This is a genomic window from Shewanella halifaxensis HAW-EB4, from assembly GCF_000019185.1.
Classification (GTDB): domain Bacteria; phylum Pseudomonadota; class Gammaproteobacteria; order Enterobacterales; family Shewanellaceae; genus Shewanella; species Shewanella halifaxensis.
Genome location: NC_010334.1, coordinates 519,043 through 576,713, shown reverse-complemented (window position 1 = coordinate 576,713; position 57,671 = coordinate 519,043). Strand labels below are relative to the sequence as shown.

Sequence of the window (57,671 nt, the reverse complement as noted above, 5' to 3'; positions counted from 1 at the left end):
GCCCACCAGCAACTCAATAGCTTAGAAGCTTTACCCGACTTTTTGGCAAAGCGCTGTTAATTTGAGCACGGCTAACCTGATCACAGTTAACCAAGGCACTCTCAAGCATACAAAAGTTAGCAACTCTAATACTTATCGGTATTGAGTTTTGAAGAGGGTGACTTAGGGCTGAAAACAAAAAGCCCATCTTTCGACGGGCTTTAAATAGAACAAGGTAAGCTTACCAATTCTTACCGATAAACAAGAATACGGTTTTTTCACCATCATCTGACGCGCCAAAACCAAAGGCGGCGGGGCCGACGCTGGTATCGATACCTAAGTACAAGCTTCCGGCATAGATCAAATCCTCTAACGACACGCTATCTTTTTGGTTCCACACATTACCCGCCTCGATACTGGTACCCAAGTAGAGTGGATATTCGGTCATGCCCAGTACATCTCGGCCTAAGTCATACTGATAGACAAAGGCACCAAAAATTTTATGCGAACCATACAGTGCATTCTTGTGGTAACCGGAAAGATTTAAAAATCCGCCAAGCTCAGACACGTTAACGGTAAATGCACCGTCTTTATCAACCGTTGCCAGTGATGCTATACCCACAAAGGCGTGGTTACCCACCCCAACGGCTCCACGCCAGTCAGCCTCATACTGCATAGAGAAATCAGAGGAGTCACCGACACCATCAAGCTCATAGCCCTCCTTCCTCATGTACACATTGAAGGTAAAGCGGTTACCCGATGTGGGAAAGTTGATGCTGTTTAAGTCATCATAGGCAAACTTAAAATAGCCACCATAACCATCGTAATCCACCTTACCAAAACCCCAGAGATCGTTTTCAAGATCGCCCATTTCACCTAGTATGCCGATTTCAACCATACCATTTTGAGTGTAATTGATGCCTATGCCCAACTCAGTGCGATAGGCCGTTTGCTTCAGCTCTAACACCCGATTATTGTTCTCAAAAAAGCTCCAGTCTTTGAGCTCATACTCCACCCGTGCCCGGCTAAAGTAAGTTTGATCTTTTACAAGCGGCTGATAAAACTCCGAGGCAATTAACTTATCGAATCCGAGTGAAACTTCATTGCGCCACTCACCGCCATTTTCTGTTAGCTCTGTCATGGTATAAGCCATGTCGAGTGATATTACCGAGTCTAGACTAAAGTCATCTTCCCAACTAAAGCCAAGCTGAAAAAAGTTTGGCCCCCAAGATTTTGCCTTGGTCGTCACGGTTAACACACGCCCATCTTCAGTATCTGTAAATTCGGCATCCACCCGTTCAAATTTATTCAGAGCATAAATTCTATCTAAGCCAGCTTCTAAGGCTTCAACTGTCACGTTGTCCCCTACGTCCAACTCTAAATTATCAGCCAGTAATTTCTCGCTGATCTTAGAATCATTGTCATAAATGACTTTAATCAATGGTCGATCAATATCCGCAAGCCATTGCAGACTCTTCTCTTTTTTATCAGCTAAATACTGTTTGTATTCAGTATTCTCTACACTGTATTGTTCGAGCTTGCCAACCTGCTCTCGCGCGGCAATCTCTCCTAAGGGGAGTGCGATTGGCATAATGCTAAAGTCTGTTGTACTCAGTTCGCCAATATTCGGACGGATCAAGATATCATGATCGGTTAATAGCGCTTTTTGTCTATCTGAACTGGCATTGGTAAGGATTGTTGATAATTGATTGAGCACTGCAATCGTACTGTTAAGTTCAGATTTGTCCATCAAGGGTGAGCCTATATCGACGGCGATAACTATATCGGCCCCCATGGCCTTGACCACATCGATAGGCATATTGTTGGCAATACCACCATCGACTAGCAGCTTGCCGTCAATAACTGCAGGTTGCAACGCTCCAGGTACCGTCGCCGACGCCTGCATTGCTGCAACGACGCTCCCAGAACTTAACACCACCGGCTCGCTAGTCGCTAAATTAGTCGCAACCGCTCTATAAGGGATAGATAGATCATCAAAATCACCAAACTGATGCACCAGATCTGTAGAGCTGCGCAGCAACTGGGACATGGTTTGACCACGCAGCAAACCGGCTGGGGTTTTTACCTGCTCATCGCTATAACCAACATTAAGTGGAATATTAAACTGATCACGCGTTTCTTTATCGCGATAACTTAATGATTCTCTGGGAATAGTATCTGAATAGCCTTGACTCCAATCTGTGTTCATCATGATAGCTTCAATTTCGGCGGCACTATAACCTAACGCATACATACCGCCCACATAAGCACCGATACTGGTACCCGTTATATAATCGATGGGGATCTGCTTTTCTTCGAGGACTTTAAGCACCCCGATATGTGCGGCCCCCTTAGCACCACCGCCACTCAAAACTAAACCAATTTTTGGGCGTTCTTCTGCGAATGCAACGTGGGGGCTAGCAATGGCTAAACAAAGAATAATAATTCTATGTATCATAATGACTTATTCGACTCTTCTGATGATGTATTAACGTATTTTATTTAGTGTCTATACGCAAGTGATAGCAAGGAATGACAAACAAATTTCGATTTAAACCTCTAAGCTTAACGCTTGATTTAATCCCATATAAGATTCAATTTCAGCAGCTGGCATAGGCTTGGCAAAGTAATACCCTTGAATGACATAACAGCCACGACTAAAGACCTGCTCAAGTTGCTCATGAGTCTCCACACCTTCAGCAACAACATCTAGCTTAAGATTTCTCGCGAGCTCGATAATACTACTGGCAATCGCCTGATCAGCCTTATTAGTTGCGATATCAATCAGAAAGGAGCGATCAATTTTAAGAGTGTTAACTTCGAAATGTCGCAAATAAGCCAGTGACGAATATCCCGTACCAAAGTCATCGATGGCCACATTAACTCCTAGGCTCTTAAGTTCTTGAATATGTTGCTTAGCTACTTTTAGCTCTTTCATCAACACACCTTCTGTGATCTCAAACGATAACGCAGTGTTAGGCATGCTGGTTTCAGCAAAAACTTGTTGTACACCTTTAATAAAGTCAGGCTGACGAAAGTGTAGCGCAGAGATATTAACCGACACCTTTAGCGGTTCGGGTAAGAGTGCAGCCCAGCGAGCCCCGTAAATGCAAGCCTCACGCATAACCCAACGGTCTATCTCAACAATGAGCCCGCACGCCTCAGCCACCTTAATGAAGATGTCGGTACGAACCAAGCCCTCTTTAGGATGATTCCAGCGCAGCAATGCTTCAACGCCAACCAATTTGTCATTTTGAAGGATATCAATCTGTGGTTGAAAATGCAGTTCTAGCTCATTTCGCTCAATCGCTTTTCGCAGTTCGGCTTCAAGACGAAGGTGATAAAGCGCTTCGGCATTACGTTCCTCAGAGTAATACTTGAAGTTACCTTTGCCCTCTTCCTTCGCATGATACATAGCCAAATCGGCATTTTTAATCAATGATTCGGGTTGTTTTGCATCCTCAGGCCATAGACTGACACCAATACTGGTTGAGATATAAAACTCACGGCCATAGAGCTCAAAAGGCAACTCGATGCTCGCTAATAAAGCATCACAGAGGTGATTAATAACATCAATATCAGGGTTGTTACGCAGTAAAATAACAAACTCATCTCCACCAAAACGGCACAATACATGCTCATCTGAAATAAGCGCCTGTAATCGGTTTGATGCTTCAACTAGCAATGCATCTCCCATACTGTGTCCATAAGAGTCATTAACATGTTTGAACCTGTCGAGATCCAAAAATAGTAGTGCTAGATTTCCCCCATCTCTTTCGGCTTGGTACACAGATTGAGAGAGTTTACTGGAAAACAGTGACCGATTAGGTAACCCCGTTAATACATCATAATTAGCTAATCGACGTAAGTCCGCCTCGGTTCGTTTCCGCTCAGTAATATCGGAAAACACCACCACATAGTGCGTTGTATCACCATTGGTATTTAAGATAGATGAAACGTTAAGCCAGACGGCACACCGTAGGCTATCCTCCGCATTAATAAAACACTCCCCCGCCCAACTCAATCCCTGATCTAGCAGGTTAACGATACTAGAGTTTTTCTCACCACCTTGTAATACTTGCGAAAACTGTAGACCTATTAAGCGTTTTGAATCGAGTCCCATCATGTTCTTGGCAGCTTTATTGGTAACTTGAACTCTCTCTGCGCTGTCAAAAATAAGCACGGCTTCAGAGGTGTTCTCAAACGCTTGTGCTAATAAATATACATCGTCTTTCAGTTTTCGCTGCTCGGAGATATCACTATAAATACCAGCAACACGCTCAATCACTCCTGTTAAATGATTACGTTCAACAGGGCGCCCCATGACCCTAACCCAACCCCATGTGTTGTCAGCTCTGCAATAGCGATACTCGACTTCGAACCTATCAGTACGTTCCAGTAACATATCTTGCCATGCAGCCATCACTTCACTTGCGTCATCTCTATGAATAGGGAACTGCTCTAACTTAAGATAAACTTGCGGCTCTCCATCGCTAAATAACCCTGCAATGTTTTCCAGACAAAATAAATTGCTGCCTAGTTGCCACTCCCAGCGCTCAGAATTACTGCCTTTAAGCGCTTGTTTGAGTCGATTCTCACTGTCGGTAAGCGCTAAATTAATTTCCCTAAAGGCCTTCACTTGCCGCTGGCGAATTAATGCCCCTCCTAATCCTACCAACAATAAAATCAGTAAGAGCACACTCTTGAACCAAGAGGTCTGCCACCAATATTGTTCAACATAAAAATGGAAAGAAAACGGAGTCTCAGACCAAATGTTATTATCTAAACTGATAATATCGAGTACGTAGGAACCAGATCCCAACCCTGAAATATTGAGGTGAGACTTACCTTCGAGAAAAATATAACTCGCCTCGTCATCTGAAGCACCTTGTCGCAAACGATACTTTAACCGCATAGGTTTTGCGTCGAGATAATTGCGTCTAGCCAACTGAAAACTGACCAACTGTGCACCGGGCAAAATATGGTAATCACTCTCTGGCAGCAAACTCAATTCGGTGCGGTCTTCGAAATAGATCTCTATTGACTCCAATAGAACCGACTCGTTAGTGACTCTATTTTTTAGCAAATCAATATCGATCAACATGGCACCATCAGGTGTTCCTAGAAAAAACCCTTCTTCAGAAGAAAAATAGGCTCCCTCGTTCAGCTCATCACTTATCAAACCATCCAATGATGAAATCGTTATTAGCTCACCATTAATCATATTCTGACGGATCAGCGACTGAGGACAGCCGATTAAACGGTAATGGCTTACCTCTTCAATAAAATAGACCCCTTGGCAGGTTACATTCCAGCTATCCGTTAGGTTCTTAAGCTCACCCGTATGCATATTAAAAGACAATAAGCCATGGGATTTCAACCCGAGCCACAACTCATCCGGACCAACCTCTTTAATGAAGCGAACGCTAGATTCAACACCCTGTGTTGATAAAGGCTCCATCTTAGGATGAAAGGTAAGTTGGGCGTCTAAATAGCCAAAAATACGGTTACCACCAAGCCATAACCGATTACTGCTATCTCGAGTAACCGCAGTTATTTCCACCAAAACATGACTATTAAGCGCACTGCCGATACGTACAGGCTTAGGCTCCTTAAAACCTTGCTCCCAATAATATAGTCCGCTGCTAGTTGCAAACCAGATCCGCCCTTCGATGAAAGGATCAAAATAGGTGTTGTAAACGACTTTATATTCAAGCGAACTTTGGCCACCAGACCAGCTAGCAAAACTTTGGCTATGGAACGTACTTTTGTTAACCACCGACAGGCCATTGGTGGTCGATAGCAATAGAAAATCTTTATTTAAGGAATCGATTTTATAAATGCTGTCATTGAGGCTAATACCATGAGGATTAATCAAATAAGATTTCTGTGTAAGATTATCGACTAATATTAGCCCTGCATCAGTACCAAACCACACATGGTTATCTTCAGCATAGATAGTCCAAATCACTTCATCTTTTATTTTGTAGGGCGCAGTTTTAGTGTATTTATCTTTTAAAAAATTGGGCTCAACCGTTAAAATTGCCACGCCATCACCAGAGCCTCCCACCCAAATCAGCCCTGTGTCATCTACTGCTATGTCGTAGGTATAATCGATATTAGATTTAAGTTTTAACTCGTTGCCATAAAGGGTGCCTTTTTCGGCATCAGGAAACCATCGCAGCAAACCTGCTCGGGTAGAGAGCCATAAATAACCATGTTTATCTTCGGCAATATTTGTAATGTAATGCTCAAGCTGCTCGACTCGTGTTATCGACAAGGTTTTTTGGTCAATTTCAAATAAACCTTTACTTGTGGTTATCCAAGCGCGACCACTAGAGTGTTTAAAAACGTTCTTGATCTCCCCCCATGCATCACTCCATGGCAGTACCTCTAATCTAACACCATTAATATCGCGAACTTCTAGGTGACTCTCTTTACCAACCAGTAAACGGTTTTCAGACAGCGGCAACATAATTCGCCATGGATGATCAGGATTGCTAGGAAGAAAATTTATTCGCTGCAGCGTCATATTTTGATAGTTAAATCGAAGCAATTCACCATCATAGGTTAAAAATATTCGATCACCACCGCTCTCTTCCACTTGAGAGACGATGCCGCCACCGCGATATTCTGGAAATAATTTGGAACTACCAAACTCAATAAATTCATTGCGATGAATATCATAAAGGTAGATTTGATAAGCACCACTAACAAGGATATGGTGCAGGCCCAGTGGTTCAGCAAGGTAGAGAGCGCTGTCCCCGAGTCTTGAATTTAAGCCGAGCTTATCGATACGGCGGACTTTGTTACTACTAACACGATATAAGCCCTCCTCTGTCGCCAACCAAGTAAAGCCATGCTTATCGAAACTGATGTCCCATACAGTCGCGTTATTCAGTCCATCGTTTGCGGTAAATACCCGCTGCACCGCACCGCTGGCCAAAGCAGGGACAGCGTACGTAATGACTAATAACAGTAAGCTAAGCCAAATTTTTTTGATTGTTATTCTCATCTGCTTTGTGGCTTTTCGAGATTAACCTGAATGTATCATTTAGATAACAGAGATTCACCCTTTGATTACCTAAAAAATCATTCATCCGAGCAGCTGAAAATAATAAAGCGCTCAAAAGAGCGCTTTATTGGATTGGAAGCTATTTATCTTAACAGCTTACTTTTTCTTCTTTGCCTTTGGGTTTGGCAAATCGGTGATAGAACCTTCGTAAATCTCAGCCGCTAGGCCAACAGACTCATGCAATGTTGGATGAGCATGGATAGTTAGAGCGAGATCTTCCGCATCGCAACCCATTTCAATTGCTAGACCGATTTCACCTAATAGTTCGCCACCATTAACACCAACAATAGCGCCACCAATAACACGGTGAGTCTCTTTATCGAAAATGAGCTTCGTCATACCGTCAGCACAATCAGAAGCGATAGCGCGGCCACTTGCAGCCCATGGGAAAGTCGCGGTTTCGTAAGCAACACCTTGATCTTTTGCTTCTTTCTCCGTTAGACCAACCCATGCGACTTCAGGATCGGTATAGGCGATTGATGGGATAACCTTAGGGTCGAAGAAATGCTTAAGGCCTGAAATCACTTCAGCAGCAACATGGCCTTCATGCACACCTTTGTGCGCTAGCATTGGCTGACCAACGATGTCACCGATAGCGAAGATATGCGGCACGTTTGTGCGCATCTGCTTATCAACATTGATGAAACCACGCTCATCAATCTTCACACCCGCTTTTTCAGCGTCTAAGCCTTTGCCATTTGGAATACGGCCAATGGCAACCAAAACTGCATCATAACGAACAGGTTCAGCAGGTGCTTTCTTGCCTTCCATCGTGACATAGATGCCGTCTTCTTTGGCTTCAACTGCAGTCACTTTCGTTTCAAGCATCAAGTTGAACTTCTTCTTGATCTTCTTAGTGTATACGCGAACAACGTCTTTATCGGCTGCTGGAATAACTTGGTCAAACATCTCAACCACGTCAATCTCACTACCGAGTGATGAGTACACGGTGCCCATTTCTAGGCCGATGATACCGCCACCCATAACAAGTAACTTACCAGGAACTTCTTTAAGCTCTAGCGCGTCAGTCGAATCCCATACACGTGGGTCTTCGTGTGGGATAAATGGCAATTGAATTGGGCGAGAACCCGCTGCAATAATCGCCTGCTCAAAGTGAACGACCTTAACGCCATCTTCACCTTGAACTTCTAGCGTGTTAGGGCCTGTGAATTTGCCTAGACCATTAACCACGTCAACTTTACGCATCTTAGACATTCCGCCCAAGCCGCTAGTGAGCTGACCGATAACTTTTTCTTTAAAGCCACGTAATTTATCAAGATCGATCTTCGGTTCACCAAAAACGACACCGTGATCGGCAACAGCTTTAGCTTCTTCAATCACTTTAGAAACATGAAGCAAGGCTTTAGAAGGGATACAACCTACGTTTAGACAAACACCACCCAATGTACTGAAACGCTCAACGATTACAGTATCTAGGCCTAAATCCGCAGCACGGAATGCAGCAGAATAACCAGCAGGGCCAGCGCCTAGTACAACTACCTGAGTTTTGATTTCGTTACTCATGTTTTCCTCTATTCTTTTTATGTCGTTGGCGGCATCGACTTAACGATAAGTACCGACTCAACGATAAACTGTGGCCAAATCCTTTGTAAGGTGGCCGCATTTTAACCTTTGTTTGATACGGATCACAATCCTAGTAGCGCTTAATCTTAGTGATGATTATTAATAGTTGAAAATTAAGCAATCTAGAAAAAAGGCTACTCAATCTGAGTAGCCTTTAACTTTACAAAATAAGTGTGCGAATATCACTTAGAATGCTGGAAAGCGTGACACTGAATCGTGCAGCCATCGCGCCATCAATCACACGGTGATCGTATGACAACGACAACGGCAACATCAACTTAGGCTCGAACTCTTTACCATTCCACTTAGGCTTAATCTCAGACTTAGACACCCCCAAGATGGCAACGTCAGGGTAGTTAACGATTGGCGTAAACGCCGTGCCGCCAATACCACCAAGACTTGAAATAGTAAAACAGCTACCCTGCATATCAGCCGCTTTCAGCTTGCCGTCACGCGCCTTAACAGAGATCTCCGTTAACTCACGTGATAGCTCTACGATGCCTTTCTTATCGACATCACGTACCACTGGCACCATCAATCCATTTGGCGTATCAACCGCAACACCAATATGGAAGTATTTCTTCTGGATGAGTGATTCACCATCGGCACTCAAGCTTGAATTAAACACTGGGAATTCAGCCAAGGTTTTAGCCACCGCTTTCATCATAAAGACTAAAGGCGTGATCTTATAATCCGCTTTCTTCTTTGCAGCGACGGCATTTTGATCCTTGCGGAATGCTTCAAGCTCAGTGATATCAGCTTCATCAAACTGCGTCACATGTGGGATGGTTACCCAGTTGCGATGTAAGTTTGGACCAGAGATCTTCTGAATACGACTGAGTGGCACTTCTTCAACTTCACCAAACTTAGCAAAATCGACTTTTGGTGCAGCAATCACACTCAATCCACCTGCGCCACCTGCAACGGCTGTTGCAGCAGAGGCTTTAGGACGACTGAGCTCATACTTGATAAATGCCTGTACGTCTTCCTTAAGAATACGTCCTTTACGACCCGTACCTTTTACCAAAGTAAGATCTGCACCAAACTCACGTGCTAAACGACGTACTGCAGGTGAAGCATGTACGGCACCGGTTTTAGGCTGACTGCCCGCACTTGGATGATGCGGCACAGGCGGCTTGTTTGCCGAGGCCGCTTGAGCAACGGGTGCTGGCGCAACAGGAGCTGGAGTGCTTGTTGCAGGAGCTGCCACAACCGGTGCTGCAGGAGCAGCATCGCTAACTTCAAGCATCAATACCAGTGAACCCATCGATACCTTGTCGCCAACGGCAACTTTAAGTTCTTTAACGATACCCGCCGAAGGTGCTGGCACCTCCATGGTCGCTTTATCTGTCTCAAGAGTAATTAAGCCAGTATCGGCATCAATCTTGTCGCCCACGGCAACTAAGACTTCAATCACATCGACATCACTTGCATCACCAATATCTGGCACGCTAACTTCAATCACCTGAGTTGTGCTTGCAACCGAAGCCGCTGGCGCTTCTTCTGGTGCTGGAGCCTGAGCGGCAACAGGAGCCTGAACGGCGTCAGGGGCAGCTGGTGTAGACTCTACCTCAGTAGGAGCTTGTGCCCCCGCTGCAGACATCATGGCGATAAGTGTACCTTCTGAAACCGTATCACCTACCGCAACTTTAAGTTCGCTCAATACGCCAGCAAAAGGTGCAGGGATATCCATCGTCGCCTTATCACTTTCAACCGTGATAATTGACTCTTCAGCGGCAAGCGTGTCGCCGACCGCAGCACAGATCTCAATAACCTGAACTTCATCGCCACCGATATCAGGAATCAAAACTTCTTTTAATTCAGCCATTTTGTTTCCCCTTTACGCGTACTGTGGGTTGATCTTGTCAACGTCGATACCATACTCTTTGATAGCTTTAGTTAGCACATCAACAGGTAGCTCGTTACGATCAACAAGGGCTTTAAGTGAAGCGATAACGATAAACTTAGCGTCAACCTCAAAGTGATGACGTAGGTTCTCGCGGCTGTCTGAACGACCGAAACCATCAGTACCTAGTACTTTATAGTCAGTGGGTACGTAGGCACGTAGCTGCTCGCCGTAAATCTTCATGTAGTCTGTTGCAACAATCGCTGGCGCATCGCTAGCAAGCACTTGGGTAATATAAGGTACTTTTGCTGTTTCAGTTGGGTGTAACATGTTGTAACGCTCTGCCGCTTGGCCGTCACGCGTTAACTCGTTAAAGCTGGTTACACTGTAAACATCTGCGGTAATGCCAAAGTCTTTAGACAGTGCAACCGCAGCCTTACGAACTTGCTCTAAAATCGTACCGCTACCCATTAGCTGTACCGAGCCTTTACCACTACCTTTAAGGGTTTCAAGCTTGTAGATACCTTTAACGATACCCTCTTCAGCCCCTTCAGGCATTGCGGGTTGTTCGTAGTTCTCATTCATCGTTGTTAGGTAGTAGAAAACATCTTCCTGCTCACCGTACATACGACGAATACCGTCTTGAACTACAACGGCAATTTCGTAGCCGTAAGTGGGGTCGTAAGAGATACAGTTTGGAATGGTGTTAGCCAAAATATGACTGTGACCATCTTGATGCTGCAGACCTTCACCGTTCAACGTTGTACGACCTGAAGTACCACCAACCATAAAGCCGCGAGCACGCATATCGCCAGCGGCCCAAGCCATATCGCCAATACGCTGGAAACCAAACATTGAGTAGTAGATATAAAACGGGATCATCGGCGTGTCGTTAACTGAATAACTAGTTGCCGCAGCAACCCAGGATGACATTGCGCCTAGCTCGTTGATACCTTCTTGCAGAACCTGACCACTCTTATCTTCGCGATAGTAAGCGACCTGATCTGAATCTTGTGGTACGTACTTTTGTCCTTCATGGGCATAGATCCCCACTTGGCGGAATAAGCCTTCCATACCAAAGGTACGCGCCTCATCCGGGATAATAGGTACAATCTGTTTGCCAATCTTCTTGTCTTTTAGCAATGCGGTAAGAATACGCACAAACGCCATTGTACTTGAGATCTCACGACCATTTGAGCCCTTGAGTATTGAATCAAAGATCTTCAGTGATGGAACTTCAAGCTCTTGTGAGAACTTTGCACGACGAGCAGGTATCATGCCGTGTAACTCTGCACGGCGAGCCTTAAGGTACTGCACCTCTTCCGAGTCTGCACCTGGATGATAGAAAGGAATATCTTCTAACTGTTCATCACTAATTGGGATATTGAAACGATCGCGGAAGTATCTAAGTGACTCAATGCCCATCTTCTTCACGTTGTGAGCGATGTTCTTGCCCTCACCCGCATCCCCCATGCCATAACCTTTTACCGTTTTAGCGAGGATAACCGTTGGACGACCTTTAGTGTTCTTAGCATGCTGAAGTGCCGCAAAGATCTTAACAGGATCGTGACCGCCACGGTTTAGACGCCAGATGTCATCATCTGACATATTGGCAACCATCTCAGCCGTTTCTGGGTACTTACCAAAGAAGTGCTCACGAGTATAAGCGCCGCCCTTAGCCTTACAGTTTTGGTATTCACCATCGACGGTTTCTTCCATCAACTGCAGTAACTTACCGCTAGTGTCGCGAGCAAGTAGTGGATCCCAGTAACGACCCCAAATCACTTTAACCGCTTCCCAGCCTGCGCCGCGGAATTCGCCTTCAAGCTCTTGAATAATCTTACCGTTACCACGTACCGGACCGTCAAGACGCTGTAAGTTACAGTTAACGATGAAGCAAAGGTTATCTAGCTCTTCACGTGCTGCAAGGCCGATTGCGCCTAAGGCTTCAGGCTCATCACACTCACCGTCGCCTAAGAAGCAGTAAACCGTTTGCTCAGAGCAATCTTTGATCCCACGGTCAGTCAGGTACTTAAGGAAGCGTGCTTGATAGATAGCTTGTATCGGACCCAGACCCATAGATACCGTAGGGAACTGCCAGTAATCTGGCATCAACTTAGGGTGTGGGTATGATGATAGACCTTTACCATCGACCTCTTGACGGAAGTTGTTCATCTGGTCTTCGGTGATACGCCCCTCAAGGAAAGAGCGAGAGTAGATCCCCGGAGCAATATGTCCTTGGAAGTAAACCAAGTCGCCGCCATCTTTTTCATTTGGACCGCGGAAGAAATGGTTAAAACAGACGTCATAAATGGTTGCACTCGATGCAAAGCTTGAGATGTGACCACCTAGCTCTAGATCTTTCTTAGAACCACGCAAAACCATAGCCAAGGCATTCCAACGAACGATAGCGCGAATACGACGCTCCATCTCTTGGTTGCCAGGCATATGTGGCTCTTGGCCCGCAGGGATTGTGTTTAAGTAAGCGGTCGTCGCTTTATAAGGTAGGTGAGTACCATTACGACGTGCTTTATCAATCAACTTCTCCAGTAGGTAGTGCGCGCGCTCAGGGCCTTCTTGCTCTAATACCGCTTGCAGTGAATCTACCCATTCCTGAGTTTCTAGTGGATCTAAATCTTGTAGCATATGTTCAGACATGACGCTGTCCTTCCCTATATACAATAGTTGTAATAATTAATGGTCATAGCTTTGCTAACCCATGGTCTAAACACCACTTTTTAAGCGGCGCAGACTACGTTGCAATCGGCTATCTTCTTCCCTCACAGACAACATGACTTCTTCAATGTAACTTAAGTGTTCATTGGAAGCTTCGCGTGCTGCTTCAGGATCTCGACGAATAATGGCGGCCAGCAGTGCTCGCCGGTGATCATTTGCCGTAGTAGAGGCCTCTTCGCGTCGGCTTAGAAGCTCTAAGTTTTGTGTCACGTTTTTATGCAGCACTGGAGATAAACTTAATACTAGATGCAGCATAGCCACGTTATGTGATGCTTCTGCGACTGCACGGTAAAAGCGCACAATGGCATTAGCTTGCGCTTCGACATCTTTCGCGGCTTCAACCTCAAGGATCGTACGCTTGATATTTTGCATATCAGCATCGGTACCACGAAGTGCTGCAAAGTACGCCATCATGCCTTCAGTGGCATGACGAAACTCCAGTAAGTCATACTGACTTTCAGAGTCTGAGTGCATAAGTTCAACGATTGGATCGGCAAGACTTTGCCAAAGCTGTTCTTTTACATAGGTGCCACCACCTTGACGACGCATCAACAAACCTTTTGCTTCAAGCTTTTGGATCGCTTCCCGCAAAGAAGGTCGGGAGACTTCAAACTGCAACGCTAACTCGCGTTCAGGGGGAAGCTTCTGCCCGGGTTGAATACTGCCTTCCAAGATCATCTGTTCTAACTGTCCCATGATGACGTCGGATATTTTTGGCTGGTTTATTTTGCTATAAGCCATATGGGCCTCAGCTCCTATTGTAAATTGGTCTTACCAATTTAATTGACTGGGCGCACTTTATCAAATCACACTTTGGATGTCCAGCAAGTGATCCAAGTCAAATCTACTCACAATGTGTGAGCATAACCGATTTTTCACTGTAGGGGTCAGACCAATGTGCCAACCTTGATAATTAGCGCGTTGATAATAATTATTATAAGCAATTAAACATGGAGAGATTTTTAGTAAATGAATATGGATAGAATAAATCATGCGATTAACAAAAAACAAATTAATCGCACAATAATCGAACATCCGAACGGTGTAAAACTATTTTTTGATTAGCAATTATTTTCTCTTGTGCCCCTGCAATTTACCTACTAACTCACTACGCCAAATATGGTCATTAGCGACAGTACAGTAATGAGTAAGATGAAGTTACGCTTACTCAGTTGCAGTAATGCGATAGTCGACTGCAAACAAATGGGTGCAGACGAGGATTCAGGCAATGTCTCGGCAGCAACGGCGACATGAGTAATCATGTCACGAGCTGAAGATTTAGGGTTCAGCGCAAGGGGGAGCCAAGTAGAGATAGCCAATCTGAAGTGGCCACTCAGCACATAACCAAATGAAAACAGTCTGCTTGGGAGCCAATCTAAAACAAAGAGCAAGCTATCCACGACTGGAAGCGACACCTCACTCTTACGGCTCTGCTCACTATAGAAACGCACAGTACAATAAAGCACGGCACCAACAGGCCCCAATATAATGAGGTAAAGCGCGATAGCACCATAGTAACGGTAATTAATCCACGCCACACTTTGACCGACCTTCTCCCCCAACTCTTTTTCATTTACCGAATCTAGACATTGACTCGAGTCCAACTCGTTTGCGTAATGAAAACAGGCTTGTGGATCGGCCCGGCAAGCAGCTTGTATATAACTTTTAAACGCCTGCCTTTGAGCGTTATGGCTAAAGCACAACACAGCTATCGCGACCCATAGGGCTAGGCTAATAGATCCCCACAATAGGCCTGATACCAGCCACGACAAGAGATAGACTATTGCAGCCGGGAGCAAAATAGCCAATGTCACCATAGATAACGATTGCTTCTGCTGCTCATTAACCAGCGGCTTATGATACTTAGACAGCAAGGCATCAAACTGCCAAGCATTAGGTAAAAGTCGTAATCGCTCAACCAAAATTGCGACTAATAACGCAAATAAAGCCATAATTTTCACCTTAATATTAACTCGCTATAGCTGAATGCTTACAGCTTACTGCATGGTGCTTACTACAATAGTGCATTGTCAGATATAGCGCCCAATTTACAACGCAGCTTTATAGCGCTGCCAATCAAAACTATTACCGGGATCTGTTTTTCGCCCCGGTGCAATATCACTGTGACCTGTAATTCGTGTCGACGTAATTTCAGGATAGTGGATCATCAAACTCTTAGTCAGCTCAATCAAGCTTTGATACTGCAGATCTGGATAAGTAAGGCTATCCGTGCCTTCAAGTTCAATACCAATCGAAAAATCATTGCAATTGCTACGACGTTCAAATTCAGATACGCCTGCGTGCCAAGCCCTATCATCACAACAAACATACTGCACCAGCTCGCCATCACGGCGGATCAAGAAATGTGCAGAAACGGCTAAGCCTTGTAATGCCTTAAAGCTCTTGTCGGCCTCAATATCTAAACAACCTTGAAATAACTGGTCGATATAAGGCTCACCGAAACACCCCGCAGGCAAACTGATATTATGGATAACCAACAAACTCACTTCATTATCTGGTCTTATATTAAAATGCGGAGAGGGACAAAATCGAGCCTGAGTCACCCAGCCATCAAGTAAAGTCAGTGACAAAAGAGCGTTCCTAAAGCAAAAATATTGAACTTACTTTAGCAGTTTTAACCCTATGAATATAGTCACGCTTTTGAGATTTATCATCCTAAAAATACAAACAATTCCAGAGCATAGGCTGCAATATTGCTAACTCTTCCCCCAAAGCTTTATGTTAAGATTAAAACCACTATTAAAGCGTGTCCCATGTATACCTCAGTTATAACGTCAGTTATGACCTCAGTTATAAGCCAGTAAGGATTGCCCACCATGCTTGAAAATGATATTCGACTCTCAGTCAAAGCCGCCTTGGACGAAGATTTAGGCCACCAAGATACCAAGTCGACTCTAAGTTCAACTCAGAGATCCAACGCAGACATCACCGCACAGCTTATTTCTGCCGATAAAACGGCGCAAGCCACATTGATCACTCGTGAGGAAGGCGTTTTTTGTGGAAAAGCCTGGGCAGAACAGGTCTTTAACCAGTTAGGTGGTGAAGTTGCTCTACACTGGCATGTTGATGACGGCGACTTAGTCCTGCCTAACCAACTACTTTGTGAACTCGAGGGCCCCGCTAGAGCGATCCTAACCGGTGAGCGCACGGCGATGAACTTTATCCAAACATTATCGGGTGTTGCCACGCTCACCAAGCATTATGTGGATAAGCTAGCGGGAACACATACCCGCCTGCTAGATACCCGTAAGACAATCCCTGGCCTGCGTACAGCGCAAAAGTATGCGGTTTCTTGCGGTGGCGGCCAAAATCATCGTATAGGTTTGTACGATGCATTTTTAATTAAAGAAAATCACATCATGGCCTGTGGCGGCATAGCCAAAGCCATTGAAGCAGCCAGAGCGTTACACGCAGATAAGCTCGTCGAAGTTGAAGTCGAGAACCTGAATGAGTTAAAACAGGCGCTCGATGCCCAGTCTGATATCGTGATGCTAGATAACTTCGACATCACTATGATGATAGAGGCCGTTGAGCTTAACAACAGCTATAAAACCAAAGGGCAAGGCGTGAAGCTAGAAGTCTCAGGTGATGTGACCATAGACACGATTGCTAACTTTGCCAAAACAGGTGTCGACTATATTTCTGTTGGCGCGTTAACTAAACATGTACGCGCACTGGATCTCTCATTAAGGCTTAAGTAACACGTAAGCCTTATTAGCATCATAAGTCTAGCCCAAATAAGAGTCTAAAGTGTCAACTTATCTCAGGACGGCACTTATCTCAGGACGAGACAAAGGCTAAAACAAGAAAGGTTAAGCGAAATGCTTGGCCTTTTTTAGCCGTCATTAGAACCCAATCAATAAAATAATAAATAAAATAATTGAGCAAAATAATAGAGCAAAAACTCACCACCAAAAAAATGACACTTCAATAACAAGCGTCAATCTTTACAACACAGCCAAACAACCGCTATAACCAAACTACCTACAATTGCTTATTTTTTAGAAAAATTAGTAATTAAACAGCCACTTTCTGGCAAACAACTATTCCATTTCTGTTAACTTTGTACTAACTTGCACTTAGGCGAGATTGCCAGCTTGGTTAACTCGTTATTGATATAGCTTTTAATTTTACTCTGGCTTGAACTTTAAATTTGGTTTTAACGATATTGATTAGAATATTTATTAATCAAACATGAGTAGGCTAATTTAGCTAACCATTTAGTTAGCAATTTAGTTAACAATAACGACGACTGACCTTTAAATTTAACTTTTTATATTTAAGATAGACACGGATACCTTAAGTCGCGCTAAGCGTCACTAAATCATTATGATTATGATTATGGTAGATACCCTTAAACAATTGGTAGTATCAACCTTAGAGTGACCATTAGCACAAGGAGTCGCGACATGCTAGCGCAGGAGCATCGAGCAGGGTTGAAGCACTAGCTTACTGATATAACCGCTTTCTAATGGAGATAGACATGAAAAGCATGATGAAATCAAACATGAATAACGCTAAGGGCTTCACCCTAATTGAATTAATGATCGTAGTTGCGATTATCGGTATTTTGGCAGCGATTGCATTGCCTGCTTATCAGGATTACACAAAGAAAGCTAAATTTGCTGAAGTTGTGACATCTGTTGGTGCAGCAAGATCTGCTGTGGAACTTTGCTTCCAAACAGAAGGGGCGCTGGCAAATTGTGATGCTGGCTATAGAGGTATTCCAGCAGCTGTCGTTACAACTACTTATGAAAACCTCGATACTATGGGGATTGCAAATGGCGTTATTACCGCTGTAGGTACAGCAGGTGTAGATTCAGCTAACTATATAGCAACACCTACAATTGCAGATGGAGAGACAGTACTAACATGGACTGCAACTTCAACAACTACCCCAAGTTGTATAGATAAAGGCTGGTGTTCAGAATTCTAAGAAAGCTTAGATGAAAGGATAACCACAATAAATTTTGGTTATCCTTTCATTACTTTTAAGCGATACAATATTTTATGCCTACAACAGGTCTCCACCTAGGACTATCTACTCTCTTTATTCGCAAAGGATTACTTAGCGAAGAGCAGATCGCATCGGCAATATCCACCTCACGTAAACATAAGACATCGCTCGTCAGCACTATCATCAGCAATAAACTGATCTCAGCACGGGATATCGCCGAGCTCTGCTATGAAGAGTACGGCACACCGCTACTCGACCTCGATGAATTCGATATTGGTTCCATTCCTGAAGAGTTTCTCAATAAGAAGCTGATCGAGAAGCACAAATGCCTGCCGCTATTTAAACGCGGTAACCGCCTCTATATCGCTACATCTGATCCCACCAATATTGCAGCGTTGGAAGACTTTCAATTCAGTGCTGGCCTGCACGCCGAAGCCATTCTGGTTGAAGACGATAAGCTGATTAAGGCACTTGAAACTATTCTTGAAGAGGATATCAGTGCGCTGGATCTCGATGGTATAGACGAAGAATCCCTTGCAGGTATAGAGGTCACCGATACCGATAAGCGTGATGAAGAGGAAAATAGTGGCAAAGATGATGCGCCGATTGTCATCTATATCAATAAAATTCTCACCGATGCCATCCGTAAGGGCGCATCAGACTTGCATTTCGAGCCCTACGAGAAACGCTACCGCATCCGCTTTCGCATCGACGGTATCTTGCATGAAGTCTCCGAACCGCCAGTTAATCTTTCCGGCCGCATCTCGGCGCGCTTAAAGGTGATGTCAAAACTTGATATCGCCGAGCGCCGCGTACCGCAAGATGGTCGTATCAAGATGAAGCTGTCGCGCACCAAGTCCATCGACTTTCGTGTCAGCACCCTGCCCACTATCTGGGGCGAGAAGATAGTAATGCGTATCTTGGACTCGTCTTCGGCGCAATTAGGTATCGAGAAGCTCGGCTATGAGGAAGACCAAAGATTATTGTACGAAGAGATGCTGCAAAAACCTCAGGGGATGATCCTCGTCACCGGCCCTACCGGCTCGGGTAAGACGGTATCGCTTTATACTGGCCTCAATATTCTCAATACCGAAGAGCGCAATATCTCTACCGCCGAAGATCCGGTCGAGATCAACCTCGAAGGGGTCAATCAGGTTCATATTAATTTAAAGGCGGGCTTAACCTTCGCCTCGGCGCTGCGCTCATTCCTACGTCAAGATCCCGATGTGGTGATGGTGGGTGAAATCCGAGACTTGGAGACCGCAGAGATTGCCATCAAGGCGGCGCAAACCGGTCACTTGGTATTGTCGACACTGCACACCAACTCTGCAGCCGAGACTCTGACGCGATTAATCAACATGGGCGTTCCCGGCTATAATATCGCCAGCTCGGTCAACCTGATTATTGCCCAGCGATTATCCAGGCGCCTCTGCCCTAATTGTAAGGCACCGGAAGATATCCCCGCAGCAGAACTACTAAAACTAGGGTTTAACCAACAGCAAGTCGATGCCGGGATCACCCCCCACAAACCTGTAGGCTGCGATCAATGCTCCGGCGGCTATAAAGGCCGAGTCGGTATCTATGAGGTGATGAAGATGTCAGATGAGATAGCCCGAACCATCATGGAGGGCGGCAATTCACTGCAAATTCTTAAGCAAGCCAAACATCAGGGGATGCGCGACCTGCGGGATTCTGGACTGTTAAAGGTGATTCAAGGTGTTACCAGTATCGCTGAAATAAACCGTGTCACCAGTTTTTAGTCCCTCCTATTTTAACGATAACACCATATATCAAAAGGATACCTTATGGCGACGGCAACAATGAAAACTAAAAAGCCCAGTGCCAAGAAAACAAAAAACCAACCCAAAGTCCTCACCTTTCAGTGGAAAGGCACCAATCGCGATGGCGCTAAAACATCTGGCGAGCTAAGAGGCGTATCGAGCGCCGAGATCCGTGCACAACTTAAAGCTCAAGGTGTCGTTCCAAAAAACGTTCGTAAAAAGTCGGCACCGCTGTTTAAGTCAGAGAAAAAAATCAAACCCATGGATATCGCCATGATGACTCGCCAGATAGCCACCATGCTGGCTGCAGGCGTACCTATTGTGACGACTCTCGAGCTGCTTGGTAAAGGCCATGAAAAAGCCAAGATGCGAGAACTACTTGCCACCATCGTCAACGATGTACAATCGGGCATACCTCTCTCTGACTCTTTAAGACCCCATAGAAAATATTTTGATGATCTCTATGTCGATCTGGTCGCAGCGGGTGAACACTCCGGCTCACTGGATGCGGTATTTGACAGAATTGCGACTTACCGAGAAAAATCTGAGGCACTAAAATCAAAAATTAAGAAGGCGATGTTCTACCCCGCCGCCGTGGTTATCGTCGCTATTATGGTAACAGCCTTACTGCTGCTATTTGTCGTTCCCCAGTTTGAGGATATTTTTAACGGCTTTGGCGCAGAACTCCCTGCATTTACACAATTCATCATTAGCATATCTCGCTGGCTACAGGCTTCTTGGTACATCTTTGTGATCGCCATTATCGTTGGCATTTGGAGCTTTAGGCGCGCGCACCTTAATTCACAAAAATTCAGGGATAGGGTGGATGAGTTTGTACTAAAAATACCTGCCATCGGCGATATCTTGCACAAAGGCGCCATGGCACGTTTCGCTCGCACCCTAGCAACCACCTTTGCCGCTGGTGTGCCGTTAATCGATGGTCTAGAGTCGGCAGCAGGCGCATCGGGTAATGCGGTCTATCGTAAAGCTATTTTAAAAATTCGCACCGAAGTGATGTCGGGCATGCAGATGAATGTCGCCATGCGCACCACGGGGTTGTTTCCCGACATGCTGATCCAGATGGTGATGATCGGTGAAGAGTCGGGATCACTTGATAATATGCTCAATAAAGTCGCTAATATCTACGAAATGCAGGTCGATGATGCCGTCGATGGCTTATCAAGCCTAATCGAGCCCGTTATGATGGTGGTTATCGGTACCGTGGTAGGCGGCCTTATTGTGGGTATGTACCTACCTATTTTCGAAATGGGTAATGTAGTAGGATGATGAATCGAAAATCTCAACCGCATTCACCCTAGCGAGCCAATCATAATCTTGGTCGCTTTTAGAATTTAAGAAAAATAATGACTGAACTAATTTCTGTTTTTGGCCAGAATCCTTGGCTTTTTATCGCGTTAAGCTTTGTCTTCGCCGCCGTTATCGGCAGCTTTTTAAATGTAGTGATTCACCGTATGCCGGTGATGATGAAGCGTGATTGGCAGCAAGAGTGTAATCACTACCTCAGTGAATATAAAAAAGAGGTGTTCGATAGCAACAAAAAGCAGCTCGAAGCGCCAATCGATGCTTTCCCTGAAAAGTACAACCTGGTCGTGCCGGGTTCTGCCTGCCCAAAGTGTAAAGCCAATATCAAGGCGGTACACAACCTGCCGATCCTAGGTTGGTTAATGCTTAAGGGCAAATGCGCCACATGTAGCACAAAAATCTCACCTCGTTACCCTATTGTCGAGCTTATCACAGGCGCTTTAGTCGCCTTCTTAGCCTGGCACTTTGGTCCAACCTTAGAGTTTGCGCTAACCAGTTTACTGACTTTTTGTCTTGTTGCCTTAACAGGCATAGATCTAGACGAGATGTTATTACCCGACCAAATTACCCTGCCGTTATTATGGCTGGGGCTTATCATTAACTTGAGTGGCACCTTTGCGACCACATCCGATGCCTTAATTGGCGCCGCAGCAGGTTACTTGAGCCTATGGAGCGTTTTCTGGCTGTTCAAGCTGCTAACGGGTAAGGATGGTATGGGTTATGGTGACTTCAAGCTGCTAGCGGTATTTGGTGCTTGGTTTGGCTGGCAAGTGTTACCGCTGGTTATCTTACTTTCATCACTTGTTGGCGCCGTAGTGGGTATCGCACTTATCGTTTTCAAGAAATTAAACCACGGTAACCCGATTCCGTTTGGGCCATATATCGCAGCCGCAGGCTGGATTGCCATGATCTGGGGTGAGAGTATTACCAATTGGTACCTGTCTACCCTATAAAGGCCATTTAAGGAATTAAGGAACAGCGATGGCTGACTATATAGTTGGACTAACAGGTGGCATTGGTAGCGGTAAAACCACCGTTGCCAACCTTTTTGCAAGACTTGGCATCACTCTGGTTGATGCCGATATCATCTCCCGCGATGTGGTAGCTAAAGGCTCTACAGGCCTTAGTGAGATTGTTAAGCACTTCGGTAATACTGTTCTATTGAGTGACGGCAATTTAAATCGCTCAATGCTAAGGGAAAAGATTTTTGAGGAAGATAGCGAGCGTGTCTGGCTAAACAATCTATTACACCCGATGATTAGAGAAACCATGCTTCAACAGTGCAAACAAGCACAATCAAGCTATGTAATTATGATTGTGCCCTTGCTATTTGAGAACGGGTTAGATAGTTTAGTAGATCGAACGCTCTTGGTGGATATTTCGCCGGACCTGCAGCAACAAAGAACCATAAGCAGAGATACCGTTAGCGCTCAACAAGTTAAAAATATAATAGGCAGTCAGGCTTCAAGAGCTGAGAAACTGTCAAAAGCTGATGATGTCATAGACAATCAAGGAGAGATATCGGCGTTAAAGTGCAAGGTAGAAGCACTACATAACTTTTATTTAAAATTATCCAGTAATTCTTGAATAACGCCATGACTGAATTGATCTATGAACAGCCTTTGAACGAAAAAACTCGTAGCTACCTGCGCCTAGAATACTTGGCACAACAGCTACAGGCTAACCTAGATCAAGATCATCAGCACCGTTGTTTTTACCCTCTCTTCTCTTTATGCGAACTCACCGAGCGTTGTGATTACCGTGGCGAAGTCATCAAGGACTTAGATAGACAACTATTTGCATTATCAAAATGGCAATCACTGCCTTCAATAAATGATGAGCAAGTTGAACTATATATCTCAAAATTAAGTACTTGCAGAGACATATTACAAGCCTCTCAACGGCCCGGCCACGAGTTAAAGCAAGATCGTTTCCTATCAGCCCTAAGGCAAAGGTTCAATATGCCCGGTGCCAGTTGTAATTTCGACTTGCCACAGCTCCATTACTGGTTAGCTAAACCTTGGGAAGTTCGCCAGAGTGAATATCAAGATTGGGTAGGCCACTTTGCGAGCTTACTTGCACCTGTAAATTTACTTCTAGATTTAACCAGACAGACAACGGAATACCAAGTAAAACAGGCAAGCGGGGGCTTTTATCAAGGTAGTAGTGAGCAGGCCTTATCTCTAATACGAGTCAAGCTCTCAGCGGAGCAAGGCTGTTATCCAACCATAAGCGGCCATAGAAACCGCTACGCAATCCACTTTGTACAGTTTGATCAACAGAAACATTCTGACCAAGCTATCGAATTCGAGTTGGCAACCTGCAGCTAACACTTTAAAATCTACTAATACACTTTTAAGCGTCAGCCCCCTAACTGACAAGGTTCATTATGTCTTTAACCGTAAAATGCCCAACATGCCAAGCACCTGTAACTTGGAGTGCTGACTCTGAATTTAAGCCTTTTTGCAGTGAGCGTTGTAAACTGATCGATCTTGGAGATTGGGCGTCAGAGAAAAATGTTATTCCAGTCAAATCTGAGTTCGATCCTGAGATGCTAGATCAATTAGGTTATGATGAAGCCGATTTTTTCCTTGATGAAAATCCTTTTAAGGATGACAAAAACCAATGAGCCAGCAAATTCATGTTGCCGTTGGTGTTATTCAAGACTCAGATAATCGAATCCTCATAGCGAAACGCCCAGAACACCTTCACCAAGGAGGAAAGTGGGAATTCCCAGGTGGTAAAGTTGAAGATTCAGAAACGACCTCTCAGGCGCTAATCAGAGAGCTTAAAGAGGAAGTAAACCTAGATGTCGTAGAAACTTTTCCTCTAATGGAAATCCACCATGACTATGGTGATAAACAAGTCTTCTTAGATATCCATTGGGTGACCAATTTTAGCGGCGAAGCAAAAGGCCTTGAGGGCCAACAAGTCAGCTGGGTTGAGAAAGCACAACTCCGGCAGTACGAGTTCCCAGAAGCCAATAAAGCTATTTTAGAAAAAATCCTCGGCTAACAAACAGCCTTGAGCCATAAACAGCCCTGAGCCACAAAAGTGGCTCTGCTTTACCCTATGGTCAGCAATAGCCATAATCATCCCTCTACAGGTTCTAGCGTCCCACTCTAATGCTCTAGCTCATTCTTTTTCTTAATCTGTAATACCAATTGCATTAAGTATCTGTTCATTCAGTGGGAAGCGCTCAAGCATTCCACTTCTGCTTTGCATCGACTCATAAGGGAATAACCATTCTTTCGTCCATACGCCTTGAATTGAAAAGCTTGAGCGCTTCTGAATTGATTAAATATTTAATGCAATTGGTATAGGATATAGCGAGTGCTATAAACAACCTAAATGGTTTAGCCAAGCGCTTATACTAAAAAAGCCTATTGCGTTAGCAACGGGCTTTATCGATTCTCTTTCGAGAATCCTGTTTTGTCTTCACTTTTACAAAAGTGAAATAAAAGTGGCGCCTGGAAATGACCGAATCGGTTCGCGCAGCAAACACATGGGGGTGAAAGTAGGGCGTTTTGAATACGCAGTATTCAGCCTTGCTTGAACGCGGAGAAGCTTGTCTTCGTAGCCGGGGACCCCGCTCAGCGGCGGGTCGACATCGGGAGTAGGCATTGCACGTACGTGCTTAAGTGGAAAACCACCTGCCTACATTGAAATTGGCTGTGGAAAGCAACGTTGGAGGCTTATAAAACCCAAACGCAAAAAAGCCACCTTAATAAGGTGGCTTTTTCACTACTCTTAACGAGTAAAATAGGCGTCTGGAAATGACCTACTCTCACATGGGGAGACCCCACACTACCATCGGCGATATTGCGTTTCACTTCTGAGTTCGGAATGGATTCAGGTGGTGCCACAACTCTATGGTTTCCAGACAAATTCTGCTTTACTTTCAGTTTTTAAAAAACTAAAGGTAAAAAAGTTTGAAAAGCTGTTACTCGCCGGAGCAAGTAAACTGAAATTAAGTTTTGAGTTCGAACACACATTAAGTGTCACTCTTTTCAGAGTTTGTTCTAATTTTGATGATGTAAAAACATCAGTCTCATAAAACCCATCAGGGTTGTATGGTTAAGCCTCACGAGTCATTAGTACAAGTTAGCTCAACGCCTCACAACGCTTACACACCTTGCCTATCAACGTCCTAGTCTCGAACGGCTCTTTAGAGGAATTAAATTCCTAGGGATGACTCATCTTAGGACTCGCTTCCCGCTTAGATGCTTTCAGCGGTTATCGATTCCGAACGTAGCTACCGGGCAATGCTATTGGCATAACAACCCGAACACCAGCGGTTCGTCCACTCCGGTCCTCTCGTACTAGGAGCAGCTTCCTTCAATCATCCAACGCCCACGGCAGATAGGGACCGAACTGTCTCACGACGTTCTGAACCCAGCTCGCGTACCACTTTAAATGGCGAACAGCCATACCCTTGGGACCGACTTCAGCCCCAGGATGTGATGAGCCGACATCGAGGTGCCAAACACCGCCGTCGATATGAACTCTTGGGCGGTATCAGCCTGTTATCCCCGGAGTACCTTTTATCCGTTGAGCGATGGCCCTTCCATACAGAACCACCGGATCACTATGACCTACTTTCGTACCTGCTCGACGTGTATGTCTCGCAGTTAAGCTGGCTTATGCCATTGCACTAACCGTACGATGTCCGACCGTACTTAGCCAACCTTCGTGCTCCTCCGTTACTCTTTGGGAGGAGACCGCCCCAGTCAAACTACCCACCAGGCACTGTCCCGAACCCCGATTCAGGGGCCGCGGTTAGAACATCAAAACTACAAGGGTGGTATTTCAAGATTGACTCCACTCCATCTAGCGACGAAGCTTCAAAGTCTCCCACCTATCCTACACATGTAGGTTCAATGTTCAGTGCCAAGCTATAGTAAAGGTTCACGGGGTCTTTCCGTCTAGCCGCGGGTATACGGCATCTTCACCGCAATTTCAACTTCACTGAGTCTCGGCTGGAGACAGCGTGGCCATCATTACGCCATTCGTGCAGGTCGGAACTTACCCGACAAGGAATTTCGCTACCTTAGGACCGTTATAGTTACGGCCGCCGTTTACCGGGGCTTCGATCATGAGCTTCTCCGAAGATAACCCAATCAATTAACCTTCCGGCACCGGGCAGGCGTCATACCGTATACTTCCTCTTGCGAGTTTGCACAGTACTGTGTTTTTGATAAACAGTTGCAGCCACCTGGTATCTGCGACTCTCGGCAGCTTAGGGAGCAAGTCCCATCACCACTAAGAGCGTACCTTCTCCCGAAGTTACGGTACCATTTTGCCTAGTTCCTTCAGCCGAGTTCTCTCAAGCGCCTTAGTATTCTCTACCCGACCACCTGTGTCGGTTTGGGGTACGATTCCTACTAACCTGAAGCTTAGAAGATTTTCCTGGAAGCATGGCATCAACTACTTCATCACCTTAGTGACTCGTCATCAGTTCTCAGCCTTAAGTACACCCGGATTTGCCTAAGTGTACAGCCTACAACCTTAAACGCGGACAACCAACGCCGCGCTAGCCTAGCCTTCTCCGTCTCTCCATCGCAGTTAGCAGAAGTACGGGAATATTAACCCGTTTCCCATCGACTACGCCTTTCGGCCTCGCCTTAGGGGTCGACTCACCCTGCCCCGATTAACGTTGGACAGGAACCCTTGGTCTTTCGGCGAGGGGGTTTTTCACCCCCTTTATCGTTACTCATGTCAGCATTCGCACTTCTGATACCTCCAGCGTGGGTTACCCCTTCACCTTCAACGGCTTACAGAACGCTCCTCTACCGCACTAGTGCAAGCACTAGTACCCATAGCTTCGGTGTATTGCTTAGCCCCGTTAAATCTTCCGCGCAGGCCGACTCGACTAGTGAGCTATTACGCTTTCTTTAAATGATGGCTGCTTCTAAGCCAACATCCTAGCTGTCTAAGCCTTCCCACATCGTTTCCCACTTAGCAATAACTTTGGGACCTTAGCTGATGGTCTGGGTTGTTTCCCTTTTCACGACGGACGTTAGCACCCGCCGTGTGTCTCCCGTATAGTACTCATTGGTATTCGGAGTTTGCAAAGGGTTGGTAAGTCGGGATGACCCCCTAGCCTTAACAGTGCTCTACCCCCAATGGTATTCGTACGAGGCGCTACCTAAATAGCTTTCGAGGAGAACCAGATATCTCCCGGTTTGATTGGCCTTTCACCCCCAGCCACAAGTCATCACCGCATTTTTCAACATACGTGTGTTCGGTCCTCCAATTGATGTTACTCAATCTTCAACCTGCCCATGGCTAGATCACCGGGTTTCGGGTCTACACCTTGCAACTAAACGCGCAGTTAACACTCGGTTTCCCTACGGCTCCGCTATTCGCTTAACCTTGCTACAAAATGTAAGTCGCTGACCCATTATACAAAAGGTACGCAGTCACGGTCTCAAGAACCGCTCCCACTGCTTGTACGTATACGGTTTCAGGTTCTATTTCACTCCCCTCACAGGGGTTCTTTTCGCCTTTCCCTCACGGTACTGGTTCACTATCGGTCAGTCAGGAGTATTTAGCCTTGGAGGATGGTCCCCCCATGTTCAAACAGGATGTCACGTGTCCCGTCCTACTCGTTTTCACGTAAAGTTAGTTTTCATGTACGGGGCTATCACCCTGTGCCGCTGTGCTTTCCAACACATTCCACTAACACCCTCTACGCTTAAGGGCTAATCCCCGTTCGCTCGCCGCTACTAGGGGAATCTCGGTTGATTTCTTTTCCTCCGGGTACTTAGATGTTTCAGTTCCCCGGGTTCGCCTCACTACACTATGTATTCATGTAGTGATACATGCTTATGCATGTGGGTTTCCCCATTCGGACATCGTTAGCTCAAATGCTTGTTACTAGCTCGCCAACGCTTTTCGCAAGTTACTACGTCCTTCATCGCCTCTGACTGCCAAGGCATCCACCATATACGCTTAGTCACTTAACCATACAACCCAAATAAGTCTCTATGAGATATACTCGTTGTCTTGAGCGGGTAAGCTCAACACAGCCGTACTGTAACTAATGGTTTCTACTTTCGCCAAAATTAGAATTTTTATCTCATCACTCAACAACTTAATGTTAAACAACGAGCTAAGACACTTAATGTTAAGTGTTTATAGAACTCAATTTTTTAATTTCGCGCTAATCCTATAAATAACAACACGATAAATCGTAGTCGTTATCCCTTTCAGATTAACACTATCAGCTTTCCAAATTTTTAAAGAGCGGGCTTAAAAAAGCCAAAGATAAATTCTGCATTTATCTTTGGCATCTCTTACCTGTGCATATGTCTTACTCTTATTGAAGAGAAAGATGTAAATGGTGGAGCTATGCGGGATCGAACCGCAGACCTCCTGCGTGCAAGGCAGGCGCTCTCCCAGCTGAGCTATAGCCCCATTTACATGCAGTCAAACAAATTTACGTTAAAACAAAATCTTTCTTTAGGAGAAAATAAAGATTTTGGTGGGTCAGAGTGGACTTGAACCACCGACCTCACCCTTATCAGGGGTGCGCTCTAACCAGCTGAGCTACAGACCCAACGTAATTTGCTCTTTCTTTACGACAAGCATATCTGTGTGAACACTCAACAACTATCAAGTTAGTCGTATAGGTAAGGAGGTGATCCAGCCCCAGGTTCCCCTAGGGCTACCTTGTTACGACTTCACCCCAGTCATGAACCACACCGTGGTAAACGCCCTCCCGAAGGTTAAGCTATCTACTTCTGGTGCAGCCCACTCCCATGGTGTGACGGGCGGTGTGTACAAGGCCCGGGAACGTATTCACCGTAGCATTCTGATCTACGATTACTAGCGATTCCGACTTCACGGAGTCGAGTTGCAGACTCCGATCCGGACTACGACCGGCTTTGTGAGATTAGCTCCACCTCGCGGCTTCGCAACCCTCTGTACCGACCATTGTAGCACGTGTGTAGCCCTACTCGTAAGGGCCATGATGACTTGACGTCGTCCCCACCTTCCTCCGGTTTATCACCGGCAGTCTCCCTAAAGTTCCCACCATTACGTGCTGGCAAATAAGGATAAGGGTTGCGCTCGTTGCGGGACTTAACCCAACATTTCACAACACGAGCTGACGACAGCCATGCAGCACCTGTCTCAGAGTTCCCGAAGGCACTAAGCTATCTCTAGCGAATTCTCTGGATGTCAAGAGTAGGTAAGGTTCTTCGCGTTGCATCGAATTAAACCACATGCTCCACCGCTTGTGCGGGCCCCCGTCAATTCATTTGAGTTTTAACCTTGCGGCCGTACTCCCCAGGCGGTCTACTTAATGCGTTAGCTTGAGAGCCCAGTGTTCAAGACACCAAACTCCGAGTAGACATCGTTTACGGCGTGGACTACCAGGGTATCTAATCCTGTTTGCTCCCCACGCTTTCGTACCTGAGCGTCAGTCTTTGTCCAGGGGGCCGCCTTCGCCACCGGTATTCCTTCAGATCTCTACGCATTTCACCGCTACACCTGAAATTCTACCCCCCTCTACAAGACTCTAGTTTGCCAGTTCAAAATGCAGTTCCCAGGTTGAGCCCGGGGCTTTCACATCTTGCTTAACAAACCGCCTGCGTACGCTTTACGCCCAGTAATTCCGATTAACGCTTGCACCCCTCGTATTACCGCGGCTGCTGGCACGAAGTTAGCCGGTGCTTCTTCTGCGAGTAACGTCACACCCAAACGCTATTAACGCTTGAGCTTTCCTCCTCGCTGAAAGTGCTTTACAACCCGAAGGCCTTCTTCACACACGCGGCATGGCTGCATCAGGCTTTCGCCCATTGTGCAATATTCCCCACTGCTGCCTCCCGTAGGAGTCTGGACCGTGTCTCAGTTCCAGTGTGGCTGATCATCCTCTCAGACCAGCTAGGGATCGTCGCCTTGGTGAGCCATTACCCCACCAACTAGCTAATCCCACCTAGGTTCATCCAATCGCGGAAGGCCCGAAGGTCCCCTCCTTTCCCCCGTAGGGCGTATGCGGTATTAGCAGTCGTTTCCAACTGTTATCCCCCTCGACTGGGCAGATACCTAGGCATTACTCACCCGTCCGCCGCTCGTCACCTCAGGAGCAAGCTCCCTTGTGTTACCGCTCGACTTGCATGTGTTAGGCCTGCCGCCAGCGTTCAATCTGAGCCATGATCAAACTCTTCAATTAAAGTTTTTTTGCTTCTTCCACCTTACAAGTAAGGCTAAATCAGCGGCTCAACGAATTCTGTATTACATATTGCTATGAACACTCATTCATTAAGTAATTTTTTGATTGCCTCGTGAGAGGCAATTTCGAATAACTTAATCTCTGTGAGTGTCCACACAGATTTGCTTGTCATATTGTTAAAGAGCGGTGCTAATCCTATTAAGAACAAGTCTTTCAGTTAGCAGCCTAAGACGCTAGGTCGTTGGCTTGAGGAGGCGTATTCTACACTCTCCAGTGGCGGCGTCAAGCGCTTATTTTAAGAAGTTTTTCAAGCGCTGATTTCTTAAGCAGAAGTCAAAACCCGAAGCTCTTAAAGCGTTTGTCACCTGAGGCTAATCTCCGTAGAGGTTAATCTCTCTAACACTGTTTGCTTGGCTAGTTGCCTGCTTCACCGTGTCAGTGGGGTCGCATTATAGGGAGATTCGAAAAGAGCGCAAGTGCTTTTTCATTAATTTCTCGTCTTTTTTCAATGTTTTTAATTAGACACAACTTAATCACCAGTTACTCTCAGAGTTATCCACAGCTATCTTCAAAAGAGCCTGTTTTTCGCACTTTAAAGCGGTTCAAACTCATTTCCTAAATATCGCTAATACTCTTAATACATAACCTCTAGTCACTCTTCAGCGTATAAGTCCGCAATAACCTAGCCAATATATATAGCTTAACTTTCTTTAAACTGCCAATGAGCTCTGTAATAGCTAATTTCACTAAATTCAATTTCGAGCAATAAAAAAGGGCGACTCAATGAGTCACCCTTTTCTTCAGTATACATTTGCTATATTAGCTAAGCTTGCCATGGCATTGCTTGTACTTCTTACCAGAACCACAAGGGCATGGATCGTTACGGCCAATTTTCTCACCGTCACGTACTGTAGGCTGAGTGGCCGCTAATGCTGCACTTTCCTCTGCACCAACTAACGCTTCAGCTTCTGCATGTTGATAGTCACGACGGATCTTTGCATCTTCTTGACGGCGACGCTCTTCCATCTCTTCAACATCAGATTGAGCCTGTACCTGTACTTTAGACAAGATACTAATCACATCATGCTTTAGTGATTCAAGCATCTGCTGGAACAGCTCAAACGATTCACGCTTATATTCTTGCTTTGGATTCTTCTGTGCATAGCCACGTAAGTGGATACCTTGACGTAAATGATCCATCGCAGAAAGGTGCTCTTTCCACAGGCCATCTAGCGTTTGCAGCATTACTGCTTTTTCGAATTGACGTAGAACTTGCTCGCCTACCATCTCTTCTTTGGCTTTATATGCATTAACCCAAGTATCAACGATACGCTCACGTAATGTTTCTTCGTGTAGGTCGTCTTCTTTATCTAACCACTCTTGGATAGGTAAGCTCATTGCATATTCTTGCTTAAGACGCTGCTCTAGGCCTTCTATGTCCCAAAGCTCTTCTACAGACTGGCGTGGGATATACTGATCGACTAGACCATTAACCACATCTTCCTGAATATTGGTAATCGTATCTTGGATGCTATCAGCATCCATCAGCTCGTTACGCTGCGCATAAACTACCTGACGTTGGTCGTTAGCAACATCGTCAAACTCAAGTAACTGCTTACGAATGTCAAAGTTACGCGCCTCAACTTTACGTTGTGCGTTTTCGATAGCGCGTGACACCCATGGATGCTCAATCGCTTCACCTTCTTCCATACCTAGCTTCTTCATCATTGAAGACACACGGTCAGAAGCAAAGATACGCATTAAGCTATCTTCCATAGATAGATAGAAACGAGATGAACCGGCATCACCTTGACGACCAGAACGACCACGTAACTGGTTATCGATACGGCGAGATTCGTGACGCTCAGTACCTAAAATATGTAAACCACCTGCGCCAACCACTTCATCGTGACGAATTTGCCAGTCAGCCTTGATCTTAGCTTTCTGCTCAGTTGTCGGATTAGCTAACACTTCAATTTCCATGTTCCAGTTACCGCCTAACACGATATCTGTACCACGACCTGCCATGTTAGTTGCAACCGTTACCGCACCGGTTCGACCCGCTTGAGCAACAATATCCGCTTCACGTTCGTGGAACTTAGCGTTCAAGATCTCATGCGGGATCTTTTCTTTCTTCAGTAAGCTGTGTAACAGTTCCGATTGTTCAATCGAAACTGTACCGACCAATACGGGTTGTCCACGTTCACGGCAGCCAACGATATCTTTAACGATAGCGGCATACTTCTCTTCAGCTGTAAGATAAACCAGATCCGCATGATCCTTACGAACCATCGGACGGTTAGTCGGAACAACAACGGTATCAAGTCCGTAAATGTGCTGGAATTCGAACGCTTCAGTGTCAGCAGTACCTGTCATACCGGCAAGCTTTTCATACTGACGGAAGAAATTCTGGAAAGTAATCGATGCCAAAGTTTGGTTTTCATTTTGAATATGAACCCCTTCTTTAGCTTCTACCGCTTGATGCAGACCTTCTGACCAACGACGACCAGGCATTGTACGACCAGTATGTTCATCAACAATAACTACTTCGTTATCTTGAACGATGTAGTCTACGTCTTTTTCAAACAGGGTATGCGCGCGTAGTGCTGCGTTCACATGATGTAATAAAGAGATGTTAGCCGCTGAATAGAGTGAGTCACCTTCGGCTAGCATGCCGCGCTCAGTCAATAAGACTTCAACCTTCTCTTGACCACGTTCGGTCATGTGTACTTGCTTTGACTTCTCATCGACAGAGTAATCACCTACACCAATCTCATCTTCAGTATCTTCTTTATCTTGCGCGATAAGGTTAGGGATCAGCGTATTAATCTTGATGTATAGCTCAGAGCTATCTTCGGCAGCACCAGAAATAATTAGCGGCGTACGCGCTTCATCGATAAGAATCGAGTCGACTTCATCGATTAGAGCATAGTGAAGTGGACGCTGTACGCGCTCACTTGGCGAGAACGCCATGTTGTCACGTAGGTAATCAAAACCGAATTCGTTGTTAGTACCGTAGGTAATATCTGCATCATAGGCCGCTTTCTTTTCGACTTGACCAAGACCCGCAACGTTAATACCAACGGTTAAACCAAGGAATTCAAAAAGAGGACGGTTATTTTCAGCGTCACGTCCAGCAAGGTAATCGTTCACTGTGATGACGTGTACGCCTTTACCCGTTAGACCATTTAGATAAGCTGGCAAAGTTGCCGTAAGGGTTTTACCTTCACCAGTACGCATTTCTGCAATACGGTTACTATCCAGAATCATGCCACCAATAAGCTGCACATCGAAGTGACGCATCTCAAATACACGCTTCGATGCTTCACGCACTGTAGCAAATGCTTCAGGCAACACGCCTTCTAATGTTTCACCACCGTCTAAACGCTCGCGGAAGTGGAGCGTTTTTGCTTTTAATTCTTCATCAGATAGCTTTTCGTACTCGGCTTCTAGTGCGTTAATTTTAGTAACGACTTTACCAAATGCTTTAAGTGTACGATCGTTGCGACTACCAAATACTTTTGTCAGTAATTTACCAAACATCTGAACCACTTCTATGTTGTTGGCCAAGTCCCTTTGAGAGCCTGAAAGCCTATTTTATGATTAACCTGCCTTTCGGTAGACATACTTTTGCGGATCGATCTGCTGTCCACCGCGCAACACTTCATAGTGTACATGAGGCCCTGTTGAGCGCCCAGTACTTCCCATCACAGCGATTTTATCGCCTTTAGCGACCACATCGCCCACATTTACTGACAAAGCTTTATTATGACCATAACGAGTACTCAGACCATTTCCATGATCAATTTCGACTAACTCACCATAACCAAACATCTTGTCCGCCCATGTAACTACGCCACCAGCTGTCGCGATTACATCGACGCCCTCTTTTCCGGCGAAGTCGATGCCTTTATGCATCGTTCTTTTACCGTTGAAAGGATCATTACGTAAACCATAGGGCGAGGATAACCAACCTTTGTGGATTGGTCGCCCAGATATATAACGTTCTTCATCTATATGGAGATTAGATGCTACCGTTTCAAGTAGTGAAAGCTGAACATTATTATTATCTATTCGAGACACCAGCTTATCCATATCTGCGATAAGCTGATCGAGTTCGATGTTAGTACCTAAATCACTGATACCACCAACACCGACTTCTGAAGAGAAATCAAATTGATCTTCTAATTGATTATTGAGAGCAACTTGCTGACCCAGCACTTCTAAGCGTGTGAGTTTAGCTTGCATACGAGCGACATGGGCAACCAACATCGAAAGTTGAGTTTCTGTCGCACTCTTTAGCGCGATCAACTCATCTTTTTGTTCTTCACGAGCCATACGCTCGCCATCGACAGTAGCTTGTTGCTGTGTAAGTTGCTTAGCATTGTGCTGATAAAGACCCGTACCTGCTGCAATAAGCAGAATCGGCAATAGCAACCAACGCTTTCCTGGCTGCCAGCGTGTGGCACCATTTCGACCTTGAATAAAAACTGTTACACTCATAGCCTAATTAAGCCATTTTATTATCATATGAAAAAGCCCCCTCAGGATCTCAGTCAATTACTGCATCAGCAAGGGACTATGCCCAATTTAGCTGAAAAAGCAGAACTGTTATTACACTTAGATCACTACGTGAAACAAGTGCTAACTGGTCCAGTGACAGAGCAACTAAAGGTTGCCAATTTACGCCAAGGGATCTTGGTTATTGAAACAACTACGGCTGCTTGGGCGGCAAGGATTAACTTCCAAAAGCCCAAAATACTGCAATTACTGCAAGCCGAAACGCTACCCATGCTTACCGCAATCGAGGTTAAAGTCAACCCAAGCTTGTTATTGTATGCAACAAAACCCAAGGTGGTTCACAACCTGATAAGTGAAAATGCCGCCGCTCATATTGAAGCATTAGCTGAACATACTGAAGGGACATTAGCGGTAAAACTAAAACGGCTGGCTGCATTAGCCAGCCGTTCAAGGCAATCTTAATTCGCGATTAAGCGAATACAGCACCCGCAGGTACTGAGAAGCTGACGGGTGCGTCGGCTTCTTTTTCAAAGCTCACGATTTCCCAAGCGTCTTGCTGTGCAAGCATGGCGCGCACTAACTGATTATTAAGTGCATGTCCTGTCTTAAATGCACAGAACTCACCAACAATCGCGTGACCCGCTACATATAGGTCACCAAAGGCATCAAGGATCTTATGCTTAACGAACTCGTCCTCATAACGCAGGCCATCGGGGTTGAGGACGCGATACTCGTCAAGTACCACAGCATTTTCCATGCTGCCACCTAGTGCAAGGTTATTCGCTCTTAGGTATTCAATATCCCGCATAAAACCAAAGGTTCTTGCACGGCTGATATCTTTAATAAAAGCAGACGATGAAAAATCCATAACCATATGCTGTTGACTACGAGCGATCTCTGGGTGATTAAAGTCAATTGCGAAATCGACTCTGAAACCTTTAAACGGTTTCAACTCTGCCCACTTATCACCGTCTTCAACACGAATAGGTTTAGTGATTTTAATGTATTTCTTAGCTGCGCTTTGCTCTTGAATACCTACAGACTGAAGTAGGAAAACAAAAGGACTCGCACTGCCATCCATAATCGGGATTTCAGGCGCGTCAACTTCGATAACTGCGTTATCAATACCTAGTCCGGCTAGCGCTGCAAATAGATGCTCAATTGTTGAGATACGAACACCGTCATCATTTACCAAAGCAGTACACATAGTCGTCTCACGCACTTGATCGGCAACAGCTGGGATTTCCACTGCTGGCGATAAGTCAGTACGAACTAGCTTAATGCCGGTATTAACGGGTGCGGGCTTAATGGTCAAAGTCACCTTGTTGCCGGAATGCAATCCAACACCAGTAGTCTTAACCATTTCTTTGACAGTTCTTTGAAAAATCATGTGTTTACCCGTTTATTATCTCAACAAAAAAGCACTAACTACACACGTTTTAGTCGTGTATAGGCGATGCTGGTCGGATATCTTAGCATATCTTTGCAAATTAACCAAAATTCACTCAGCTTTTAGACAACACTTTAGTATTGCCTTATATTTCTTAACTATTTATTAACGTTTAAGTTAATCAGCTTGCTTACGCAAAAACGCTGGAATATCTAAGTAGTCAAGTTCGTTCTTTTTCTCGGCCACTGGCGTTGCGACTTGTGGCTGAGTTGCCGCTGCAGTATTACCGTGTGACATAGTAGGCGCAATCGCATCTTCAGCAGCAAAGCTCTCTACGCGAGGTTCAGCCGGAACAATTGGTTCTGGACGTGGAGCTGGCTTAGAGACAAGCTGGATATCTGGCTTCTTTTCAGCGCCAATACCCGTAGCAACAACCGTTACACGTAGCTCATCTGACATCTCTGGATCGATTACCGCACCCACAACCACTGTTGCGTTGTCAGATGCATAAGCCTTAACGTGGTTACCCACAGTCTCGAACTCTTCGATGCTCATATCCATACCAGCAGTGATATTCACAAGAACACCGCGAGCGCCAGCAAGATCGATATCTTCTAGTAGTGGACTGGCAACAGCTGCCTCTGCCGCTTCTTCGGCTCGGTCTTCACCGCTCGCAACGCCTGTGCCCATCATGGCATTACCCATTTCTGACATAACCGTTTTCACGTCGGCGAAGTCGACGTTAATCAAACCAGGGCGAGTAATTAGCTCTGCAATACCTTGAACGGCGCCAAGTAGTACGTTGTTAGCTGCGGCGAACGCATCTAACAAAGAGGTGCCACGACCTAACACTTTAAGTAACTTTTCGTTTGGAATCGTAATTAGCGAGTCCACATGCTTAGCAAGCAGCTCAATACCTTGATCCGCGTAGGCCATACGCTTCTTGCCTTCGAATGGGAAAGGCTTAGTCACGACAGCAACGGTAAGAATACCTTCTTCACGTGCAATCTCTGCAACCACTGGTGCAGCACCAGTACCGGTACCACCACCCATACCCGCTGCGATAAAGATCATGTCCGATCCCTTAATCGCATTACGAATGTTTTCTCTGTCTTCTTCTGCCGCCAAACGACCGATTTCAGGGTTTGCGCCTGCCCCTAAACCTTTAGTTACGTCGCGACCTAATTGAATTGTGGTTGATGCAGCAGACTTACGCAGCGCTTGTGCGTCAGTATTTGTTGCCACAAACTCAACACCTTCGATGTTGTGTTTAACCATATGCTCGACAGCGTTACCGCCACCGCCACCGACACCGATGACCTTAATCACCGCTTCGTCTGAATGACTATCCATGATCTCAAACATGGTCTTTTCTCCGTTCTGCCTGCGTTATTAACTAAAACTCGCCTTTAAACCAACTCTGGACCCGATTCCAAAGACTGGTGACCCCTTGTCGCTCAGGACGCTCGAACTGACGTTCGATCACTCTGCGCGCACCATAATGAAGCAACCCAACTCCGGTAGAGTAAATAGGTTGATCCACATATTCATGTAATCCTTTAACTGGCAGCGGCTGCGCCATTCGTACTGGCATGCCAAATGTTGCCTCGGCAATATCCACAGCACCTTCAATTGATGCCGTGCCGCCGGTAATGACAATGCCCGCCGCAACCTGATCTTCTAAGCCACTATCACGTAGCTGCTTTAAGATCAGTTCAAATAATTCTTGGTATCTAGGTTCAACCACTTCCGCAAGTGTATGACGCGACATACTACGTGAAGGGCGACCGCCTACTGAAGGAACTTCAATACTATCTTCACGGCTCACCATCGCGCTGCGGGCGCTAGCGTGTTGTACCTTAATCTGTTCTGCATGGGATAACGGTGTACGGAATATCTTAGCGATATCATTAGTCACCTGATTACCCGCAACAGGAACCACAGCGCAATGACGTAGTGCGCCATTGGTATAAACTGCAATATCTGTAGTACCGCCGCCGATATCGACTAAACAGACCCCTAGATCCTTTTCATCATCAGTAAGTACAGAGTCGGCTGAAGCGATTGCTGAGAACACAAGGTCATCAACTTTTAAACCACAGCGCTCAACACTCTTAGTGATGTTCTTCGCCATATCATTGGCGCAAGTCACGATATGTACTTTGGCTTCCATACGCATACCTGACATGCCAATCGGGCTCTTAATCCCGTCTTGAACATCGATTGCGTACTCTTGTGGCAACACATGCAAGATACGACGTTCTGTTGGGATCTTTACCGAACGAGCGGTATGAATCACATTGTCGACATCTTCTTGAGTCACTTCTTCATCGTTAATCGACACCATGCCATTTTCATTCTGGCATTCGATATGCTTGCCCGAAATACTCAAATATACTGAAGAAACTTGGCAGTCAGCCATTAACTCAGCCTGGTCCAGTGCTCTTTGTACACTGCGGACGATAGAGTCGAGATCGTTAACGCCGCCTTTGTCCATCCCTCTCGAAGGATGGTTTCCAAGGCCGACTATGCTGATCTCACCGTCAGGCAATACTTCACCAATGATCACAGCGACTTTTGATGTCCCTATGTCCAATCCCACGATCAGATTTCTATCTAGATTCTTGGTCATTAATTAACGGCTCTCTTTTTGTGCATCATCCCAACCTACGGCCAAACCTGTGTCGTAGCGCAAATCCACAATAGCTACCTGTTTATCTTGCTTAGCAAGTTTGGGGTAGACGTGGATAAATCTCTGTATCCTTGCCATCTTGTCTTCTCGACCGAGCTCTAGCTTAATGCCATTGTTTAACTCAGCGTGCCAAGCATGTCTTGGGCTTAAACTTAAACTTTGTAAGTTAAAGCCATTAATTCTTAATAACTCACCAAGCTGTTGGTAAGTCGTAAGCACCGACTTACTTTGTTCTTCAGGCCCGGTCAATAAAGGTAAATTAGATATACCTTCTTTCACTGGTGCATCAAACACTTCACCGTAAATATTGAGCCAAGCATCACCATTCCAATGTGCAACTGGTTTTTGTTCAACCAAATACACTTTTAACTTGGCTGGCCACTCACGTCGTACGGAGGCTTTATAAACCCAAGGTAACGCTTCCAGTGCTTCTTGCACTTGAGTCACATCTGCCGAAAAAAAGCTCCTCTGCATCAAGTCTTGTAATGCTATCTGGATCTCTTTATCGTCTGTGTATAAGCGCTCTCCTTTAATCGCAACCGCCTCAATCGGTAACGCATCAGCATCATTTAATACGGCATTGAGCTTCATCACTGCCATTGATAAGCCTATCAATACACACAGTAAAAACACCACACCAAAACACAGATACCAGTCGGCTTGCGAAAGCAAGACTCGAACACGCTGACCTTTCTCGCGCCAAGACACCTTTAGGCTTCCTTTTGCAACCGTAACCCCAGAAAACCGGCCATTATATAGCCCTTATCCCAAGCGTCAAAATTTGATGTGTAACTTAACTTATCTAACGCTAAGTTACGCATTTTTTTCATCTTTACCCGTAGCAGCAAAACCTAGATTAGATTCGGTAAGACTACGTGATAACAATCCAATACTGCCAGCCCCTTGAGTCAACAGTAAGTCACCGCCTTGCAATATCTCTGGCAAGATAGTTTCTAGCTGCTCAGTGCTCGCTACAAACACCGGCTCAACCTGACCACGAACTCTAATCGAGCGGCATAGGGCGCGACTATCGGCACCAGGAATTGGCGCTTCACCCGCGGCGTATACATCTAACATTAATAGGCAGTCTACTTGCGATAAGACCTCTACGAAGTCTTCATACAGGTCGCGGGTACGACTGTAGCGATGTGGCTGGTAGATCATCACCAGACGACGCTCAGGCCAACCAAGTCTGGCAGCCTTAATCGTTGCAGCCACTTCACTCGGATGATGACCATAGTCATCGACCAATTTAATCTCGCCTTTGCTTGTCGCGAACTCACCAATTTGTTGGAAGCGTCGTCCAATACCTTGAAACTCGGCTAGCGCTTTAATGATGGCTGCATCTTCAATATCATCTTCAGTCGCAACGGCAATAGCAGCCAGCGCATTTAACACATTATGCTCACCCGGTAAGTTAACTGATAAGCGCAAATCAGCTAGCCCTGCACGCTTAACCGTGAACTCACAGCTATAACCCGTTTGTTTAAAATCTAGCGCCTGTACATCCGCGTCATCGCTAAAACCATAAGTCACGATGCGACGACCAATACGTGGAATAAGCTCACGCACAATAGGATCGTCGATACAGACGACGGCAACCCCATAGAAAGGCAAGTTATGCAGGAAGTCGACAAAAGTGGTTTTAAGCTTCTCTAGATCGCCTTCATAGGTGTCCATATGGTCAGCTTCGATATTGGTCACCACACTCACCATCGGCTGAAGATGCAAGAAGCTCGCATCACTCTCATCCGCTTCTGCAATAAGATAGCGGCTATGGCCTAATCTAGCGTTGGTGCCTGCACTATTGAGCAAGCCCCCGATCACGAAGGTAGGGTCGCGCTCTGCTTCGCCATAAATGCTAGCGATCAAACTCGTGGTAGTGGTCTTACCGTGGGTACCCGCAACAGCGACACCATGGCGATAACGCATCAGCTCGGCTAACATTTCGGCACGGCGTACCACGGGGATCCTAAGTTCTTTTGCTGCAACTAATTCTGGGTTGTCAGCACTGATAGCGGTTGACACAACCACTACATCCATACCTTTCACTTGGCTTGCATCATGGCCAATATAAATTGTCGCGCCAAGTTGAGCTAATCGCTGAGTTACCGCACTTTCAGCGATATCTGAACCACTTAACTTGTAACCTTCATTAACAAGCACTTCCGCTATGCCACCCATGCCCGCACCACCTATTCCAACGAAATAGATGTGCTTAACCCTGCGCATTTCAGGGATCATGGATCTTAGCTGCGAATACTTCTCTGCTTTGTTACTCATCTCAACCCTTTTCAGCTAAACGAATGCAGACGTTGGCAACTCTTTGAGTTGCATCTAAGATTGCTACGTCTCGAGCACGCTGGCCCATATTGCATAATTCTTGTTTATCAGATGCCAGCATCGACAATTTAGTCATTAACTTGCTGGTATCGACTATTGGCTGTGGCAGTAAAAATGCTGCCCCAGCGTTGACTAATACTTTGGCATTTTTAGTCTGATGATCATCTACGGCATGTGGATATGGCACTAGCAGACTCGGTAAACCGACTGCGGCCAACTCCGATACGGTTAACGCTCCTGAGCGGCACACCACTACATCCGCCCAGCGATAAGCCGCTTCCATATCATCAATAAACTCGGCGACGCTTACACTGCCATCTTGACCTAATCGCTGATATTCAGCTTTAACGGTCGCTAAGTTGTCACGCCCAACTTGATGCCAAACCGTCATTGAATGGGTTTTGCTCACCCCTTCTAATACACTTGGCATGACATCATTAAAAATCTTTGCTCCCAAGCTACCGCCGACAACAAGTACCTTGAGCGAATCATCGTCACAAACAGGCTTTCGCTTTTCGCCTAGGGCAATAAGCTCTTTACGAATAGGGTTACCGACGGTTTCAGCTTTAATGTCGGTAAATGTACCGTCAAACGCGCATAATACCTCTGAGGCAATACGCGATAACAACCTATTGGTCATTCCCGGAATCGCATTCTGTTCATGCAGAACCAAAGGGATACCACTCAGTTTTGCAGCGACGCCACCCGGACCGCTAGCAAAGCCGCCCATCCCCATCACCACATGGGGTTTAAACTTTTTAATCACTGCACGAGCTTGCATCACCGAGCGGATAATCTTAAACGGTGCTGCGAGCTTTCGCATCAAGCCATTTCCGCGCACACCTTTAATATCAATAAAATCGATATCGAAGCCATGTTGAGGGACTAACCTCGCCTCCATTCGCTCGGCGGTACCTAACCAACGCACTTTCCAGCCTTGCTGACTCAAATATTTAGCAACCGCTAGCGCAGGAAATACATGACCGCCAGTACCGCCAGCCATGATTAAAATGCGTTTTTCTTCAGCTTGGTTAGTCATTAATTCACTCATTGTTTACTTGTCCGGCCTTCAACGGCCTGAATAACGCTTAATCGTCTTTCATGATCAATCCGGATAAGCAGCATGGCTGCCGCCGTCATGACCCATAAACTACTACCGCCATAGCTAATAAATGGCAGAGTTAATCCTTTGGTTGGCAACATACCAATACTGGCGCCAACGTTGACCACGGTTTGGAAGCAGATCCAGATCCCGATGCCATAGGCAAGATAACCTTCAAATGCTCGCTCAAGTGCTAAACACATACTGCCTAGCTTAATCGCTCTAAGTGCGACAAATAGCAACACAGCTAATACGGCGATAATGCCGATAAATCCTAACTCTTCACCAATCACGGCAAAGATAAAGTCGGTATGTGCCTCCGGCAGATACTCTAACTTCTGAATACTGTTGCCTAAGCCCTGGCCAAACCAATCACCGCGTCCATAAGCCATCAGTGACTGAGTCAGCTGATAACCGCTACCAAACGGATCTTGCCAAGGATCGAGGAACGAAGTCACACGTCGCATTCGGTAGGGCTCAAGTAATACTAAGGCCACAAATGCCAATATCCCGGTTAAGATCAGCGCGAAGAAATCCAGTAATCTCGCGCCCGCTAAAAACAGTAAACCGACGGTACCCACAAACAGTACGACCACGGTGCCTAAATCAGGTTGCATCAAAATCAGAAAAGCATACACGGCAAAAACAGCAATAGGCTTATAGAAGCCTTTGGCGTTTTCTCTAATCTCTTGGTGACGACGTACCAAGTAGCCTGCCATGTATATGGCAAAGGCAAACTTAGCAACCTCGGCTACCTGAATACGGATAGGCCCAATCGATAACCAACGCGTTGCCCCGTTAACGGTTGTGCCCACAAACAGTACCGCTACCAGCATGATGCCAACCACAACCAGCAACCATGGGCTAAAGTGTTGCCAATGACGCATCTCTATTTGCAACACTACCGCGGCAATAATTACGCAACCGATTAAATAAGCACCATGACGCCACACAAAATGAAACGGGTTACCCGTTAACGTTTGTGCCTCAGGCATAGAGGCTGACATCACCATCACAAAGCCAAAACAGATCAACGACAAAACAGCAAATAACAATGCTCTATCGTACAGCTGCATCCCTGGAGCAGAGTTATCATTAAACAAATTCGGCAACGACCACTTAAAGCGGTTGCTAAATAGGCTTAACTGCTTCTCACTACTCGCCATGAAGCGCTTCTACCAAGCTGCGAAATTCATCGCCACGCGCCATAAAATTAGGATACATATCTAAGCTAGAGCAAGCGGGTGATAAAATAACAATATCACCTGCAGTGGCAAGTTCATTGGCTTTCAGCACAGCTTCTGCCATCGTGGTCACTTTTATCGCCTCAGGTTTTAATGCAGCGATCTTGTCAGCGTCTTTGCCTAAAACGATTAGCTGACTCACCTTCTCAAGCACAGGCTCTAACGGTTTAAAGTCTGCGCCTTTACCGTCTCCGCCGGCGATTAAAATCAGTTCACCTAAGTGCTCGCTTAAGCCGTCAATGGCTGCGACCGTAGCACCAATATTGGTTGCCTTAGAGTCGTTGACATACGTGACACCGGCAATTTCAGCAACCACTTCGCAGCGATGGGCAAGACCTGAAAACGTCTTAGCCACCTCAATTTGAAAGTCTCGTTCAATACCTGCGGCAGTCGCTAACGCCATCGCTGCAATGATATTGGCGTGGTTATGACTACCCACTAGCGCCACATCGCTAACGGCCATGATCTGGCTACTACCATGTACTATCATTCCGCCAGAAATTCCCCATGCATCCATTTCTGGCGCATCTAAACCAAAACTTTCTTGGTTGGTTGGGTTATTCGGTACTGTTAACGCATCTTCACGGTTAAACAGCACCATTTTGCTCTGCTTATACAGCTTAAGCTTGGCCTGACGATATGACTCTAGATCGCTGTAACGATCCATATGATCTTCGCTAATGTTGAGACACGTTGCTGCAGTACACTGCAAGCTATGGGTTGTCTCTAGCTGAAAACTCGATAGCTCCAAGATATATAACTCTTTAGGCTCGAGCAGTAGATCCAGTGCAGGCACACCAATATTGCCACCGACGGCATAAGAGCAGCCACAGGCTTTAGCCATCTCACCCACTAAGGTAGTGACAGTGGTCTTGCCATTAGAGCCTGTGATCCCGATAACCTTGGCAGAACCTTGGCTCACCTCTCGAGCAAAAAGTTCAACATCACCGATCACCTCGATCCCCATATCGAATGCAACCCTGACTTCAGGTGTTTCACACGCAATACCAGGACTAATAATGATCTGCTGTGCCTGTACTAAGTAACGACAGTCAAAACCGCCAGTTACCAACTCAACTTGAGGAAACTCTGCTGCTAATGTGTCAGCCCCTGGAGGCTGGTTTCGGCTATCCATCACTAAAGGAACGATGCCTTGCCCACACAGGTAACGCACTACAGATAAACCTGTTGCGCCTAAACCTAAAACTATGTGTGAATATTGCTGAGCCATATCAGACCTATCTAATCCAGTTTAATCCGTTATCTAAGTTTCAAGGTTGCCAGTCCAAGTAGGACTAGGAACAAGGAGATAATCCAAAAACGAACGATGACTCGCGGTTCCGGCCAGCCCTTCAACTCATAATGATGATGAATGGGAGCCATGCGGAAGATACGCTGTCCACGTAATTTATAAGAGCCTACCTGCAGAATTACCGATACCGTCTCCATGACGAAGACGCCGCCCATGATCACCAATAGGATCTCCTGGCGTACCAATACTGCGATAGTGCCTAATGCCGCGCCAAGTGATAGTGAACCAACGTCGCCCATAAACACTTGCGCAGGATAGGTGTTAAACCATAAGAAGCCTAAACCAGCACCAACAATTGCCGTACACACGATCACAAGCTCACCCGCACCAGGCAGGTAAGGAAGATGTAAGTAGCTAGCAAACTGAACGTGACCAGACAAATACGCAATCAAGGCAAATGCTGCCGCGACCATAACGGTAGGCATAATCGCCAAGCCATCGAGACCGTCAGTTAAGTTCACTGCGTTACTTGAACCCACAATAGTGAAATAAACCAATACAATAAAGAACCCGCCAAGCTGCGGCATCACATCTTTAAAGAAAGGTACCACTAGCTGGGTTTCCCCGGGGCTTTGCGCCGAGGCATACAGGTAAACCGCAATCAATAGTGCGGCCAAGGATTGCAGCAGATACTTCCATCTAGCAATCAGTCCCTTGGTGTCTTTACGGACCACTTTACGATAATCATCGATAAAGCCAATTAAGCCAAAGCTACCGAGCACAAACAGCACGACCCATACATAGCGGCTATCAAGATCACCCCAAAGCAAGACGCTGATAAACACACCAGCAAGGATCAATAGGCCACCCATCGTCGGCGTGCCACGCTTGCTAAAATGTGATTCTGGACCATCGTTACGCACGACTTGACCAATCTGCATCAGCTGCAAACGGGCAATCATCTTTGGTCCCCACCAAAGACTAAACATCAATGCAGTCATCAAGCCAAGAATGGCTCGAAAGGTGACATATGAAAATACGTTAAACCCACTGTAAAACTGGGTTAAATACTCAGCCAGGTAAACCAGCATTAAACAAACTCCCCGCGACCATAAGCCGTTGTTAAAGCTTCAACTACACGTTCCATTCTCGCACTGCGAGAACCTTTCACGAGTACTGTGATGTCAGCAGGTAATTCATTAATGTATTGAACTAACCCCGCAACTAAGCCATCGATATCGTGATAGTGTTTGGAACCAAAAGCATGACTCGCACCTTCGCTTAGCGTACCAACACAAAATAGCGCACTAACGCCTTTGGCCTTGGCTAATTCTCCAAGCTCGCGATGCAAAAGGGCGGCATTGTCGCCTAATTCGCCCAAATCGCCCAGCACTAAACAGCGATTTCCTTTAATTTCTTGAAGCCAGTCAATTGCAGCCCCCACTGAAGCAGGGTTGGCGTTGTAACTGTCATCTATCACAGTTACTCGTCCAAGTTGACTTGGAAGCATGCGCCCTTTTACTGGTTGTAGCAGACTAAGCCCTTGGCAAATAAGGGGCAGGGATAAACCTAGCGCGATACAGATGCTGGTTGCCGCCAAGGCATTAGACACTTGATGACGCCCTGCTAACGGCAACTCAACTCTATGAACTTCTGCATCATAGCAAAGGCTAAAGGCATAACGCCCATAGGTGTCAGCAATCAAATCTGTCGCAAAAACATCAAGATCTCTCGACGCTTCATTTTTAACACCAAAACATAACTGCTTAACGTGACTAGAGGCCTGAAGCATGACATCAGCAAATGCATCATCAGCATTAATAACCGCGGTGCCACCAGTACTAATATGGTTAAAGATCTCAGATTTTGCCTTAGCAACGCCTTCAAGAGAACCAAAGCCTTCAAGATGGGCCGAAGCCACGTTATTCACCATGGCCACACTTGGCTTAACTAAGCTAGAGGTATAATCAATCTCACCAGCGTGGTTTGCCCCGAGCTCAAACACGCCAAACTCGTCGCCTTGTTGCAACCTCAACAAAGTTAACGGCACCCCAATTTCGTTATTGAAGTTACCTGCGGTATAGAGCACTTGATGCTTTTGCGACAGGATAGTCGCTATCATCTCTTTTACGCTGGTTTTACCATTCGAGCCGGTCAATGCAACACAAGTAGGTGCAACTTGCTCACGCACATAAGCGCCAATTTCACCCATAGCCTTCTGGCTGTTATTGACGATAAGTTGGGTTGCATTTATCGGTAACTCTCGTTCTACGAGTAGCGCATTCGCGCCAGCATCGACAGCGGCTTGTGCAAAAGCGTGGCCATCAAAGTTTTCACCTTTCAGTGCTACAAATAGGGTTTGACTGTTTACAGCACGGCTATCACTGGAGACACTGTCGATAAACAGATCATCACCAATCAACTGACCTTTTAAGCGTGTCGCTAGCTCGGATAAAGAAACACTAATCATGCTTCACCTTCGGCAATCGCTTTCGCGAATGCTCTTTCATCGTAATTCAATCTTTCACCATTAATCTCTTGATAGGTTTCATGGCCTTTACCCGCGAGCAATACCATGTCGCCAGCGACAGCCTGAGCCACAACGTCTTTAATGGCCGTTTGGCGATCAACTTGTGTTAACGCGTTTTTGGGGTGTTGTAACCCAGCCAAAATATCGGCAATGATCGCATTTGGGTCTTCACTACGCGAGTTATCGCTTGTCACCATCACCCGGTCGGCAAATTGTTCGGCACTGGCAGCCATCATAGGGCGCTTGCCCCTGTCTCTGTCGCCACCACAACCAAATACACACCAAAGTTTGCCTTTACAATGCACTCTAAGCGCTTTTAGCGCCTGCTCTATCGCATCAGGGGTATGGGCATAGTCCACAACCAATGTGACTTCATCTTTAGTGGTAAAACGCTCCATGCGACCCGCAACCGGCTCGAGCTTCTCAGCAAGTGCCACTAGCGCATGCATATCTTCACCCAGTAGGTAAAGCGCGCCGAGCGCCGCCAATAAATTTGAAAGATTAAAATCACCCAATAACGGTGAATTAAGCTTGGCCTCACCCGTTGGCCACACCAGCGTGCACGACACGCCACCATCGTGGAAATGACAATCTTTGCAATAAATTGCAGCCTTAGAATCGCCTTTGATACTAAAACCAATAACCTTGTCTGATGCTAAATCAGTAAGCCATTCTCGGCCGAGTGCATCATCACAATTAATTAAGCCCGCGCGTAAAGTGGCGAACTGGAATAAACGCTTTTTAGCTGCGCCATAGGCGTCCATCGTATGGTGATAATCGAGGTGGTCGCGGCTTAAGTTGGTAAATACCGCTACATCGAACGGCACAGCCTCAACTCTGCCCTGCACTAGCCCGTGGCTAGAGACTTCCATTGCACAAGTATCGGCACCGCGTTGCTCAAAGTTTTGCAGCTGCTTAATAAGAGTGATGGGATCGGCCGTGGTATTGCCGCTATCGACTAGCTCACCCCATAGGCCATTGCCTAAGGTGCCCATCACCGCAGTTTGCTTACCTTGTAGCAACTGCAACTGAGCAATCAGTTGAGTTACCGAGGTTTTACCGTTAGTGCCCGTCACCCCAATAATCTGCGGCCGTACTTGAGACAGCGGGTAAGCTTGTGCAGCCAAGGCAGAAATTTGTCTATTCAGCTGGAAAAATAAAATCTGTAAGCCCGCCTCATGAACAAGCTTACCGTGCTCCTCTGGCGAATCGGTATGCACTAAAACTGCACTTGCGCCACGCTCAAAGGCGGCAGTTATAAACTTTCGACCATCGACTTGATAGCCTGGAATCGCAACAAACAGCGAGCCGGACTGAACAGCACGACTATCTAATGTGAGCTCAGAGAACTCTTCGGCTCCCGAATAATGAAACCAAGGCGCTAATAGATCGCGAATTAGCATTATTCAACACTCCTAGAATTAGCTGCTAAACGGACCTTCTCACGTTTTGAAATAGGCTCAACGTTTAGCATTTGTAAGGCACCTGACATGACGGCCGCAAAAACCGGAGCGGCGACATCGCCACCGTAATAACGATCACCTTTAGGTTCATTTATCACCACGGTAATGGCTAATTTCGGTGTATGTACAGGGGCCACACCGGCAAATATTGCCACATAGTCTTCACCATACCCGCCAGCAACAGCCTTACGAGCGGTACCGGTTTTACCCGCAACAGGATAACCTTCAATGTGTGCCTTACGTGCGGTGCCACCTTTTTCGGTCACCCCCACCAGCATCTCCATGACATCTTGCGCGACCTGTGGTGAAATGACTTGTGTGCCTTGTGGCGCTTGTTTTAGTTTTAAAATTGACACGGGATACTGCACGCCTTTATTTCCCAAAGTGGCATACATTCTGGCAAGCTGCAGTGGTGTGGCCATCAAGCCATAACCAAATGACAAAGTGGCGCGCTCAAATTCAGACCAGCGACGACGGTCATGGATAAGGCCTGCGCTTTCACCCTCTAAATTAATCCCTGAATAATTACCGAGCCCCATTGTTTGGTAGGCGCCCAATAACTCTTGTACTGGCATAGACAACGCAATTTTAGTCATACCAACGTTGCTTGAGTGAACTAATACGCCGCTCAAAGATAAATCACCGTAGTTACGCCCATCACGTACAATTTTGCCACCGATACGCATACGCCCGGGGTTGGTCTTAATGATTTGATCTGTCTTAATTGTTCCGGCATCGAGTGCTGCAGCAACCACAAATGGTTTGATGGTTGAACCCGGTTCATAGGCATCAGTCAAAGCCCTATTTCGCATGCGATAGCTCTGTAGGTTTTCACGAGAGTTGGGATTATATGATGGCGTATTTGCCATCGCTAACACTTCCCCCGTTAGTACATCTAGCACCACGATTGAGCCCGATGTGGCTTGGTTGATCTCAGTGGCTTTTTTAAGCTCTCGATAAGCCAGCTGCTGGATGCGCTGATCGATACTCAGCACTAAGTCATTAGGGCTTTCACCCTCTTGCACCATGTCTAGGCGCTCAACTACGTGACCATCACGAGACTTACGTACTTTTTGCTTACTCGGCGTGCCAGTAAGCCAGTCGTCATAGGTATTTTCTAGCCCTTCGATGCCTTTGTCATCGATATTGGTGATCCCCACCAATTGCGCCGTGATCTCACCAGTTGGATAGTAGCGACGTGACTCAGGTTTAAGGTAAACACCCGGTAAATCCAATTGCTGAATATAATTAGCAACTGCAGGGGTTACTTGACGTTTAAGGTAGGTAAAACGCTTACGAGGATTCGATTGAACTCGTTTAAGGATATCTTCTTTCGGTTCATGCAGTACGTCTGCTAATGCTTGCCAACGACGCATATCGGCAAAACCATCCTCATCATGTATAACTTTAGGATCGGCGTATACCGCTTTTACTGGCACACTCACCGCTAACATTTCACCATTACGGTCGGTGATTAAGCCACGTTGCACTTCACGACTCGTGGTACGCAATGTGCGCATGTCACTTTGGTGGCGTAGCATTTCGGGCTCGATGATTTGAATGTAAGCGGCTCGACCAACCAAACTTGTAAACAACAGGCAGACAAAAGCCACCACGACGTATAAACGCCATTGGATTAACTGTGGTTTCTGTTTACGCTTTGCCTGTTTGCTCATGGCACTCTTACGACAACCTCATCTTTGGGTAGCGGACGATTCATATTTAGCTCTTTGGTCGCTATCCGAGTTATCCGGCTATGTTCAGAACGTGACTGCTCCTCTAAAAGCAAGTTACGCCATTCAATATCCAGCCTGTCTCTTTCCTGTAATAACTGATCCCACTGGCTAGTGTACTTTCGCCCTTCATAGCTGGTGTACACAACCGCAATGGCATTAAGTACAACTAGCAATGCTAAAATCATTACCCATTTGTGATGCCAAAGATCCAGCAGCACAATTCGAGTTAAATTCAATTGCGATTTACTCACGCTAGCCTCAAGCTCACTTATGCTTCGTAAGGTAAGCGTTGGGCAATACGTAGCACCGAGCTGCGCGCTCTAGCGTTACGCTCAATTTCTTCGGCTGACGGCTTAATCGCCTTACCTACGCCCTTCAGTTTACGTGATTTGTTAATCTCTTCTTCAGTGATAGGCAGGCCATGAGGCACACTTTCACCTTGGCTATTACGACGAATAAAACGTTTCACCATACGGTCTTCAAGCGAATGGAAGCTGATCACAGATAAACGCCCTTCAGGCGCCAATACCGTTAATGCGCCCTCTAGTGCTTGGTCAATCTGCTCAAGCTCACTGTTGATATAAATACGGATAGCTTGGAATACACGAGTAGCTGGATGCTTGTTACGCTCTTTGTTCTTAGTGATACGAGCAATTAAATCTGCCAGTTCTTTGGTACGTAAAAATGGGGCTTTCTCACGGTCGGCGGCAATACAGCGCGCAATATGGCGAGAGTTTTTTTCTTCGCCATAGGTTTTAAATACCCACGCCATGTCTTCTATCTCGGCACGCGCCAACCACTGCGCTGCAGTTTGCCCTTGAGAGTTGTCCATACGCATATCTAACGGGCCGTCTCTTAAGAAACTAAAACCACGCTCAGCATCATCTAACTGCGGCGATGACACGCCAAAGTCCAACAATACACCATCAATTTTGCCTTTCAGGCCTAAGTCTTCGACGTAGTCGGCCAACTGACCGAAACCACCATGCACAATTTGAAAGCGGCTATCATCTTTAAACTGCTCAGCCGCTGCGATCGCCTGTGGATCTCGGTCAATAGCAATCAATCTTCCATTCGGTCCAAGTTCCTCAAGAACTTTTCTAGAATGACCACCACGACCAAATGTGCCATCAATATAGATGCCATCAGGTTTTATGTTTAAGCCTGCAACCGTTTCCGTTAACAGTACTGATAGGTGTTCAAATTCTTGTGTCATGGGTTTCTTCTACTTTTAAGTATCACTCGCTAAAGTGAAAAATCTGCCAAACGTTCGTTAGCAGCCAAATCTTCATTAAGAATCGCTAATCGACTCTGCTCAATCTGTTGTTGCCATGCCGCCTCATCCCAAAGCTCAAACTTATTGAGCTGGCCGACTAACATCGCCCGCTTATCTAAGTTGGCATATTGACGTAAAGGCGTTGGCAACAGCATGCGGCCGTTACCATCTAATTCACATTCGTGGGCATATCCGAGCAACATGCGTTTAATTGCTCTTTCGGTAGGCTGTGTGTCGGAAAGTAACGCGAGTTTAGCTGCAACTTTTTCCCACTCTTGAATGGGATACAGCAATAAACAAGAGGATTGGATATCTACAGTGATCACAAGTTGACTATTATGGCAGGCGTGCAGCGGCTCACGGTATCGCTTCGGAATTGCGATCCGTCCTTTTGTATCAAGGTTTATAGCGCTGGCCCCAGAAAACACCTTATTGTCATCCCTGTTGTTCTATAAATTACCCACAAATATCCACATTTCCCCACAACAGCTAAGTTTAGGGATAGAACGCAAGACTTGTCAAGGAAAGCCGCTTATTTAAGATCCAGCAACCAAGCGGGCTAGCAGCGTATTTTGATTCTAATGAAACGAAATAGCGTACTAGGGATTTATGTGGAGATCACATGCCACTTCTTAGCTAAAAAGTAGGAAAAACAGACAGAAGACAGGGGTTAATTGGCAACAATGAAAGCCCTATGTGGATATTATTCCCATAAACTTGGCTTTGAAGAGAATTAAACTAATCAAAATTGGCAAGATAAATGCGCAAGTATCTCGAGATAGGGGAGCTGTAAGTTAAACATAATTAACCAAATCAGTTTCAAATTTAACCAATCACTAAAAGGACAAATAGCCACCCTCCCAAACAAAGGCTAAATTTTAATCAGCTCATGCCGATAAATAGGTAACCTTACTTAACACTAGGAGTGTCAAATGATTAGCTTAGATAGTGTATACGCCATGCTTGCTAAGCCTGTCCTTTCCAAGTTGAAGACTAAGGCAATAGTAAAACGTATCGATAACAGCGCAGCAATCTCTGCCGATAGCCATGAGCCGCCGCAGTCTCAGCTTCCGCCTCACCTAGAAAGACGCTCTTCAACCGATGATAGGCGTAAAGACCAACAAATTGCTTACCAACTCGACCCAGGCCTAGAGAGAAGAAAAGGCTCAAGAGGAGACCGGCGGACTAAAGAAACAGAAGATGAGGAGCTAGCACAATCACAAACCGCTCAATCGACTGAGTCAACTGAGTCAACTGAGTCAACTGAGTCAACTGAGTCAACTGAGTCAACTGAGCCTGCTATCTCAACAGAGCGGGGGGAGTCCTCTGCAAAGCAGAGAGAGTCCTCAACGAAACTAAAAGAGTCGACCCACACTAAGATCGACATCAATGTATAGTTTCAGTTTAAGTAGTTGCCGTTATGACTTATCGAGTCCGAGCCACCGCATTTTGCCAACCTTGGTATAAACTATCGCGCTTTTGTGCCGTTATCTGCGGCGTAAAGCTGCGCTCCACTCCGGCCTTAAGCTTTAGTTCATCCGTTGAATCCCAAAACCCGACCGCCAACCCAGCTAAAAATGCTGCGCCCATGGCCGTGGTTTCAGTCAAATCTGGTCGCTGAACTTCGACATTGGTAATATCTGACTGAAACTGCATCAAGAAATCATTCGCCACCGCACCGCCATCGACCTTAATCTGCTTAAGTTCAACACGACTATCTTTAGCCATGGCATCGAGCAAATCACGACTTTGATAGGCGATCGCCTCAAGTGCGGCCCTGATGATATGGTTACGATTAGCGCCTCGAGTTAACCCCACTAAGGCTCCTCTTGCGTCCGGATCCCAATATGGTGCGCCCAAGCCAACAAATGCAGGAATTAAATATACCCCGTGAGTATCTTCAACCTTAGAGGCAAAGTACTCGGTATCTTGCGCATCACGAATAAGCCCAAGCTCATCTCTAAGCCACTGCACCGTAGCACCGCCCATAAATACCGAGCCTTCTAGCGCGTAATTCACTTCGCCATTAGCCCCAATTGCGATGGTGGTTAATAACCCATGTTGTGACTGAACGGCTTCAGTACCAGTGTTCATCAACAGGAAACACCCGGTACCGTACGTATTTTTGGCCATGCCCTCTTCAATGCAAAGCTGACCAAATAGCGCCGCCTGCTGATCGCCCGCCATACCCGCAATAGCAATATGGCTACCTTCACCCACGATACGGGTATGACCATAAACCGCCGATGAAGGTTTTACCTCAGGTAATATTGAGCGCGGAATATTGAGCGCCTTAAGCAGAGTCTCATCCCACTCTTGGGTGTGGATATTAAATAACATGGTACGTGATGCATTAGTCGGATCGGTAACATGGGCTTGCCCCTCGGTTAGCTTCCATACCAACCAGGTATCAATGGTGCCAAACAGTAACTCACCTTTTTCAGCACGCTCTCTTACCCCATCGACATTATCTAAAATCCACTTAATTTTGGTGCCAGAGAAATAGGGGTCGAGTAGTAAACCTGTTGCTTGCTTTACATAATCTTCAAGCCCCTGTGTTTTTAGCTCATCACAGATAGCTTTACTACGACGGCACTGCCACACGATTGCATTGTAAACGGGCTTGCCTGTGGCCTTATCCCATATCACCGTGGTTTCACGCTGGTTAGTAATACCGATGGCGGCAACATCTTCACTATGAATGTCGGCTCGGGCTAATGCCTCAATGAGAGTCGAGCTTTGCGAAGCCCAAATCTCCATTGCATCATGTTCAACCCAGCCCGGTTTAGGGTACATCTGGCTAAACTCACGCTGACAACTAGCGACCATATTAGTACTGTGATCAAACACTATGGCTCGAGAACTGGTTGTACCTTGGTCCAGTGCAATGATGTATTTCTTTGACACTTATGCTTTCCTTATTGACGCGTTTCTTTTAATAGGCCGATCTCTGGCTGAACAATTTCAGGATCACTGCCATCTACCCATATGGTTTCATCACAAGCATGGGCAGGGTAATACCAAATCGCACTAATTTTATCGCCAGATAACTGATAAACCCCAAGGCTACATTGGCTACTGAGCTCACCTTCATGACTCCAGGTCACCTCTTCAACCGTGCTCACATAATTTGCCGACACCACTATCTGCCTGAGCGCGGCTTTAGCATCGGTAAGGTGAGCAAAATAGTCTGTCATCGCTGCCCCCAGTTCATGCTGAGTGGACGTTTCAACATCCATTTTCGTGCCCGATAAATTAAACCAATGCACATTGGGCGTAGTCTGTTGCAGCAACTGCTCAACACTATGATTATTAAAACCTTGAATAAACTGCTTTACCACAGTCACTGAATCGGGCTGTTGAGTTTCAATTGGTAATGGATCACTCGCGCTAACCAGTGGTGATACGCTAATCAATGCTGAACCGATAGCCAGTAACCAAATTTTGGGTTTCATGGTGAACCTCTTATTTATTTTGATGCTTTAGGGCGAATGGATAGAATTGTACACAGCAAGGAGGTCATTGAGACATTATTACCTCAGCCGTTATTCTTTTTTACCACGAAACTGACCACTCATCCAACTCGGCTGCAGCTGAGTCAAAATCAGCATTAAACTCTGAAGTGGGTGGTTTAGGGCTGAAAACAAAAAAGCCCCGCATATGCGAGGCTTTTGGTTAACACCATAAGGGCTAACACACCTTAGCGTTGGCTAAGGCAAATCCGTACTGGAGCGTTAAATTAGAAGCGGTAAGTCGCCTGAACACCAACAAGAATGATGTTGCCGCTAACTTGACCTTCAAACGTACCACCAAACATGGCAGATTGTTCGTCGTGCTCATGAATTGGAGACTCGTCAGCAAAAATATAAGTTGCACCAAAATCGAAATCTAGGTTGTCGCTATACTGGTAACCGTAGCCCACACTCAACCATAAACGGTCAACTTCTGGAATGGTAGTTGTACGGTTAGCATCAGAAACAGCAGCTTGGTCATAAGCAACACCAGTTCTTAGGGTCGATTTTTGTGATAACTGGTAAGTTGCACCAACGGCAAAACGGTAGTTATCTTCCCAGTTCTCTTGCTTCACTAAGATTGGGTCAGCTGAGATCTCAGGGATCATTGCTTCAAGCTTTTCAAATGAGCTCCAATCGGTCCAGTTAACACTGGCATGGATAGCAAGCTTATCGGTCAATTGATGGAAGCTAGCAATTTCAGCAGTCGCTGGTAACGCCAACTCCATAGAGCCCGCATACTGACTTGAAGGTGCTTTGCCTTGCATAATCATTGCAACGTCAAAACCTAAACCTTTGGCTTCGCCTTCAAGGTTTTGTTCAACTTCAGAGCGATAGTTAAAGCCAATACGATTGTTGGCGTTAATCTGCCAAGCACCGCCTAACTGCCAACCCCAAGAGATATCATCGCCTTCCATGTACTTAAGCGTTTTACCTTGCAAAGGCCCTTGAGAAACTGGCGCTTGTGCACCAAAGCTACCTTCGCCTAATACCAAGCGAACACCAGCACCGACGCTGAACTGCTCATTAATACGGTAAGCCACATTTGGGTTAATTTCGATTGCCATAATTGAGGCTTCGTTACCAAACTGGGTGCCAAGGAAACTATCGTCTAGTTCTGTAGCCATACCAAAGTTGCTACCTAACGCTAGACCTAAATACCACTGCTCATTTAACTGATGAGAAACGTAGAAGTTTGGTACAACGGCATCGCCTGCGATGTCTTTTGCTGATGATGGTGTGGTAACACCATTTGATGTCACTTCACCGTCGACATCAATATCCGGCATAACCAAAATCGCACCCGTGCTCACCTGAGTACCTTCAAGATAAGTTAGCATCGCAGGGTTACGAAATTGCGCCGCAGCGTTATCGGCCATCGCAGCTTCACCAGCGTACGCACGACCTAACCCAGTTGCAGAGTATTCAGCCAATTGAAAGCCAGCAGCTTGAACCTGTGTAACTGTCCCCAAAAGTGCTGCACTAACAGCAAGAGTTATTAAACGCTTATTCATTTGTTATCTCTAATTATGTTAACAAGAAGTAGAGTATTAACTCCACTTTTTAATGGCGGCGATTTTACAACTGCAGAATATCTTTTCAAGTACTTTATAAAAAACAGCACAAAACACTGGCAAAAATAACTATAAGCAGGAGAAAGCTAGGATAGGTCACATTTTAAAACACAAAAACAGTATCAACATAGGCAGTTTGCGTCGCTGAACAACATTGAAAACCGATAACCAAGGTAAACAAATAAGGATGATAATCAAAAGGATAAGCACGGAAATGCCGTGGTACATATGTACTCTATAAATTTAACCAAATAGCAGTGAAAAAAACTACCACCTTTATCATGTGACAGCGAACCGGAAAGGCGAAAAAATTTAAAACAATAAAAACAATCGCTAAGCAAATAAAGCAAAGGCTAAATTAAACAAAGCCATTTATAAAAAATCTAAATGGCTTCAGCAAAACTCAATAATGGTACATATGTACGCTAACTTTTAGGTACTATTTCAATGCTATCAGCCTCTCCAAGATGGAATGTTAGCTTCATAATTAGCAATCGTATCGACGTGTGACAGCGTTAACCCAATCGCATCTAATCCATTTAATAAGTTATGCCTT

General features: G+C 45.8%; 41 protein-coding genes, 2 tRNA genes and 3 rRNA genes (2 of these 46 only partly in view). 12 read left to right on the top strand and 34 right to left on the bottom strand.

All coding sequences use genetic code 11. The features are described 5' to 3' along the window. Positions 1-60, top strand: the end of a protein-coding gene (hxpB, locus tag SHAL_RS02450) for a hexitol phosphatase HxpB (RefSeq protein ID WP_012275610.1). The gene continues 606 nt to the left of window position 1, outside the view; the window shows 60 of its 666 coding nt (coding positions 607-666); its start codon lies beyond the left edge, outside the window; it ends in the stop codon at positions 58-60. A 160-nt stretch (positions 61-220) separates the two neighbouring features. Here the strand turns inward: hxpB and SHAL_RS02445 are convergent, their stop codons facing one another. The 8 genes from SHAL_RS02445 to ampD all read right to left on the bottom strand — a co-directional run bounded on the left by SHAL_RS02445 (position 221) and on the right by ampD (position 15,811). Further along, entirely contained in the window at positions 221-2,437 is a 2,217-nt protein-coding gene (locus SHAL_RS02445) for a patatin-like phospholipase family protein (protein WP_012275609.1), read from the bottom strand. Positions 2,438-2,530: 93 nt separating this feature from the next. After that, complete coding sequence (locus SHAL_RS02440; RefSeq protein ID WP_012275608.1) at positions 2,531-6,994, bottom strand: EAL domain-containing protein; 4,464 nt, start codon at positions 6,992-6,994, stop codon at positions 2,531-2,533. Between the two features lie 156 nt (positions 6,995-7,150). After that, positions 7,151-8,578 carry a dihydrolipoyl dehydrogenase gene (lpdA, locus tag SHAL_RS02435; RefSeq protein ID WP_012275607.1) on the bottom strand — a complete coding sequence of 476 codons (1,428 nt, stop codon included), beginning with the start codon at positions 8,576-8,578 and terminating at the stop codon, positions 7,151-7,153. Positions 8,579-8,798: 220 nt separating this feature from the next. Beyond that, positions 8,799-10,466, bottom strand: a complete 1,668-nt coding sequence (gene aceF / locus SHAL_RS02430; RefSeq protein ID WP_012275606.1) for a dihydrolipoyllysine-residue acetyltransferase — start codon at positions 10,464-10,466, stop codon at positions 8,799-8,801. Between the two features lie 12 nt (positions 10,467-10,478). Then, positions 10,479-13,142: a pyruvate dehydrogenase (acetyl-transferring), homodimeric type gene (aceE, locus tag SHAL_RS02425; protein WP_012275605.1), complete on the bottom strand. Its 2,664-nt coding sequence runs from the start codon at positions 13,140-13,142 to the stop codon at positions 10,479-10,481. Between the two features lie 66 nt (positions 13,143-13,208). Continuing rightward, positions 13,209-13,961, bottom strand: coding sequence for a pyruvate dehydrogenase complex transcriptional repressor PdhR (pdhR, locus tag SHAL_RS02420; RefSeq protein ID WP_012275604.1), 753 nt, complete (start codon positions 13,959-13,961; stop codon positions 13,209-13,211). Positions 13,962-14,320: 359 nt separating this feature from the next. Continuing rightward, positions 14,321-15,172: a beta-lactamase regulator AmpE gene (gene ampE / locus SHAL_RS02415; protein ID WP_012275603.1), complete on the bottom strand. Its 852-nt coding sequence runs from the start codon at positions 15,170-15,172 to the stop codon at positions 14,321-14,323. Between the two features lie 96 nt (positions 15,173-15,268). After that, positions 15,269-15,811, bottom strand: a complete 543-nt coding sequence (gene ampD / locus SHAL_RS02410) for a 1,6-anhydro-N-acetylmuramyl-L-alanine amidase AmpD (RefSeq protein WP_012275602.1) — start codon at positions 15,809-15,811, stop codon at positions 15,269-15,271. Positions 15,812-16,057: 246 nt separating this feature from the next. On the opposite strand from ampD, the gene nadC reads away from it, so the two are divergent. The 9 genes from nadC to mutT all read left to right on the top strand — a co-directional run bounded on the left by nadC (position 16,058) and on the right by mutT (position 24,317). After that, the gene (gene nadC, locus SHAL_RS02405; protein WP_012275601.1) at positions 16,058-16,942 is read left to right on the top strand and encodes a carboxylating nicotinate-nucleotide diphosphorylase; all 885 of its coding nucleotides are present in this window, start codon (positions 16,058-16,060) and stop codon (positions 16,940-16,942) included. Positions 16,943-17,724: 782 nt separating this feature from the next. Next, complete coding sequence (locus tag SHAL_RS02400) at positions 17,725-18,177, top strand: pilin (RefSeq protein WP_012275600.1); 453 nt, start codon at positions 17,725-17,727, stop codon at positions 18,175-18,177. A gap of 74 nt (positions 18,178-18,251) precedes the next feature. Beyond that, on the top strand, positions 18,252-19,958 hold the full coding sequence (gene pilB / locus SHAL_RS02395) for a type IV-A pilus assembly ATPase PilB (RefSeq protein WP_012275599.1): 1,707 nt from the start codon (positions 18,252-18,254) through the stop codon (positions 19,956-19,958). A gap of 45 nt (positions 19,959-20,003) precedes the next feature. Further along, positions 20,004-21,266 carry a type II secretion system F family protein gene (locus SHAL_RS02390; protein ID WP_012275598.1) on the top strand — a complete coding sequence of 421 codons (1,263 nt, stop codon included), beginning with the start codon at positions 20,004-20,006 and terminating at the stop codon, positions 21,264-21,266. A 77-nt stretch (positions 21,267-21,343) separates the two neighbouring features. Then, positions 21,344-22,255: a prepilin peptidase gene (locus tag SHAL_RS02385; protein ID WP_012275597.1), complete on the top strand. Its 912-nt coding sequence runs from the start codon at positions 21,344-21,346 to the stop codon at positions 22,253-22,255. A gap of 28 nt (positions 22,256-22,283) precedes the next feature. Further along, the gene (gene coaE / locus SHAL_RS02380; RefSeq protein ID WP_012275596.1) at positions 22,284-22,889 is read left to right on the top strand and encodes a dephospho-CoA kinase; all 606 of its coding nucleotides are present in this window, start codon (positions 22,284-22,286) and stop codon (positions 22,887-22,889) included. 8 nt (positions 22,890-22,897) lie between these two features. Then, positions 22,898-23,632, top strand: a complete 735-nt coding sequence (gene zapD, locus SHAL_RS02375) for a cell division protein ZapD (RefSeq protein WP_012275595.1) — start codon at positions 22,898-22,900, stop codon at positions 23,630-23,632. A 59-nt stretch (positions 23,633-23,691) separates the two neighbouring features. Next, positions 23,692-23,931 carry a DNA gyrase inhibitor YacG gene (gene yacG / locus SHAL_RS02370; RefSeq protein ID WP_012275594.1) on the top strand — a complete coding sequence of 80 codons (240 nt, stop codon included), beginning with the start codon at positions 23,692-23,694 and terminating at the stop codon, positions 23,929-23,931. After that, positions 23,928-24,317, top strand: coding sequence for an 8-oxo-dGTP diphosphatase MutT (gene mutT / locus SHAL_RS02365; protein WP_012275593.1), 390 nt, complete (start codon positions 23,928-23,930; stop codon positions 24,315-24,317). Before yacG ends, mutT begins: the two co-directional genes overlap by 4 nt. Before the next feature lie 753 nt (positions 24,318-25,070). Here mutT and rrf read toward each other — a convergent pair. The 7 genes from rrf to SHAL_RS02330 all read right to left on the bottom strand — a co-directional run bounded on the left by rrf (position 25,071) and on the right by SHAL_RS02330 (position 34,983). Further along, positions 25,071-25,186: ribosomal RNA gene (gene rrf, locus SHAL_RS02360) — 5S ribosomal RNA — on the bottom strand. A gap of 189 nt (positions 25,187-25,375) precedes the next feature. After that, positions 25,376-28,270 (bottom strand): 23S ribosomal RNA (locus SHAL_RS02355). A gap of 375 nt (positions 28,271-28,645) precedes the next feature. After that, positions 28,646-28,721 (bottom strand) — tRNA-Ala (locus tag SHAL_RS02350). A 65-nt stretch (positions 28,722-28,786) separates the two neighbouring features. Then, positions 28,787-28,863 (bottom strand) — tRNA-Ile (locus SHAL_RS02345). Positions 28,864-28,937: 74 nt separating this feature from the next. After that, positions 28,938-30,480: ribosomal RNA gene (locus tag SHAL_RS02340) — 16S ribosomal RNA — on the bottom strand. The 16S, 23S and 5S rRNA genes sit together here with 2 tRNA genes alongside, the layout of an rRNA operon. 819 nt (positions 30,481-31,299) lie before the next feature. Further along, complete coding sequence (secA, locus tag SHAL_RS02335; protein ID WP_012275592.1) at positions 31,300-34,023, bottom strand: preprotein translocase subunit SecA; 2,724 nt, start codon at positions 34,021-34,023, stop codon at positions 31,300-31,302. A 60-nt stretch (positions 34,024-34,083) separates the two neighbouring features. Then, positions 34,084-34,983, bottom strand: coding sequence for a M23 family metallopeptidase (locus tag SHAL_RS02330; RefSeq protein WP_012275591.1), 900 nt, complete (start codon positions 34,981-34,983; stop codon positions 34,084-34,086). Positions 34,984-35,010: 27 nt separating this feature from the next. On the opposite strand from SHAL_RS02330, the gene SHAL_RS02325 reads away from it, so the two are divergent. Continuing rightward, the gene (locus tag SHAL_RS02325) at positions 35,011-35,463 is read left to right on the top strand and encodes a DUF721 domain-containing protein (RefSeq protein WP_012275590.1); all 453 of its coding nucleotides are present in this window, start codon (positions 35,011-35,013) and stop codon (positions 35,461-35,463) included. A 7-nt stretch (positions 35,464-35,470) separates the two neighbouring features. On the opposite strand, the gene lpxC is transcribed toward SHAL_RS02325, so the two are convergent. The 15 genes from lpxC to mraZ all read right to left on the bottom strand — a co-directional run bounded on the left by lpxC (position 35,471) and on the right by mraZ (position 52,457). Continuing rightward, entirely contained in the window at positions 35,471-36,391 is a 921-nt protein-coding gene (gene lpxC, locus SHAL_RS02320; RefSeq protein WP_012275589.1) for a UDP-3-O-acyl-N-acetylglucosamine deacetylase, read from the bottom strand. A 177-nt stretch (positions 36,392-36,568) separates the two neighbouring features. Next, entirely contained in the window at positions 36,569-37,756 is a 1,188-nt protein-coding gene (ftsZ, locus tag SHAL_RS02315; protein WP_012275588.1) for a cell division protein FtsZ, read from the bottom strand. A 31-nt stretch (positions 37,757-37,787) separates the two neighbouring features. Beyond that, positions 37,788-39,023 (bottom strand): cell division protein FtsA, encoded by a 1,236-nt coding sequence (gene ftsA, locus SHAL_RS02310; RefSeq protein WP_012275587.1) that lies wholly within the window; start codon positions 39,021-39,023, stop codon positions 37,788-37,790. A 3-nt stretch (positions 39,024-39,026) separates the two neighbouring features. After that, positions 39,027-39,791, bottom strand: a complete 765-nt coding sequence (locus SHAL_RS02305; RefSeq protein ID WP_012275586.1) for a cell division protein FtsQ/DivIB — start codon at positions 39,789-39,791, stop codon at positions 39,027-39,029. 105 nt (positions 39,792-39,896) lie between these two features. After that, on the bottom strand, positions 39,897-41,366 hold the full coding sequence (gene murC, locus SHAL_RS02300; RefSeq protein WP_012275585.1) for a UDP-N-acetylmuramate--L-alanine ligase: 1,470 nt from the start codon (positions 41,364-41,366) through the stop codon (positions 39,897-39,899). A gap of 1 nt (position 41,367) precedes the next feature. Continuing rightward, a complete protein-coding gene (gene murG, locus SHAL_RS02295) occupies positions 41,368-42,465 on the bottom strand; it encodes an undecaprenyldiphospho-muramoylpentapeptide beta-N-acetylglucosaminyltransferase (RefSeq protein WP_012275584.1) in 1,098 nt (365 codons plus the stop codon). Between the two features lie 8 nt (positions 42,466-42,473). Then, positions 42,474-43,694, bottom strand: a complete 1,221-nt coding sequence (gene ftsW, locus SHAL_RS02290) for a cell division protein FtsW (protein WP_012275583.1) — start codon at positions 43,692-43,694, stop codon at positions 42,474-42,476. Continuing rightward, a complete protein-coding gene (murD, locus tag SHAL_RS02285) occupies positions 43,684-45,003 on the bottom strand; it encodes a UDP-N-acetylmuramoyl-L-alanine--D-glutamate ligase (protein ID WP_012275582.1) in 1,320 nt (439 codons plus the stop codon). The genes ftsW and murD overlap by 11 nt, the downstream gene beginning before the upstream one ends. A gap of 29 nt (positions 45,004-45,032) precedes the next feature. After that, positions 45,033-46,115: a phospho-N-acetylmuramoyl-pentapeptide-transferase gene (mraY, locus tag SHAL_RS02280; protein WP_012275581.1), complete on the bottom strand. Its 1,083-nt coding sequence runs from the start codon at positions 46,113-46,115 to the stop codon at positions 45,033-45,035. Beyond that, entirely contained in the window at positions 46,115-47,494 is a 1,380-nt protein-coding gene (locus SHAL_RS02275) for a UDP-N-acetylmuramoyl-tripeptide--D-alanyl-D-alanine ligase (protein WP_012275580.1), read from the bottom strand. The genes mraY and SHAL_RS02275 overlap by 1 nt, the downstream gene beginning before the upstream one ends. Then, positions 47,491-48,957, bottom strand: coding sequence for a UDP-N-acetylmuramoyl-L-alanyl-D-glutamate--2,6-diaminopimelate ligase (gene murE / locus SHAL_RS02270; protein ID WP_012275579.1), 1,467 nt, complete (start codon positions 48,955-48,957; stop codon positions 47,491-47,493). The genes SHAL_RS02275 and murE overlap by 4 nt, the downstream gene beginning before the upstream one ends. Then, on the bottom strand, positions 48,957-50,693 hold the full coding sequence (locus tag SHAL_RS02265) for a peptidoglycan glycosyltransferase FtsI (RefSeq protein ID WP_012275578.1): 1,737 nt from the start codon (positions 50,691-50,693) through the stop codon (positions 48,957-48,959). The genes murE and SHAL_RS02265 overlap by 1 nt, the downstream gene beginning before the upstream one ends. Continuing rightward, positions 50,690-51,004 (bottom strand): cell division protein FtsL, encoded by a 315-nt coding sequence (gene ftsL / locus SHAL_RS02260; RefSeq protein ID WP_012275577.1) that lies wholly within the window; start codon positions 51,002-51,004, stop codon positions 50,690-50,692. The genes SHAL_RS02265 and ftsL overlap by 4 nt, the downstream gene beginning before the upstream one ends. Before the next feature lie 17 nt (positions 51,005-51,021). Continuing rightward, positions 51,022-51,969 (bottom strand): 16S rRNA (cytosine(1402)-N(4))-methyltransferase RsmH, encoded by a 948-nt coding sequence (gene rsmH / locus SHAL_RS02255; protein ID WP_012275576.1) that lies wholly within the window; start codon positions 51,967-51,969, stop codon positions 51,022-51,024. A 29-nt stretch (positions 51,970-51,998) separates the two neighbouring features. Continuing rightward, entirely contained in the window at positions 51,999-52,457 is a 459-nt protein-coding gene (gene mraZ / locus SHAL_RS02250) for a division/cell wall cluster transcriptional repressor MraZ (protein ID WP_012275575.1), read from the bottom strand. A 504-nt stretch (positions 52,458-52,961) separates the two neighbouring features. Here mraZ and SHAL_RS23185 point away from each other — a divergent pair. Beyond that, positions 52,962-53,426, top strand: a complete 465-nt coding sequence (locus tag SHAL_RS23185) for a hypothetical protein (protein ID WP_012275574.1) — start codon at positions 52,962-52,964, stop codon at positions 53,424-53,426. Between the two features lie 28 nt (positions 53,427-53,454). Here the strand turns inward: SHAL_RS23185 and glpK are convergent, their stop codons facing one another. The 4 genes from glpK to leuD all read right to left on the bottom strand — a co-directional run. Continuing rightward, positions 53,455-54,936, bottom strand: a complete 1,482-nt coding sequence (gene glpK / locus SHAL_RS02240; RefSeq protein WP_012275573.1) for a glycerol kinase GlpK — start codon at positions 54,934-54,936, stop codon at positions 53,455-53,457. Positions 54,937-54,947: 11 nt separating this feature from the next. Further along, complete coding sequence (locus tag SHAL_RS02235; RefSeq protein ID WP_012275572.1) at positions 54,948-55,484, bottom strand: nuclear transport factor 2 family protein; 537 nt, start codon at positions 55,482-55,484, stop codon at positions 54,948-54,950. A gap of 284 nt (positions 55,485-55,768) precedes the next feature. Then, positions 55,769-57,055, bottom strand: a complete 1,287-nt coding sequence (locus SHAL_RS02230) for an outer membrane protein transport protein (RefSeq protein ID WP_012275571.1) — start codon at positions 57,053-57,055, stop codon at positions 55,769-55,771. Positions 57,056-57,568: 513 nt separating this feature from the next. After that, a protein-coding gene (gene leuD / locus SHAL_RS02225) for a 3-isopropylmalate dehydratase small subunit (protein ID WP_012275570.1) crosses the window boundary here: on the bottom strand, positions 57,569-57,671 show its 3' portion. It continues 503 nt past the right edge of the window; 103 of the gene's 606 nt are visible here — the last part of the coding sequence; the start codon falls outside the window, past its right edge — the gene reads right to left on this strand; its stop codon occupies positions 57,569-57,571.

Coding starts and splice junctions, on each gene's coding strand:
- rsmH (WP_012275576.1), bottom strand. CDS start 51,969: ATGACACAAGAATTTGAACACCTATCAGTACTGTTAACGGAAACGGTT.
- coaE (WP_012275596.1), top strand. CDS start 22,284: ATGGCTGACTATATAGTTGGACTAACAGGTGGCATTGGTAGCGGTAAA.
- murD (WP_012275582.1), bottom strand. CDS start 45,003: ATGGCTCAGCAATATTCACACATAGTTTTAGGTTTAGGCGCAACAGGT.
- pilB (WP_012275599.1), top strand. CDS start 18,252: ATGCCTACAACAGGTCTCCACCTAGGACTATCTACTCTCTTTATTCGC.
- lpdA (WP_012275607.1), bottom strand. CDS start 8,578: ATGAGTAACGAAATCAAAACTCAGGTAGTTGTACTAGGCGCTGGCCCT.
- ftsA (WP_012275587.1), bottom strand. CDS start 39,023: ATGACCAAGAATCTAGATAGAAATCTGATCGTGGGATTGGACATAGGG.
- yacG (WP_012275594.1), top strand. CDS start 23,692: ATGTCTTTAACCGTAAAATGCCCAACATGCCAAGCACCTGTAACTTGG.
- SHAL_RS02385 (WP_012275597.1), top strand. CDS start 21,344: ATGACTGAACTAATTTCTGTTTTTGGCCAGAATCCTTGGCTTTTTATC.
- SHAL_RS02390 (WP_012275598.1), top strand. CDS start 20,004: ATGGCGACGGCAACAATGAAAACTAAAAAGCCCAGTGCCAAGAAAACA.
- aceE (WP_012275605.1), bottom strand. CDS start 13,142: ATGTCTGAACATATGCTACAAGATTTAGATCCACTAGAAACTCAGGAA.
- pdhR (WP_012275604.1), bottom strand. CDS start 13,961: ATGGCTTATAGCAAAATAAACCAGCCAAAAATATCCGACGTCATCATG.
- zapD (WP_012275595.1), top strand. CDS start 22,898: ATGACTGAATTGATCTATGAACAGCCTTTGAACGAAAAAACTCGTAGC.
- SHAL_RS02230 (WP_012275571.1), bottom strand. CDS start 57,055: ATGAATAAGCGTTTAATAACTCTTGCTGTTAGTGCAGCACTTTTGGGG.
- SHAL_RS23185 (WP_012275574.1), top strand. CDS start 52,962: ATGATTAGCTTAGATAGTGTATACGCCATGCTTGCTAAGCCTGTCCTT.
- ftsZ (WP_012275588.1), bottom strand. CDS start 37,756: ATGTTTGAGATCATGGATAGTCATTCAGACGAAGCGGTGATTAAGGTC.
- murG (WP_012275584.1), bottom strand. CDS start 42,465: ATGACTAACCAAGCTGAAGAAAAACGCATTTTAATCATGGCTGGCGGT.
- lpxC (WP_012275589.1), bottom strand. CDS start 36,391: ATGATTTTTCAAAGAACTGTCAAAGAAATGGTTAAGACTACTGGTGTT.
- ftsW (WP_012275583.1), bottom strand. CDS start 43,694: ATGGCGAGTAGTGAGAAGCAGTTAAGCCTATTTAGCAACCGCTTTAAG.
- murC (WP_012275585.1), bottom strand. CDS start 41,366: ATGAGTAACAAAGCAGAGAAGTATTCGCAGCTAAGATCCATGATCCCT.
- SHAL_RS02265 (WP_012275578.1), bottom strand. CDS start 50,693: ATGAGCAAACAGGCAAAGCGTAAACAGAAACCACAGTTAATCCAATGG.
- mutT (WP_012275593.1), top strand. CDS start 23,928: ATGAGCCAGCAAATTCATGTTGCCGTTGGTGTTATTCAAGACTCAGAT.
- secA (WP_012275592.1), bottom strand. CDS start 34,023: ATGTTTGGTAAATTACTGACAAAAGTATTTGGTAGTCGCAACGATCGT.
- SHAL_RS02235 (WP_012275572.1), bottom strand. CDS start 55,484: ATGAAACCCAAAATTTGGTTACTGGCTATCGGTTCAGCATTGATTAGC.
- aceF (WP_012275606.1), bottom strand. CDS start 10,466: ATGGCTGAATTAAAAGAAGTTTTGATTCCTGATATCGGTGGCGATGAA.
- SHAL_RS02400 (WP_012275600.1), top strand. CDS start 17,725: ATGAAAAGCATGATGAAATCAAACATGAATAACGCTAAGGGCTTCACC.
- SHAL_RS02325 (WP_012275590.1), top strand. CDS start 35,011: ATGAAAAAGCCCCCTCAGGATCTCAGTCAATTACTGCATCAGCAAGGG.
- murE (WP_012275579.1), bottom strand. CDS start 48,957: ATGCTAATTCGCGATCTATTAGCGCCTTGGTTTCATTATTCGGGAGCC.
- SHAL_RS02445 (WP_012275609.1), bottom strand. CDS start 2,437: ATGATACATAGAATTATTATTCTTTGTTTAGCCATTGCTAGCCCCCAC.
- SHAL_RS02330 (WP_012275591.1), bottom strand. CDS start 34,983: ATGAGTGTAACAGTTTTTATTCAAGGTCGAAATGGTGCCACACGCTGG.
- ampE (WP_012275603.1), bottom strand. CDS start 15,172: ATGGCTTTATTTGCGTTATTAGTCGCAATTTTGGTTGAGCGATTACGA.
- SHAL_RS02440 (WP_012275608.1), bottom strand. CDS start 6,994: ATGAGAATAACAATCAAAAAAATTTGGCTTAGCTTACTGTTATTAGTC.
- mraY (WP_012275581.1), bottom strand. CDS start 46,115: ATGCTGGTTTACCTGGCTGAGTATTTAACCCAGTTTTACAGTGGGTTT.
- SHAL_RS02275 (WP_012275580.1), bottom strand. CDS start 47,494: ATGATTAGTGTTTCTTTATCCGAGCTAGCGACACGCTTAAAAGGTCAG.
- nadC (WP_012275601.1), top strand. CDS start 16,058: ATGCTTGAAAATGATATTCGACTCTCAGTCAAAGCCGCCTTGGACGAA.